The 42,143-nt window shown below is 64.5% G+C and carries 26 protein-coding genes and 5 pseudogenes; 15 read left to right on the top strand and 16 right to left on the bottom strand.

Annotation, left to right across the window (positions count from 1 at the left end; genetic code table 11):
- A partial coding sequence (locus WJW29_RS15885) for an IS30 family transposase (protein WP_112994012.1) occupies positions 1–250 on the top strand: 250 nt, incomplete at its 5' end.
- Between the two features lie 286 nt (positions 251–536).
- On the opposite strand, the gene WJW29_RS15880 is transcribed toward WJW29_RS15885, so the two are convergent.
- From WJW29_RS15880 to WJW29_RS15865, 4 genes are all read right to left on the bottom strand, one after another.
- Positions 537–2,621: a S9 family peptidase gene (locus tag WJW29_RS15880; protein ID WP_011260667.1), complete on the bottom strand. Its 2,085-nt coding sequence runs from the start codon at positions 2,619–2,621 to the stop codon at positions 537–539.
- Positions 2,622–2,720: 99 nt separating this feature from the next.
- Positions 2,721–4,748 carry an acetyl/propionyl/methylcrotonyl-CoA carboxylase subunit alpha gene (locus tag WJW29_RS15875; RefSeq protein WP_011260668.1) on the bottom strand — a complete coding sequence of 676 codons (2,028 nt, stop codon included), beginning with the start codon at positions 4,746–4,748 and terminating at the stop codon, positions 2,721–2,723.
- Positions 4,749–4,990: 242 nt separating this feature from the next.
- Entirely contained in the window at positions 4,991–6,601 is a 1,611-nt protein-coding gene (locus WJW29_RS15870) for a carboxyl transferase domain-containing protein (protein ID WP_011260669.1), read from the bottom strand.
- Positions 6,602–6,611: 10 nt separating this feature from the next.
- The gene (locus WJW29_RS15865) at positions 6,612–7,775 is read right to left on the bottom strand and encodes an isovaleryl-CoA dehydrogenase (protein WP_011260670.1); all 1,164 of its coding nucleotides are present in this window, start codon (positions 7,773–7,775) and stop codon (positions 6,612–6,614) included.
- A gap of 128 nt (positions 7,776–7,903) precedes the next feature.
- Here WJW29_RS15865 and WJW29_RS15860 point away from each other — a divergent pair, with 128 nt between their 5' ends.
- Both WJW29_RS15860 and WJW29_RS15855 read left to right on the top strand, forming a co-directional pair.
- Entirely contained in the window at positions 7,904–8,524 is a 621-nt protein-coding gene (locus WJW29_RS15860) for a TetR/AcrR family transcriptional regulator (protein WP_011409694.1), read from the top strand.
- Positions 8,525–8,566: 42 nt separating this feature from the next.
- Positions 8,567–8,765: pseudogene (locus WJW29_RS15855) on the top strand (RES domain-containing protein); the annotation flags it as partial.
- A gap of 89 nt (positions 8,766–8,854) precedes the next feature.
- On the opposite strand, the gene WJW29_RS15850 reads toward WJW29_RS15855, so the two are convergent.
- From WJW29_RS15850 to WJW29_RS15830, 5 genes and pseudogenes are all read right to left on the bottom strand, one after another.
- On the bottom strand, positions 8,855–9,043 hold the full coding sequence (locus tag WJW29_RS15850; protein WP_012443812.1) for a hypothetical protein: 189 nt from the start codon (positions 9,041–9,043) through the stop codon (positions 8,855–8,857).
- Between the two features lie 42 nt (positions 9,044–9,085).
- Positions 9,086–9,421 (bottom strand): DUF3325 domain-containing protein, encoded by a 336-nt coding sequence (locus WJW29_RS15845; protein WP_011260672.1) that lies wholly within the window; start codon positions 9,419–9,421, stop codon positions 9,086–9,088.
- Positions 9,418–11,049 (bottom strand): annotated as a pseudogene (locus tag WJW29_RS15840) (PepSY-associated TM helix domain-containing protein). The gene WJW29_RS15845 and the pseudogene WJW29_RS15840 overlap by 4 nt, the downstream one beginning before the upstream one ends.
- Positions 11,046–11,357, bottom strand: a complete 312-nt coding sequence (locus WJW29_RS15835; RefSeq protein WP_075242289.1) for a DUF3649 domain-containing protein — start codon at positions 11,355–11,357, stop codon at positions 11,046–11,048. Before WJW29_RS15835 ends, WJW29_RS15840 begins: the two are co-directional and overlap by 4 nt.
- 196 nt (positions 11,358–11,553) lie before the next feature.
- Positions 11,554–12,184, bottom strand: a pseudogene (locus WJW29_RS15830) (DUF4198 domain-containing protein); the annotation flags it as partial.
- Positions 12,185–12,475: 291 nt separating this feature from the next.
- Here WJW29_RS15830 and WJW29_RS15825 point away from each other — a divergent pair.
- The gene (locus WJW29_RS15825; protein ID WP_011409699.1) at positions 12,476–12,994 is read left to right on the top strand and encodes a c-type cytochrome; all 519 of its coding nucleotides are present in this window, start codon (positions 12,476–12,478) and stop codon (positions 12,992–12,994) included.
- Between the two features lie 271 nt (positions 12,995–13,265).
- A complete protein-coding gene (locus tag WJW29_RS15820) occupies positions 13,266–14,984 on the top strand; it encodes an ExeM/NucH family extracellular endonuclease (protein ID WP_011409700.1) in 1,719 nt (572 codons plus the stop codon).
- A 90-nt stretch (positions 14,985–15,074) separates the two neighbouring features.
- Here WJW29_RS15820 and WJW29_RS15815 read toward each other — a convergent pair whose 3' ends face one another.
- Positions 15,075–15,461, bottom strand: a complete 387-nt coding sequence (locus WJW29_RS15815) for a MerC family mercury resistance protein (RefSeq protein ID WP_011260679.1) — start codon at positions 15,459–15,461, stop codon at positions 15,075–15,077.
- Positions 15,462–15,522: 61 nt separating this feature from the next.
- On the opposite strand from WJW29_RS15815, the gene WJW29_RS15810 reads away from it, so the two are divergent.
- Positions 15,523–16,848: a GTP-binding protein gene (locus tag WJW29_RS15810; protein ID WP_011260680.1), complete on the top strand. Its 1,326-nt coding sequence runs from the start codon at positions 15,523–15,525 to the stop codon at positions 16,846–16,848.
- A 114-nt stretch (positions 16,849–16,962) separates the two neighbouring features.
- Here WJW29_RS15810 and xopR read toward each other — a convergent pair whose 3' ends face one another.
- A complete protein-coding gene (gene xopR / locus WJW29_RS15805) occupies positions 16,963–18,276 on the bottom strand; it encodes a type III secretion system effector protein XopR (protein ID WP_011260681.1) in 1,314 nt (437 codons plus the stop codon).
- 98 nt (positions 18,277–18,374) lie between these two features.
- Positions 18,375–19,250: pseudogene (locus tag WJW29_RS15800) on the bottom strand (EamA/RhaT family transporter).
- A gap of 66 nt (positions 19,251–19,316) precedes the next feature.
- On the opposite strand from WJW29_RS15800, the gene WJW29_RS15795 reads away from it, so the two are divergent.
- From WJW29_RS15795 to WJW29_RS15765, 7 genes and pseudogenes are all read left to right on the top strand, one after another.
- Positions 19,317–19,979, top strand: a complete 663-nt coding sequence (locus WJW29_RS15795) for an alpha/beta fold hydrolase (protein WP_011409701.1) — start codon at positions 19,317–19,319, stop codon at positions 19,977–19,979.
- A 78-nt stretch (positions 19,980–20,057) separates the two neighbouring features.
- A complete protein-coding gene (gene zapE / locus WJW29_RS15790) occupies positions 20,058–21,152 on the top strand; it encodes a cell division protein ZapE (RefSeq protein WP_011409702.1) in 1,095 nt (364 codons plus the stop codon).
- A gap of 45 nt (positions 21,153–21,197) precedes the next feature.
- Entirely contained in the window at positions 21,198–21,725 is a 528-nt protein-coding gene (locus tag WJW29_RS15785) for an ATP-binding cassette domain-containing protein (protein ID WP_011409703.1), read from the top strand.
- Positions 21,628–21,897: an ATP-binding cassette domain-containing protein gene (locus WJW29_RS15780; RefSeq protein ID WP_069960047.1), complete on the top strand. Its 270-nt coding sequence runs from the start codon at positions 21,628–21,630 to the stop codon at positions 21,895–21,897. Before WJW29_RS15785 ends, WJW29_RS15780 begins: the two co-directional genes overlap by 98 nt.
- Before the next feature lie 154 nt (positions 21,898–22,051).
- Positions 22,052–22,186, top strand: a complete 135-nt coding sequence (locus WJW29_RS15775) for a hypothetical protein (protein ID WP_012443802.1) — start codon at positions 22,052–22,054, stop codon at positions 22,184–22,186.
- Between the two features lie 24 nt (positions 22,187–22,210).
- A pseudogene (locus tag WJW29_RS15770) lies at positions 22,211–22,480 on the top strand (IS4 family transposase); the annotation flags it as partial.
- Positions 22,481–22,716: 236 nt separating this feature from the next.
- Positions 22,717–25,416 (top strand): TonB-dependent receptor, encoded by a 2,700-nt coding sequence (locus WJW29_RS15765; RefSeq protein ID WP_171970771.1) that lies wholly within the window; start codon positions 22,717–22,719, stop codon positions 25,414–25,416.
- 252 nt (positions 25,417–25,668) lie between these two features.
- On the opposite strand, the gene WJW29_RS15760 is transcribed toward WJW29_RS15765, so the two are convergent.
- From WJW29_RS15760 to glyQ, 3 genes are all read right to left on the bottom strand, one after another.
- Entirely contained in the window at positions 25,669–27,270 is a 1,602-nt protein-coding gene (locus WJW29_RS15760) for a tetratricopeptide repeat-containing sulfotransferase family protein (RefSeq protein ID WP_011260686.1), read from the bottom strand.
- Positions 27,270–29,507 (bottom strand): glycine--tRNA ligase subunit beta, encoded by a 2,238-nt coding sequence (gene glyS, locus WJW29_RS15755; RefSeq protein WP_011260687.1) that lies wholly within the window; start codon positions 29,505–29,507, stop codon positions 27,270–27,272. The genes WJW29_RS15760 and glyS overlap by 1 nt, the downstream gene beginning before the upstream one ends.
- A gap of 289 nt (positions 29,508–29,796) precedes the next feature.
- The gene (gene glyQ, locus WJW29_RS15750; protein ID WP_012443796.1) at positions 29,797–30,705 is read right to left on the bottom strand and encodes a glycine--tRNA ligase subunit alpha; all 909 of its coding nucleotides are present in this window, start codon (positions 30,703–30,705) and stop codon (positions 29,797–29,799) included.
- A gap of 89 nt (positions 30,706–30,794) precedes the next feature.
- Here glyQ and WJW29_RS15745 point away from each other — a divergent pair, with 89 nt between their 5' ends.
- Positions 30,795–32,609, top strand: a complete 1,815-nt coding sequence (locus tag WJW29_RS15745) for a GspE/PulE family protein (RefSeq protein ID WP_011260689.1) — start codon at positions 30,795–30,797, stop codon at positions 32,607–32,609.
- A 385-nt stretch (positions 32,610–32,994) separates the two neighbouring features.
- On the opposite strand, the gene xopAD is transcribed toward WJW29_RS15745, so the two are convergent.
- On the bottom strand, positions 32,995–41,778 hold the full coding sequence (gene xopAD / locus WJW29_RS15740; protein ID WP_181689916.1) for a XopAD/skwp family type III secretion system effector: 8,784 nt from the start codon (positions 41,776–41,778) through the stop codon (positions 32,995–32,997).
- A gap of 140 nt (positions 41,779–41,918) precedes the next feature.
- Here xopAD and WJW29_RS15735 point away from each other — a divergent pair.
- A partial coding sequence (locus WJW29_RS15735) for a transposase (protein ID WP_075246442.1) occupies positions 41,919–42,143 on the top strand: 225 nt, incomplete at its 3' end.

The following is a 42,143-nucleotide window of genomic DNA, read 5'->3' as shown; positions in this document are numbered from 1 at the left end:
GAACATCGACGTGTGGTTCGCTGATCCACATGCGCCGTGGCAGCGGGGAAGTAACGAGAACACCAACGGCCTGCTGCGCCAATTCCTGCCCAAGGGCGCCGACCTGTCCACTGTCAGCCAAGAGTATCTCAATCACATCGCACTGCTGATGAATACCCGCCCTCGTCAGACGCTCGGATGGAAGACACCAAGCGAGGCAATGGAGGAAGAAATCGCAGCACTCAAATCACGTGTTGCACTTGAATCTTGAGACTGCCCAGTCCGGTGGCGATCGGGATCTCTCCAACGATCTTGGGCAACACTGACGGATCTTCCAGATCTCGCGGCGCATGATCAATGCATGTCGCCGTTTTTCAAGTGTGTGGCTACTGCGCAGACAGCAGTAAAAGCAGCGAGGCGAGCCGGTTACGTTGGCGCCGGATCGGTGGAATACCGGCTTCGGTAGATGAACCGCCACGAGTGCTTCCTAGGCACGGCGTACACATCACAAGCGGCATGACTCGCCGTAACGGCGAGTCATGCCCGGCATGGGTCGCCTACTTCCGAATCGCCTGCGTATGCGTCTTCAAGGCATCGGGCAGGCCGTTGATCTTGTCGGCGCCTTCCGGGGCGGTGATGCTGGAGCCTTCCAGGTCCGCACCGATCGGTTGCACGCGGCCGCCCAGGCATTGGCTCAGGAAGCTTTCGGTCACGGCGTTGAACGCCTTGCTGTTTTCCGGGCGGCGGAAGCCGTGGCCTTCATCGGGAAAGAGCACGTAGGTGACCGGAATGTTTTTGGCCTTCATCGCGTTGACGATCTGGTCGCTCTCAGCCTGTTTGACGCGAGGGTCGTTGGCGCCCTGGCCGATCAACAGCGGTTTGCTGATCTTGTCGACGTGGCTGAGCGGAGAGCGTTCGGTCAGCCACTGCCTGCCGGCCTCAGTGGCGGGGTCGCCCATGCGACGGGTCAGCTGCTTGTAGAAGCTGGCCCAGTACGGCGGGACGGTGCCGAGCAAGGTGTTGAGATTGGCCGGGCCCACGATATCCACGCCGCATTTGAAAGCGTCCGGGGTGAAGGTCATGCCGACGAGGGTGGCATAGCCGCCATAGCTGCCGCCCATGATGGCGACGTCGTCGGGTTGGGTGACGCCCTGCTTGACCGCCCATTGCACCGCGTCGAGCAGGTCGTCATGCATCTTGCCGGCCCATTCGCCGTTGCCGGCGTTGGTGAAGGCCTTGCCGAAGCCGGTGGAACCACGGAAGTTCACCGACAGCACTGCATAGCCGCGGTTGGCAAGCCATTGTTCGTACGGGCCGTAACCGTAGCTGTCGCGCGCCCACGGGCCGCCGTGCACGAACAGCACCAACGGCACCGGCTTGTCGGCCTTGCCGTCGTGGTTGGCGTCGGCTTCGGCGGGCAGGGTGAGGTAGCTGACCAGCTTGAGACCGTCGCGTGCGGTCAGCTCCTGCGGCCACATCGGTACCAGCGGTTTGCCATCCAGTGCGGGCCGTGCGGAGAACAGCTTGGTCAGCTTGCCGCCATTGGCGCGATCGTAGCGGTAGTAGGTCAGCGGCGTTTCGGCAGCGGAATAGCCAACGATCCAGATGCGATCGTCGAGCGTGCGTGCGGCAACGTTGGCGTCGCCGCTGCCGAGCGATTTGAGTTTTTGCAAATCTGCGGCAATGCCGTTATCCAGCGGCTTCCACTCTTCGCGCAGGTAGTCGGTGGACACTGCCTGCACCACGCCGGTCTTGGGGTCGTTCAAGGTGTTGCCGACATCGGCGCGTGGGCTTTCGAACAGCAGCGTGCGTGCGTTGCTGTCGGTGTCGATGGCATACAGCGCTGCGGTATCGCGGTTGCGCGAATCCTGCATGTACAGCGTCTTGCCGTCCTCGGTCAGGCCGTCCGGCGCGGTGTTGGTGACATCCTCGAACGGGATGCGGTCCACGCTCTTCCAGCGTTTGCCATCTGGCACCAGCAATTCTCTGCCGGCATCGTCGGTGGCACGCGTAGCGTAGCGCAGCTGGTAGTCGCCATCGAGCAGGTACGCATCCAGGCGCTCGGTGTTCTTCTGCACCAACGTCCGCGTGCCGGAAGCCAGGTCCACGCGATACAAATCGTGCCACTTGGCATCGCGGTCGTTCATGCCGACCATGATGGATTCGGGATGCTGCGCGCTAACCCGATACACCTCGGCATTGGTCTTATTGAACGGGGTGAGATCCTTGCTGCTGCCGTCAGTCAAATTGACTGAAAACAGGTGGAAATCTTCATCGCCGCCGTTGTCGCGCAGATACAGCAAGGTATTGGGTTGATAGGTCCAAAAGTAATTGCGAATGCCGCGTGCGGTGTCCTTGGTGATCGCACGGGCCTGATCGGGCGCATCCACCGGCGCAACCCACACATTGAGGACGCCCTCCAGCGGCGCCACCCAGCTGAGGTACTTGCCGTCCGGGCTGATGCTGACATTGGCACGCTCGGGGTTGCCGAACAACGCATCGCGGGTGATCAGTTCGGGAGGCGCAGCGGGTGCTGCCGTCGCTGGGGTAGGCGTTGCAGCGTTCTTGGATGCGGGCGCGGTTTTGTCGCTGCAGGCAGATAGCGCGAGCAGCATGCTGGAAACAAGAAGCAGGCGTTGCATGAGACCTCCGGTGGCACTGCGGCCAAGCCGGCCGATGTGCCACGTTAGCGGCAGCCCACGGACAAGCGAACGTGCCGTTGGTCACGCAGCCATGCGTCGCTACGCAGATGCGGACACGAATTCCACCAGCGCTGCACCGTCGGCCACCAGATCGCCTTCGGCCACCAGATACGCCTGGACCGTGCCATCGCTGGGCGCGTGCAGGGTGTGCTCCATCTTCATCGCTTCCAGCACCACCAGCGCCTGCCCGCGGGTGACCGGCTGGCCCACCGTTGCGGCCAGGGAGACGATGCGGCCGGGCATTGGTGCGGTCAGCCCGCCAGCGTCCTGCGCCGGTTGATCAGCTTCCACCAGCGCATCGTGGTAATGGAAGGTTGCCCGCTGCGCGGCGTCGATCAGGGTCAGCAGGCTGCCGTCACGCAACACCTGTACACGCCATTGCCGGCCGTCCATCTCCACACGCAAGCCCGTATCGTGCGGGTGGTAGCGCAAGGTATGCGTCTGGCCTGCGTTGGTGACTTGCCAGCCATCGGCATCGGGTCGTACATCGAGTTGGCGGCGCTCGCCATTTGCTTCCAGAATCACGCGCTGGACTGCACGTGCACCGATACGCCAACCATCGTTTTGCTGCCACGGCGAGTGCGGATCGGCCGGATCAGCCACCGCGGCCGGCAACGTATCTGCGATCAACACCGCCGCCAGGCACCACCATGCGGTGTCCGGGCTGCGCGCCTGTGGAAACAGCACGGCGTGTTCGCGCTCGATCAGCGCGGTGTCCAGGCTCGCCGATGCGAACGCCGCGGTCGCAATCAGGCGCGACAGGAATGCACGGTTGGTGGTGACGCCCACCGCATGGAACTGCGCTAATGCCGCGCGCATGCGCGCCAGCGCTGCGGGGCGATCGGTCTCCCAGACGATTAGCTTGGCAATCATCGGGTCGTAGTAAGGGCTGATGGTGTCGCCTTGCTCCACGCCCGCATCGATGCGGACATGCGCGCTGGCGACAGGCAACTGCAGCTGGCGCAGCGTTCCGGTGGACGGCAGAAAACCGCGCTCGGCATCTTCGGCGTACAGGCGCGCCTCCAGCGCATGCCCGTGAATGCGCAACTCGTGCTGCCGACGCGGCAAGCGTGCGCCAGCGGCAACCTGCAATTGCCATTCGACCAGATCGGTGCCGGTGATCAACTCGGTCACCGGATGCTCCACCTGCAGCCGGGTGTTCATTTCCATGAAATAGAAATCGCCGTCCGGGCCAGCGATGAATTCCACCGTGCCCGCACCGACGTAACCCACCGCTTGCGCCGCATCCACCGCCGCCTTGCCCATCGCCGCGCGCCGCGCCTCGCTCATGCCGGGCGCAGGCGCTTCTTCCAGCACTTTCTGGTGGCGACGCTGCACCGAGCAGTCGCGCTCAAACAGGTGCACCACCTGGCCATGCGTATCGCCGAACACCTGGATTTCGATATGCCGCGGCCGCTCGACATATTTCTCCACCAGCACATGCGCATTGCCAAACGCCGACTGCGCTTCGCGCTGACAGCTAGCCAACGCATCTTCGAAGGCCGCGCTGGCATCCACCCGGCGCATGCCCTTGCCGCCGCCACCGGCACTGGCTTTGATCAGTACCGGGTAGCCGATTGCGTCGGCTTGCGCACGCAAGAATGCCGGCGCCTGCTCATCGCCGTGGTAGCCAGGCGTCAGCGGCACACCGGCACGTTGCATCAGCGCCTTGGCAGCGCTCTTGTCGCCCATCGCGCGAATCGCCGCTGCCGGTGGGCCGATGAAGACGATGCCAGCGTGCGCACAGGCCTCGGCAAATGTGGCGTTTTCCGAGAGAAAGCCATAACCCGGGTGGATCGCCTGCGCACCGGTTGCGCGCGCCGCTTCGAGAATCGCTTCGCCACGCAGATAGCTTTGCTGCGCCGGGGAGGCACCGATGTGGACGGCTTCGTCTGCCAGACGCACATGCCGTGCATTGCGGTCTGCATCCGAATACACCGCCACCGTCGCAATGCCGAGGGTGCGGCAGGTCGCGATCACCCGGCAGGCGATCTCCCCGCGATTGGCGATCAGGATCTTGTCGAAGGGCGCTTGCGTTGCTGCGGCGATAGGGTCGCGCTGGGTCATCGGATCAGTCTCTGCACGTCGCCGTAGCGGCGGGTCGTCCTACGAAGAAAAACGGCTTGTCTGCTTCACACCTACAGCTGGCGCAAGCAGGTTTGTTGCCACACGGCGCTGTGTTGCCTGCAAGCCAGCTGCGCAAACGCCCGCGATTGCTGGCGCATCTACGACAGAACCTCACTGCCAGCCTGCACGGCAGAATCTGCCGCCGCAACGCGCAGGAATGCGCCTGCAACGCACGCACCTACTCACATGCGAAACACGCCGAAACGCGTTGGCTCGATCGGCGCATTCAACGCCGCCGACAACCCCAGGCCCAGCACGCGACGCGTATCGGCCGGATCGATGATGCCGTCGTCCCATAGCCGTGCGCTGGCGTAATACGGATGACCTTGCTGCTCGAACTGCGCGCGGATCGGCGCCTTGAACGCATCTTCTTCTTCGCCCGACCATGCACCGCCGTTGGCTTCGATGCCATCGCGACGCACCGTGGCCAACACGCTGGCCGCTTGCTCGCCACCCATCACGCCGATACGCGCGTTCGGCCACATCCACAGAAAGTTCGGCGAATACGCACGGCCGCACATGCCGTAGTTGCCGGCACCGAACGAGCCACCGATCACCACCGTGAACTTGGGTACCTTGGCGCAGGCCACCGCCATCACTAGTTTGGCGCCGTCCTTGGCGATGCCGCCATGTTCGTATTTGCGCCCGACCATGAAGCCAGTGATGTTCTGCAGGAAAACCAGCGCAATACCGCGTTGCGTGCACAGCTCGATGAAGTGCGCGCCCTTGAGCGCGGACTCCGAGAACAGAATGCCGTTGTTGGCAATGATGCCCACTGGATAGCCATGCAGATGCGCAAACCCGGTGACCAGGGTGCTGCCATAGCGCGGCTTGAACTCGTCCAGACGCGAGTCGTCGACGATGCGCGCGATCACTTCGCGCACATCGAAGGGCTTGCGGGTATCGGCTGGAATTACGCCATACAGTTCGTCGGCCGCATAGCGCGGCGGCCGCGGTGCTTGCAGCGCCAATGAAGCGGCGGGCTTACGCCAGTTGAGCTGCGCAATGATGGCGCGTACGCGCGTCAGCGCTTGCAGATCGTTGTCGGCAAAGTGATCGGCCACGCCGGAAATGCGCGTATGCACCTCGGCGCCGCCGAGTTCTTCTGCGCTGACCTCTTCGCCGGTGGCCGCCTTCACCAACGGCGGGCCGCCCAGAAAGATGGTGCCCTGCTCACGCACGATCACCGTTTCGTCGCTCATCGCTGGCACATACGCACCGCCAGCGGTGCACGACCCCATCACGCAGGCGATCTGCGGGATGCCGTTGGCCGACAAATTGGCTTGGTTGTAGAAGATGCGCCCGAAGTGGTCGCGGTCCGGAAATACGTCGTCCTGTAGCGGTAGGAACGCACCGCCGGAATCGACCAGATAGATACACGGCAACCGATTTTGCTGCGCGATTTCCTGCGCCCGCAAATGCTTCTTCACCGTCATCGGGTAATAGGTGCCGCCCTTGACGGTGGCATCGTTGGCGACGATCACGCATTCCACGCCGGACACACGGCCGATGCCGGCCACGACACCCGCACACGGCACCTGATCGTCATACATGCCATGCGCGGCCAGCGGTGCGATTTCCAATAACGCGCTGCCCCGATCCAGCAAGGCGTCGATGCGCTCGCGCACCAGCAACTTGCCGCGTGCGGTGTGCTTGGCACGTGCCGCCTCGCTGCCACCACGCGCCGTCTGCGCAAGTGTATGGCGCAGGTCGTCGATCACCGCACGCATCGCAGCGGCGTTGTGTTGGAAACTTTCGCTGCTGACCTGTAGCTGGCTATCGATCACGCTCATGGTGACTCCGTCAGGCGGTGCGTTCGAACAACTCGCGGCCGATCAGCATGCGGCGGATTTCCGAGGTGCCCGCGCCAATCTCGTACAGCTTGGCATCGCGCCACAAGCGGCCGGTGGGGTAGTCGTTGATGTAGCCGTTGCCGCCGAGCACCTGGATCGCCTGGCCGGTGAGCCAGGTCGCTTTTTCGGCGGCATACAAAATGGCGCCAGCGGCGTCCTGGCGGGTGGTGCACCCGGCATCGCAGGCGCGCGCTACCGCATACACATACGCACGGCAGGCATTGAGCCCCACGTACATGTCGGCGAGCTTGGCCTGCATCAACTGGAAGTTGCCGATCGGCTCGCCGAACTGCTTACGCTCGTGCACGTAGGGCAGCGCCACATCCATCGCCGCGGCCATTAGCCCGAGCGGGCCGCCCGCCAGCACCACGCGTTCGAAATCCAGCCCGGACATCAGCACGCGCACGCCGCCGTTGAGCGTGCCCAACACGTTCTCTGCAGGCACTTCGCAATCGCTGAAGACCAGTTCGCAAGTGTTAGAGCCGCGCATGCCCAGCTTGTCCAGCTTCTGTGCGGTGGAAAAGCCCGGCATGCCCTTTTCGATGATGAAGGCGGTAATACCGCGCGCGCCCGCGTCGGGGTCGGTCTTGGCGTACACCACCAGTACGTCGGCATCCGGGCCGTTGGTGATCCACATCTTGCTGCCGTTGAGCACGTAGCGGTCGCCGCGCGCATCGGCGCGCAGCTTCATCGACACCACGTCCGAGCCGGAGCCGGCCTCGCTCATCGCCAGTGCGCCTACATGCTCGCCGCTGCATAGTTTGGGCAGGTAGCGCTGTTTCTGTTCGGGGCTGGCGTTCTTGCGCAGTTGATTGAGGCACAGGTTGGAATGCGCGCCGTACGACAGCCCGATCGCACCGCCGGCGCGCGAGATCTCTTCCATCGCCACCACATGCGCCAGGTAGCCCATGCCGCTGCCGCCGTATGCTTCTTCGACGGTCAGGCCGAGCAGGCCCTGCTCGCCGAACAGGCGCCATAACTGCGTGGGAAACACATTATCGTGATCGGCTGCCGCGGCCAGCGGGGCGATATGGTGGTTGGCGAAGGCGGCCACGCTTTCGCGCAGCAGATCGATCTCTTCGCCAAGCTCGAAGTTCAGGGACGGCACATGCATGCGACAACTCCACAGGGATCGGAATGTGCCGGGTGGGAGCGGGCGGGCCGCGCGGCGGATAGGACCAGACTAGCGGTCCGCAACAAAAAAGTGAACTAAAATTCAACTATTGAACCCAGAATCACACCATGGCCTATCGACGCTCCGCACTGATGGAAGAACGCCTGGCCGGCAACCGCGAACGCATCCTGCACGCGGCCCGCATCCTGATCGCCGAAGGCGGCTACCGCAACGCACAGGTGACTGCGTTGGCAGCCGCTGCGGGCGTTTCGACCGGGCAGATTTATCGGCATTTCCCATCAAAAGCGGAGCTTTTCGTGGAAGTTCTCAACGAGGCCGTACAGCGTGAGACAACCATCCTGCGTGCTATCGCCGCCACTCAGGCCAGCGCTGCCGGGCGTTTGCGCAGCGCGATCGCCACCTTCGTACGGCGCGCCCTGGCTGGCCCAGCGCTGGCCTACGCCTTTATCGCCGAGCCGGTAGAGAGCGAGGTGGACGCCGCGCGTATCCGTGGCCGGCGCCTGTTCGGGGAGGTTTTTCGCCAGCTGCTTGCGGAAGGTGTGGCGGCTGGGGAGTTCCCGCAGCAGTCGCTGGATGCCGCCGCGGCCTGCATCGTCGGCGCGTTTACCGAAGCCTTGGTCGGGCCGATCGCCCCCAGCCGTGGCGATCCGCAGCAGGGCGAGCAGCTGGTCGAAGCGATCTGCGGCTTCTGCCTGCGCGCGGTGGGCGCAATGCAACCGACCAGCTGACAATGCACTGCCTGCGCGCAGTGCTGTGCCACTCAGCTGCTTCTGAGTTGGGTGCTCGGCGACCTGCTGCGGAAAGCGGACATTCCCGGCGCGATCTTCCCGAGCATGGCGCATCCTGAAGGCATCAACGTGGTGCTGTTTCTGGACATGCTGCATGTCCGAGCGCGTGCTGCAGGTGCTCGACGATGGCCGTCTTCCCAGAGATGGCCGCAGCTGGGGCGATCCGCCGACAGTGGTATAGCTTGCTACGCGCCGACGAGTGCGCACCATGGGCGCGCATCACGCGATATAGGTATCGCAAACGTCACGGCACGTGCTTGCGGCGAACACTCAATGCGCAGCGAAGAGGATCTCAACGCCAGCACTGCACGAGACGCAGGTCGCCATCCAGAACACGATTGACAGCAACCGGCGCATGCGTGGATTGATGGCCAATGTCATCGCATCTCGCATTCGCTGCGCAATCCTGTCGGCCAGTTCTTCGTGCTCTTCATCCTGAGCGTCGCCTCCGGTAGACATGCAAACGCACGCAGTGAACCGTCGATTGGCCGCTACTAACTTTCAACCAGTCAGCACCTGCACCACACCCGCCAGCACCGGCGCGGCCAACGCAGCCGGCGCGATCGCGCCACGTCGATACGGCAACAGCCACAGCGACAGCAGCGCTGCAGCTGCTGTCAACGTGCCCAGCCACAGCACCGGTCCGATGCCCCAGCCCTGCGCCTGCACCGCCAGGCCGAACGTCAGCACTAGCAAGAACCAACCCAGCACACGCAGTTGCCGTGAGCGTGCAGCACCCGACACGCGGCCGTGCAACGCTTGCCGATGCGTGTCCATCGCCAGGCACAGCGCAGCGAAGCCGGAAAAATTCAGCGCCAGCAATAGCAGCACGCTCACGCGCTTTCCTGGAGCGGCGCTGTGTGCTGCACCGGCGTTGTGGCAGCAGCACGCGCGCGCCGCGCCGACGCAGGCTGCGGTGCCTTCCAACGCTGCAAGCGAAAGCCGGCAATGCCCAGGCAGATACAAAGAAACAGGCACACCAGATCGACGCCGGCCAGCGACCATTGCCCGGTCGGCAGCGTCACGCCCAGATGCACATCGGTGGTGATCGCATTGAGCACCGGCACCAATGCGAACAACGCCGCGCCCAAATACAACTGCCAGCTGCACATCGCACGCCGCGGCCATACCAATGCCGCCAGCAACGCGGCGGCCCACGCAGCGAAAACAGATTGGCATCCATCTGTGCACGCGCTTCCAGACTCACTGGCAACACGCGGTTGCCCAGAAGAAACTGGCGAAGGCGATCGGCAAGCCGGCCACTGTGCCGATATTGAGTGCGTCCACCAGGCGCAGGCCGAAGCCGATGCGTCCGGCCTTCAACTGCTTGGGGCGCTCTTTCACTGCCCACATCACCACACCGCTGGCCACCATCAGGCAACCCAGCAAGCCAGAGCCGAAGAACAATGCGCGCAGCCATGCACCGACGAAGTGGGCCAGATGCAGTCCTACCATCACACCGCGCGTCTGGCTGGCACCGCCCGGCGGCCCGCTGCGCTGCAAGCGCTCGCCATTGACGGCATCGAACAGGATCGACGGCGCATCGGTGGAGAGGTGTTCGGCCAGTTGGGTTGCGCCCACGGCGGCATGCGCATCGTTGGGGAACGACACCGCCACGCTGCCCACATCGCCACCGCGCCAGTCGCTGCGCGCACGTGCCACGAACTGCTCCAGCGGCAGCATGTGCGCCGGCACGTCGGCCGCCTTACGCGTATCGGCCACCCGATTGGCCGCCTCGCCATAGAAGCGCATGTCATCGCCTGCATGGCGCGCCTTGATGCCCCACGGCAGGTACATGAACATCAAGGTCACGACGCCGTTGTCAGTCATCATCGCGTTGTACGGCAATGCGTTCACAGCGCTGACGTTGTGGAAATCCAACCACGACCGCAGCCCCTTGCCCGGGCGGAAGGTAAAGAAGTCCTTGAAGATTTTCTTGTGCGTGATCACTCTGCTGATGATCGCCACCTGCTGATGATCGCCACCAGCATGAACATCGCGCAGAACCCCACGATATAGCGCGCCCACACGACCGGCACATAGTGCAGGTCGAAATGCAGCCGGTAGAAGAATTCGCCGCCCAGCGTGTCGCGTGCGGCGATGTCCTTGCTGGTGGCCGGGTCGATGATGGCGTTGCCGTACATCTGCCGGCGCCCGGCCGGTTTGCCGTCGGCGCGTGTGGGGTTCTGCCAGTACATGCTCACCACCGGAGTACGCGGATCCGGCAAGGTGATGTTCCAACGCACGGCATCGGCTGCGTGCGTCTGCAGATACTGCTCGGCGCTGCCCAGCGCAGTGGTGGTGCTCACCGTGGTGGTGGGCAATTCCGGTCGCATCCAACGGCTGATTTCGTCGCGGTAATAACTGGCCGTGTCGCCCATGAAGATCAGCAGCAAGACCCAGCCGACCAGCAGCCCGGTCCAGGTGTGCAGCCACGCCATCGATTGGCGAAAACCTTGCTTCATGTTGCGCTGCGTTGCAGCCACGTCGCCAGCGCGCACATCAGCGCCGCCGGTACTGCAATGCCGGCCCACGCACGCCACACGCTGGCAGTGGCGAACGCCCACAGCGGCGCGCACGCGTACACCACGATGCCGACCAGCATGCTGGTCAACACCGCTTCACTGCGTGGCGTCGGCAATACCAGCGCCAGCAACGGATTGGTGGCGCTGGCGAGCGCATGGCCGCCGAAGATCGCCGCCAGCGTGCGCGCAAGCACCACGAGCCAGGGGCGCTTGAACCAGGGCTGCGGCAAGGACGATGCGCTGGACATCAAGCCCCCTGCGCGCGCGGATCAGTTGGAGCAGGCGACATGCCGCAGCGCGCAGTTGCCAAGCCGGCGTGGTTAGCACACGCAATCGGCGCGCGCGCGTGACGCCGGAAGCGCCACTGACGGTTCGCTCCTGCCGCGATTTGGCAACGGCCACGCCCGGTCGATGATTGCGCGGGAGCAATATCGACCACGCTTGTTTGGCCAGGAACGTCAGCGTGCTGATGTGATGCACCATCGACACCTGCTTGCCGGCGATCTCGCGGCTCACCGGTTCCTTGTTGGTGGCGACCAGGATGTGGCGGCCGGCGCGCAGCTTGGGCAGGGTCACCTGGCCCTTGGCATCGGAGGTCGGCGTCTTCTGCCACTTCTGCGGGTCGATCACCGTCACTTCCACCTTGGGCAGCGGTTTGTTGCGATAAAGCACCGTCAGCGTGCTGCGACTCGCAGCGGTGGGGACCAGTTCGAAATCGCGCTTTGCCGCTAGCGTGGCGTGGCCGGCGCGTGCGTAGTAGCTCACCGTCTCGAAACCGCCGGCTTCGCCCTTCCATGGCTCGAACACGCTGTCGTCGCTCAACCAATCATCCCCGCTTACGGCCAACGGCGCGGTCAGGAACTCAGTTCCGCACTGCAGTGGACCGGCCTTGCCGGCAGTGCCGAACACGTTCGGCTTGACCACGCGCTTGATCTTGCTCTTCGCCGTGGTCCAGCGCTTCCTGCGCCGCTTCGCCGAAGAAGATGCGTACAGGGCCGCTGCTCTCGCGCTTGATCCAGATTTCATGGGCCTGGGCGGACAAACTGATCCTGGCCAAGGCCAGGCAGGACAACAGAGAAGGATTTCATCGCGGCGACTCCTCGGGCGGGCCTGGCGAACCAAAACCGCGCCACTGTGGTTGTTGGGAATGATGCGCAATACCATCAACGGAGACCAATGGGTGAATGCGGCGCTGCGGCAATTCTCCAACCGACGCGATCATGCGTGCCGATAGAAGCATCAGCGCACCGGGGGCGCAGCGCACATCGCTGCGAAAACTGTCATGCAGGCTGGTCAGACTGGCCTGAGCTGTGCTCTATACTCCGGCGTTAGCAGAGGTCTTCGACCAACAGCCAGGGGTGAGCGCGTGCGGAATTACGACCTCGAGTTCCTGAAAAAATTCTCGATGGTGATCGGTTTACTCGTGGTGATCACCCTGGGCCTAATCGCTCTGGCAGCTTATTTGCAACGCGCTGTTCCCGACGAAGTCTCGCCTACTGCCGCCAAGCGCGTGCAGCAACGCATTGCGCCTGCCGGTGCGGTCTATGCCGGCGCCACTGGCGCCTCCGCCCAGGCCGCGGCCCAGGCCGCAGCGCTGGCCAAGGCCGCTTCGCAGTCCGCGTACGGCGGCACAACCGACGGCAAGACCATCTTTAACAACCTGTGCACCGCCTGCCACACCACGGGTGTAGGCAAGGCGCCGACGCTCGACCACTCGCATTGGGATGCACGCATCGCCCAGGGCAAGGACACCTTGTACAAGCACGCGATCGAGGGCTATGCCGGGCCGGATGGCGGCATCATGCCCCCCAAGGGCGGCAACCCGGGGCTGACCGAAGAGCAGGTGCGTGCCACCGTCGATTGGATGCTGGGGAATCTGAAGTAAGGTCCTGGCAAGTCTTTTGGGGGGCGGGGGTGTTACGACTGACGCGGCGCATCGCGTGCCTTGTCATCTTGCTTGAGTGCGTCGCGTGCAGCGCGTGGCGCGGGCACGAACAGCATGGCACCAACGCAATACATTGGCCGTATCCCACGTTGTGGCGGGCGCGCCTGGCCGTCATTTACCGTGGTTTGCTAGCCTGCCTCAGCGCTTTCGGTTACCACGCGCCGCCTTTCGGGCGGCGTTTGCGTTTGATCCACTTCTTTGGAGTCGTTCGATGTCGCGTCGCCCGCTGGTTGTGTTCGGTTTGGTTGGTCTGTTGGCTCCGTTGCTCTGCAGCGCCGCCGCCGGTGCAGCGCAACCACTCTCGATTGCAGATGTGCAAGGGGAAGACAGCCGCAGCCCGTACGATGGCCGCGTGGTGGAGGTGGAAGGCATCATCATCGCCGACACGCGCGTGGGCTTGGCCGGCCTGTTCGTGCAGCAACCTGGTTTCGAACCGCGGCGCTCGCATGGTCTGTTCGTCACCGGTGCCGGCAATGCCGAGCTGGCCGTCGGCGACCGCGTGCGTATCGTCGGCACCGTGCGCGAAGTCTCGGCAGGCGGCGAGGCGAGCTTGACCACGGTGGACACCAGCAGCATCGAGCGGCTCGCCAGTGGACAGCCGGTGCCGGTGCGCATGCTCAGCGGCCCGCCGGCCAATTGGGAAGCGCTCGAAGGCGAGCACGTGCGCATCGCCGCGCTCACGCTCAACGGCAGCGACCACCTGGACACGTATGGCCAATTGGTTGCCGCGTTCGGCGGACGCCTGTGGCAGCCAAGCGAAGTGGCTGCAGGCGGCACGCCGGCATTCGCGCAAGTGGAGGCCGATAATGCGCGCCGTCGCGTGCTGCTGGACGATGCGCGCAACGGCCGCAGCCCCAAGACGGTGTCGTATCTGCCGGCCGATCCGGTGCTGCGCAGCGGCAGCCTTCTCAAATCGGTGGATGGCATCGTCGATCAACGCTACGACGGCAACTACCGTCTCCAGGTGCTGAGCCCGCTGACCTTGCCGGCGATGCCCACTGCCGTTGCGCCGCAGGTGGGTGGCGATCTGCGCATCGCTTCATTCAAGCTGGAGAATTTCTTCAACGGCAATGGCCGCGGCGGTGGCTTCCCGACCAAACGCGGCGCACGCACGCACGAACAGTTCCAGGCGCAGCTGGCCAAGCTGGTCGCCACCATTGTGCCGTTGGGCGCCGATGTGGCCGCACTGATGGAACTGGAAAACGATGGCAACGCTGCCGATGCGGCGGTTGCGCAGCTGGTGGCCGCGCTCAACGCTGCAGGCAAGGACAAGGATTGGCACTTCATCGATAGCGGTAGCGGCCCGGGCGCGGACGCGATCCGGGTTGGCATTGTGTACCGCAGTTCGCAGGTCACCCCGGTCGGCAAGCCGGCCACGCTGACCGGCGGGCCGTTCGACAATCACAGCCGCGTGCCGCTGGCGCAGGCCTTCCTTAGTACGCGTGGGGCCACCTTCGTGGTGGTTGCCAATCACTTCAAGTCCAAGGGCTGCGGTAACGCCAGCGGTGCCGATGCCGATCAGCAAGACGGCCAGGCCTGCTGGAACGCCACCCGTACCGAATCGGCCAAGGGGTTGCACGAATGGCTACAGACCGACCCCACCGGCGCGCAGACCAAGCGCGCCGTGCTGGTGGGCGACTTCAATGCCTATGCAATGGAAATGCCGATGCGCAGCCTGCGCGCCAGCGGCTGGCAAGACGCGTTTGCGGTGGCCGGGGTGAAGCAGCCTTACAGCTTCGTTTACGACGGCATGAGCGGGCGGCAGGATCACGCGTTGCTCAGCCCGGCAATGGCCAAGCAACTGCGTGGCGCGGTCGAATGGCATATCAATGCCGATGTCATGGACGCCGCCGGCTATGCCAAGCGCAACCTGCCCGGGCCATGGCGCAGTTCCGATCACGACCCGGTGTTGCTGGGCTTCTCGCTGTAGCCCCCATCGGTCATCACCTGCGCGCGCGTCGCAACCTGCCCGCGCAAGCCGCTGCGGCAAAGGCCACTGTAGCGGTCATTGACCCTGCCGTCAGCGCGCGCACCCTCCGTGTCGGCGACGCAGGCGCAGATTGAGCAGATGCGTGCTGGCCAGCAGCAGGCTGCCGGTGACCGTGATCGGTGTTTCCAGCGCGTCGCCGACCAGGCCGCTCGCACCCAGTACCAACCCGGTTAACCCACAGAGCGCCAGCAAACAGACCGATGTCGGCAGCGCGTGCCGGCGGTGCGTACTCCATAGCGCGTAGCTGCTCAGCGGCACAGCTGCCATGGCGAACACCACATGTACCCACTCGGCCCGGCTCCAGGCACCGAGTAGAGGCAGCGTGGCCGCCAGCAGCGGCAGGGCAAGGCAATGCAACAGGCATAACCCGGACAAGGCGATGGCCGAGCTATCCAGCAAGGAGGCGGTGGCGCGCATGTGAGCTGTCCTGTCGAATAATTGTTATATAGTAACACCTTACTTCAGCCAGGCTCTCAGGATGTCCCTGTCCCCCAAGCGCGATTCACGCCTCCCCGTCACCGTGTTGTCCGGCTTTCTGGGCGCGGGCAAGACCACCTTGCTCAATCGCATCCTGCATAACCGCGACGGTCTGCGTGTGGCGGTGATCGTCAACGACATGAGCGAGGTCAACATCGACGCGCAGCTGGTACGCGAGGGCGGCGCGGCGCTGCGGCGCACCGAAGAGACGCTGGTGGAATTCAGTAACGGCTGCATCTGCTGCACGCTGCGCGACGATCTGCTGCAGGAAGTGCGGCGGCTGGCCGAGCAGGGTCGCTACGACTATCTGCTGATCGAATCGACCGGTATCGCCGAGCCGATGCCGGTCGCCGCCACCTTCGCCGTGCGCGATGCCGACGGTTTCAGCCTGTCGGACATTGCCCGGCTCGACACCATGGTGACGGTGGTGGACGGCAGCCGTTTTCTGCAGGACTTCGGCTCGGCCGCCACGCTGGCCGAGCTCGGCCAGCAAGCCGGCCCGGACGACACGCGCGGGCTGGTGCAGTTGCTTGGCGAACAGGTGGAATTTGCCGATGTGCTGGTGATCAGCAAATGCGACCGCATCGATGCGCAGCAGCTGCAGCGCCTGCGCGCGGTGCTGCGTGCGCTCAACCGCGAGGCGGCGATTGTGGATGCGGCGCATGGCGAGGTGCCGCTGCAGCAGTTGCTCGACACCGGGCGTTTCGATTTCACCCGTGCGCAGCTGGCGCCGGGCTGGATGCAGGAACTGCGCGGCCAGCACACGCCGGAAACCGAGGAATACGGCATCAGCAGCTTCGTGTACCGCGCACGTCGGCCATTTCATCCGCAGCGCTTCGCGCACATGGTGCAGAGCGGCCTGCCGCAGGTGATTCGCAGCAAGGGGTTCTTCTGGTTGGCCAGTCGCATGGATTGGGTGGGCGAACTGTCCAGCGTGGGCGGCGCCACCCAGACCAATGCAGCCGGTTTCTGGTTCGCTGCGCGCCACCGCGTGGATGCGCAATCGATCGGCCAGCCGCTGCAGACCAGTATGACGCCCTTGCCCTACACCGACCTCGGCTGGCAGCGGCAACAGACGCACTGCTGGACCGCGCCGCTGCCGCAACCCCATGAGGTGGGCGATGCCAACGAATACGCCGCGATGCAGCGGCTGTGGCATCCGCTCTGGGGCGACCGCCGCCAGGAACTGGCAGTGATCGGCGTGGAGATGGACGCATCGCGCACGCGCGCTGCGCTGGATGCCTGCCTGCTCAGCGATCAGGAACTGCGTCAGGGGCCGGCGCAATGGCAGCTGCTGGACGACCCGTTTCCGCATTGGGCGCGTTGATGGTGGCTGTGCTACCAAGCGTGCGCAGTCCCTTGGCCCATGCTGCATCACGCACGCGGGCCGGGGGCTGCGATGCGCGTGCAGTGCCACTGCTCCTGGCCGTCAGGATTTTCATTATCGGTAACCGTTCTCCATTGAGTCTCCGTGCCTGTCTAGCTGCTCCTGAGCAGCATCCTCCCGCTCTCGCGGTGTACTAGGGTCGCTGTCGCTCAGCTGTGGTGCGCCCAGCAGTGCGAGCTGATCATTGATGTCATCGATCATCTGCCGCAACGCCAGCCAGTTTTGGTAACCCTCCATCATGCGTTTCAGACGTTTGATCTTCCTGTAATCGGCCCCGCTGGCCTCCAGCGGCTCAATGCGACGCTGCGCCCTTGCGTAATCCCTGCCGATCAAGCCCATGTCGAGTTCTTTGCCTTCGACAGCCAAGAATGCGCGCCTATTGGTCTCAATCACCTTGTGTTGGACAACACTCACACGACTGGTCGTTGTCTTCGGCGGGTGGATATTTTCCATAGGGGCAAGCCCTGTGAGCATACTGTCGAGCTGAATGTCACGGATTTCATTGCGTTGGTCGATGAGTACCTGACGCGTTCTGAGTAACTCCCGCTCCTCTTCTGTAGGCGTAGGGTCTTCACGGGTATCGATCTGATATTTCCTCTGGTTATACGGGACCAATTGCGCATTCAGCCTGCCCAATAGCGTCTGCCGCTTGCCTTGAGTCGGCGAGGACGACGTCGGCGACACGCTTAGTGACGCCGGCAATGGGGGCGACTCTGGGAGGCGCGGCTGCCTCACTCGGTCAGTCACGATGCGGTCCGGCGCCTGCTGTCGCCAGTGACTGCTGCCGTTTTGTTCGTATTCGCGAACCGGCACGCGCCCTGCAGCGCGGGTAGGTTCCATTTGCCGCGGCGCCTGGGTGGTTGCATTGCGTCGATGGGGAGATTGTTGCTGTTGCCATCTGTCTTCGTTGCGGCTTGGCCGCACCTGCACGGGCTCTCTAGTACGTGCAGGCGCCACCGGTGCCTGATGCCGTGGTGGGGGGCGCAGCGGATTCAGGTAGAAGGGTTTGCCCATGGCATCCGGCGCTGGCGCGTCGAGGCCGGCTTGCGCCATCTGCGGTCGCGGCGGACTCTGCACGGAGGCGTGGGGTGTGGATGCCTTACCCGGGGTCTGGGTTGCTTCGGTGGTCGGTGAACCCAGGCACATCATAGGCAGTCGCTTGCGCAGGCTAGCTAGCGACTTGCGCGCTGACGCGAGCATTGCGCGGGGCGACCTGGAGGTATTGTTCACCGCATCAGTCCTGGGAGCTTGATGCAGCACGTGGGATGAACATGACTCCGGAGTGGCTGCTGGCACATCGGCAGCAGCTGAGCTGGCTTGTTCTGCAGCGCCGCGATAATAGCTGCGCGGAAGAAAATTCGTGCGCATCACTTACTCCTTTCGGACTGTCCATCCATCGTAGCGATCCCATTGCGGTGCCGAAGACGGGTGGCGAACCGGCGTCGCGCAGTCCGAAAGCGCGAGCGTCAAGCCAGACGCATCCCCCATGCGATCGCAGCGATCGCGGGGGCCGCCAGTGCCAGCCCCAACCAGCCGCGCAGACCCAGGCGTTCGGCAACTCCCAGCCTGCCGACCAGGGCACCCACTACGACCACGCCCAGATTCATGCTGGCAAACACGATCGCCGGGCTGTGCGGCAGTCGCTGGTGTGCGCGCACGTAAGAGAGGATGTTGCCGAAATTGAGCGCACCCAACAGCACGCCGGCAAGGATGCTGCGGATGTTCAGCCTTGCGCCACGTGCCGCCCGCATGCTCTGCACGCCAAGCATCAGCAGGAAGGCCAGCGCGAAACACAACGTCAACGATGTCAGCGATGGTGTCCCGGCCTGCGCAATGTGCTTGAGCAGCAAGTCAATGAGCGCAAAACCGCTCCATACGCCAACCAGCCAGGGCCGGCCAATTGTCACCGGTGTCGGATCTGCGGCGTCTTGGTGACGCGGTCGTCGCACGATACACACGATTGCCAACAGGCCCAGTGCCAGACCCGTCAGCTTCCAGCCATCGACCGGTTCGCCGAAGACGGTGAAGGCGGCGGCGAGCGAGAGCACCAACGACAAGCGCTGCGCAATATCGGGACGCACAATGCCCGCGACCGCGACCGACCGCGCCATCACCAGGAAGATGGAGGGCAATGCGACGGCCAACAGCAGCAGCGCCAACCACGGCGTGGTCGTAGCACGTAGCGTGTCCAACGCAGGGTGCAGCGTCAGCCACGCCAGCAGTGCGGCGGTGGCCTAGTTCCAGGTAATGGCCTGAAACACGTCGATCTGGCGGCGCGGCGCAAGCTTCAACAGCACCGACACCAGGACACTGCAGACAACGGCAAACAGCAGCAAATGCATGGGCAACGCAACGAAATGTGCAGGCAGGGCGATGAACGCGGCCGGCGGTGCGGCTATTATGCAGGCATGTCCAATCCCTCATTCCCCACCGAATCGGCTGCGTTGACGCTGCAGGGGCCGGTCGGCCCGCTGGATGTCGCGGTCGATCTGCCCGAGCCGGGTGTTGCCGCACGCGCGGTCACCGCCATCTTCTGCCATCCGCTCTCCACCGAGGGCGGCAGCATGCACAACAAGGTGGTCACCATGGCCGCGCGCGCGCTGCGCGAGCTGGGCATCACCGTGGTGCGCTTCAATTTCCGCAGCGTCGGCAATTCGGCGGGCACATTCGATCATGGCGATGGCGAGCAGGACGATCTGCGTGCGGTCGCCGACTGGGTGCGCACGCAGCGCCCGGGCGACACAGTGTGGTTGGGCGGTTTCAGCTTCGGTGCCTACGTGTCGCTGCGTGCTGCCGGATCCATCGCACCGCAGGTGCTGATTTCGATCGCACCGCCGGCCGGGCGCTGGGATTTCAGCGATATGCAGCCGCCGGCGCAGTGGTTGGTGATCCAGGGCGATGCCGATGAGATCGTCGAACCGCAAGCGGTCTACGACTGGCTGGACACCCTGGAACAGCCCCCCGAGTTGGTGCGCATGCCCGACACCAGCCATTTCTTCCACCGCAAATTGATCGACCTGCGCGGTGCGATCCAGCATGGTGTCCGGCGCTGGTTGCCGGCCGCAGTCTGACCGCGGCACGGCCCATGCGCGTCGCCCTGCGATGCGCTGTTGAGCGGGTCAGGCTGCAGCCGGCCCGCGGAGAATGTAATGAGTGAGATGACCCCGTCGCAGCGCTACGCCGCCGGCGTACAACGCGGTGACTGGCGCGCCGACCCCGCGCAACGGGCGGCCCTGGCGGAACTGGACCGTATTCACGAAGCGTTGGTGGACGGCGAACAGGACGGTTGGCTCGATCGGCTATCGGCGTTCTGGAAAAAACCCGAACCGGTACGTGGCCTGTATGTCTGGGGCGGTGTCGGGCGCGGCAAGACCTTTCTGGTCGATCTGTTCTACGACGGCCTGCCGATCAAGCAGAAATACCGCACGCATTTCCACCGTTTCATGCGCGGCGTGCACGAGCAGTTGCGCGAGCATGCCGGGCAAAGCGATCCGCTGGCCAGAATCGCCCAGCAGTGGCGCGAGAATCTGCGCGTGCTGGTGCTGGACGAATTCTTCGTCACCGATATCGGCGATGCGATGTTGCTGGCGCGCCTGCTCGAACGCCTGTTCGCCGAAGGCGTCACGCTGGTGACCACATCCAATACCGCGCCGCAAAATCTCTACGCCAACGGATTGCAGCGCGACAGCTTCATGCCAGCGATCGCGCTGCTACAGAAGTTCTGCGTGGAGCTCTATGCAGAAGGCACCGAGGATTACCGCATGCGCGCACTGACGCGCGCGCCGGTGTATCGCGCACCCTTGGACGCGCAAGCCGATGCCTGGCTTGCGCAGCGCTGGAGCGAGTTGAGCGGTAACGCCGAGGCGCGCGCGGGCAATATCGAAATCGAATCGCGCAAGATTCCGGTGCGTGCACGTGGCAAGAGTATCGCCTGGTTCGATTTTGCCGCGCTGTGCGAAGGCCCGCGCGGACCCGGCGACTACATCGAGATCGCGCGCGAGTTCACTACGGTATTGCTGGGCGGCATTCCGCACTTCGACCGCATGAACGAAGATGCCGCGCGCCGCTTCGTCAACCTGATCGATGAGCTGTACGACCGCCACGTCAATCTGGTCTGCACCGCACAAGACGCACCGCCGGCCTTGTACAGCGGCCAGCGCCTGGCCGGCGCCTTCGAACGCACCGCCTCGCGCCTGATCGAAATGCAGAGCGCGGACTACCTGGCCACAGCGCATCGCGCGTAAGCGGATGATGAGGTAGGTGAGGACCTGCGCGCTTGCCGCTGCCGTGTGTGGACGGTGGTGGCACTGCGCCGCCGACAATGTGATCGCTCCGCGTCGGCTGGCAACGTTATTCGGTGTTGTCGCTACTCCGAATGGGAACCGTGGATCCTCAGGAACTTGAGCTTCACCATAGCACCCGGCCAGTCTGTTGCCTTGGTCGGTCCAAGCGGATGTGGCAAGACCACGCTTGCCAAAATCGTCCTTGGCCTGCTTGCGCCGCAGGAAGGAGAAGTGACAGTAACCGAGCAGCCCAGACCTGTGTGCCGCAGCGCAATCCCCGCCGAGGGAATGGCGGCAGTGATGCAGGATGATTGCTTATTCTCTGGGACAATGGCCGACAACGTGGCGTTCTTCGACAGCTCGGCGGAGCTGTCTGAGATCGAAGCGGCAGCGCGTGCTGCTGGTATCCACGATGACATACATAGTGAAGATGCCAATGCGCTACGAAACCCTGGTCGGCGATATGGGCTCGACTTTGTCCGGTGGACAGAAGCAAAGGATCCTACTGGCGAGGGCACTATACACGCAGCCTAAGATCCTCGTGCTCGATGAAGCGACCAGCCATCTGGATAGCAAGAACGAAAAAGTTGTCAACGACGCAGTTATGGATCTGGAGATCACCAGGATCATCATCGCTCATCGCGAGCAGACCATTGCGATGGGGGACCGCGTGTTCGATCTTTCCAGGCAAACTTGGATCCGATGAGCGATCAGTGACTGTGTGGACGACGGACTCATGGCTTGCGCTCGGTTGAAGAGCCCAACATGCTGATCGCCGACTGCACCTACAGTAGTACCAGTGAAGCGTCCTCGTTAATTCGATCCACTTGAAAGTAGAGTTCCACTCCAAAGAGCTCTGCATGAAGAAGTCGAAGTTCACCGAAGAACAGATGGTCCGGATTCTGAGGCTTCCCCACATTTCTTCTTGCGAGATCAAGCACTTGGTGGGCCAGGCCGTGGAAGAAGGTGCGCGCATGGGGCACGCTTCAAGGTGACCAAGCCAGAGAACAGTGCCGACCATGCGCGCCAGCGAAGTATCGCAGAAGTGCCTGCCCGACTCACTGTCCGGCATGCACGCATTACGACAGCGCGCCTTGCTCGGCGCGATTGAAGCGCTGTTGCACGGAGGTCGGCTGACCCTGATCGACCTTGCACGTGCCTGGCCCGGCGCGACGCGGGTACGTGCACTGCTCAAGGCATGCGACCGTCTGCTGTGCAATCCCAGGTTGTACGCCGAGCGATCCGTGATCGAGCGGGACATGGCGCATTGGCCGCGACGGGGAAATCGGCACAACCTGTCCGGCCTCGGCATGAAACAACCAGAAACTAGACAGGCTTGGCTTTACCAGGCAGGCCCTACTGCGTAAAGTCCGCGCACCTTCAACGTTTCGTTGGCGGTTATCGTTGCGGGACTTGCTCTCGCCGCGTTTTCTGCAAGTCGCGCCGCTTAGGAGAGAGAAACCCGATGAAGCGCCACCTTCTGGTTAATGCCGTGTGTGCTGCTCTAGCGCTGCCGTCCCTCGCAATAGCGCAGAGCCAGGACGACGTGACACAGTTGGACAAGGTCACCGTGACAGGTTCGTTGATCCCCCGCTCCCAGATCGAAACTGCAACCTCGGTGTTCTCGATCACTGCCCAGGACATCCAGCGCCGCGGCTTCAAGGACGTCTACGACGTGCTGCGCTCGCAGCCGATGGCCACCGGCTCGGTCCAGGACGGCCAGTTCACCGGCGGCTTCACCCCCGGTGCCCAGTCGCTGAGCCTGCTCGGCCTGGACCCTGGCTTTACGCTGGTGCTCATCGATGGCCGGCCGATGGCCGACTACCCGCTGCTTTACAACGGTCAAAGCAATTTCGTCGATCTGGCCAGCGTGCCGGTCGGCATGGTTGAGCGCATCGACGTGGCGCCCGGCAATCAGTCCTCGATCTACGGCTCCAGTGCAATCGCCGGGGTGGTCAACATCATCCTGAAAAAGCGCATGGACGGCATGCAGATGAATTACCGCATGGGCACCTACGACGGTGGCGGCGGCAACAACCAGCGCTTTCAGCTCACCGGCGGCAACGCGATCGGCGGCGCCAACATCGTCTGGGGGCTGCAGCTCAACAATCAGGACCCGATCTACGGTTTTCAACGGCGCAATTTCGATTCGACCAACGACAACCCGGATCCGACCCTGCGCTATGGCTCACAGGTGGCGCTGCACAGCATCCCCGGCCCCCCGGACAGCTATATCGACCCGGGCGCAGACAATTGCGCTGCGCTGGGCGCGCTGTTCAACCACTCGGTCACGCTCGACAACCGCTCCAAGCGCGGCAACTACTGCGGCAGCCGCAGCGCGCTCGGCTACTCAAGCATTCTCAACAAGGAGCGCAGTGCGAGCGGTTACGCCAACCTGAGCTATGCCTTCAACGACAATGCCGAGCTGTACGCGACACTGCTTCTCAACCGCACCAAGGTAGAAGTCAATGGCGGCTCGCGGTCCTGGCTGACCTCCGCCGACACCGGCGGCCTGTTCTACAACCAGAACACCCAGCAGCTGGAGACCTACAAGCGTATTTTCGCGCCCGAGGAAACCGGAAATCTCGACTTCAACAACGATCGCCAGACTGCCGATTCGTATAATATAGCGCTCGGCATGAAGGGCGGCCTGGGCGGCAGCAACTGGACCTACGACGCCTACTACGCACGCTCCGAATACCGTATCGAAAGCCGCCAGCAATGGCCACTGGCCGACCGTATCGAGGACTTTTTCCGCCAGCAGTTCCTCGGCCCGCAACTGAGCGAGCAATACGGCTACCCGATCTATTCGCCCAACGATGCCAACTTCTATCGCGCATTGACGCCGGCGCAGTACCGCAGCTTCAACGACGAGATCCACACCAAGTCCAGAACCTGGACCCAGAACCTCAACTTGCAGCTGACCAATACCGAGTTATTCACCCTGCCTGCCGGTGCGGTCGGCGTAGCCGGCGTGCTGCAGGCCGGCAATCAGTACTGGAACAATCCAACCGATCCACGCGTGATCGCAGGCGATTTCTACCAGCTGACCGGCACCCAGGGCAGCGGCAAGCGCGATAATTGGGCGGTCGCGTTAGAAATGCACGTGCCCATCCTCAGCACGTTGACCGCCAATCTGTCTGGCCGCTATGACGACTACAAGAACCAGGGCGGCGGCAGCGACTCCAGGCTGACCTATAAGGTGGGACTGGAGTTCCGGCCGGTCGATGCGCTGTTGTTGCGCGGCAACTACGCCACCGCGTTCAAGGCCCCCGATATGGCCTATACCTTCGCTGGCGACAGCGGCTTCTACGAGAGCGTCAACGACTATTACCGCTGCGCGATCGAAGAACCCAACAAGCCGATTGCCGATTGCAGCTACAGCGACACGACGATTGCCGGACGGCGTGGCGGCAACCCAGAGCTGAAGTCGATCACCGCCAAATCCTGGGGCTATGGCCTGGTGTGGTCGCCCAGCGCTCACCTCAGTGCCAGCGCGGACTACTATCACATCAACATCACCAACGAAGTCAGCGACATTAACTACGACCAGCTGTTGCAGATAGAGTCGGCATGCCGCCTGGGAAACCTGGACATCGCCTCGCCCACCTGCGTGGACGCCCTGTCGCGCATCGACCGCACCGGGCCCGACGCAACCGTGCCGAACCGCTTGAATAGCATCCGGGTCAACCCGATCAACATCTCCACCGAACAGGTGTCAGGCGTGCTCGCCAAGGCCAGCTACGACTGGAGCACCGCGTCGTGGGGAACCTTCCTCGTCGATGCGCAATACAACCTCACGCTCAAGCATGAAAGCCAGCAATTCCCCAAGGATCCGGTCATCGACCTGCTCAGCAATCCGTTCTATTCGCAGGAATTCCACAGCATCGCCAACGCCTCGCTGACCTGGAAGAAGAATGCCTGGACGACCACGCTGTTCGGTCAACGCTACGGCCGCACGCCCAACTCCGCCGCACAACGCAGCGATGCCGGCTACGCGACCAAGGACGCCGGCAAGGTGGCGGCCTGGACCACGTTCAATGCGACGCTGGACTATGCAATCAGCGACGATATCTCACTGACGGCGACGGTCAATAACCTGGCCAATACCCGTCCGCCACGCGACCGCACCGACACCTATTACCCGTACTACAACATCTTCAACTACACCGGCTACGGCCGTGCCTACATGCTGGAATTGAACTGGCGCTTCGGCGCGCATTGATTCACCGCACTGTGCATGCGTACCTCCAACGGCAGCCATAACGGCTGCCGCTGGCGTTTTAGGGCTTGCGACGCAGCTGCGGCCCTGTTGCGCGCCTGCATGCAAGAGCATGCATTTATCACGTTGCGCGAGCGGCTCGGCTAGCGTCACTGCTGTCCACCGAGGCGATTGCATTGGTAAGCATCGGAGTAGAGGCAGATCAAGTGCGCTCGCAGCGCGTCTGCTGCTGCGCCCAAGATCTAAATGCCGCTGTTAATGCAAGCCGGCATCGATCAGGCCAGCCTCTGCCAACGCTTGCCGCAGCGGCTCCAGCTGCATGGCATAGCGCCGCCAGTGCTCCACATTGCGACTGTGCACGCCCTCGCGCACCTGCACACTGCTCAGCGTGGCCGACGCCGCCGCATTACGCGTGATGTCGCTCTGCCCAGGTTCGATGTCCAAGCCGCAACGTGCCATCAACTGCTGCAACACCGTGGATGGATCGCGCACCATCTGCGTATAGTCCACATCGATCACCCGGCCCGGCAATGCCGCGCGCCATTGCGCCATCAACCCGTGATACGCCTGATAGTGGCGCGCCAGCGTGTGCACGTCGTAGCTGTAGGCATACGAATCGCCGAACAGCGCGCGGTAGTTGGAGAAGCACACCGCCATCGGCTCGCGCACCAGATGCACGATCAGCGCACCCGGCAGCGCGCGCGCGATTGCACCGATCGCCACCGCATTGGCGGGCAATTTATCGATATACCAGCGCGCCGGTCCGGCACGCCACTGGGTCTGTTCGAGATACCGCGCGCCAATCTGCGTGTAATCCAGCGTTGGGAACGCCTGCAGCAATCCCGCGTCCAGCAGACTGCGGCCAGCCTGATCCGCACCCCAGCGCAGCTGGTGGCCGAAGTCGTTCAATTCGCCGGCCGACACGATTTGCGAATGATTGCCCAGCATGCGCTCCAGCACCGTGGTGCCCGAGCGCGGCAGGCCGAGCACGAAGATCGGCTGCGGACCTTGCAGCGCGACGGCATCGGCGTCGCTGGCCTGCGCTGCGAACACACCTTGTTCAGCCAGGGTGCCCAACCGTGCGTAAAGCGACGCCTCGGCATCGGCATCGTGACGCAGGCGCGCATGCATGACCGCATTGCCGTGCTGCAGTGCGTCCCAGGCGGCATCGGTGTCGCCGAGATCTTCCAACTCTTTGTACAACGCAAATGCCAGCCCGGCGCGATCTTCGCTGTCGGGTTTGGAACGCTGCAACTGCTGGCGTAATTGGTCGACATGGTTGCTGCTGACGGTTTGACGGCGCAGCCGCGCACGCGTGAGTGCCGCGCGGCCGTAGCCCGGCACCAGCGCCAGGGTTTGCTCCAAGGCCTGCGCTGCGTCATCCAGGCGACCATTGAACTGCAGTTGCACTGCGAGAAAAAAACGGAAGTCCGGCCCATCGAATCCGCAGACCTGTGCGCGCTGCATCATCGCCAGGGCGTCGACGTGTTCGCCCAAGGATTGGTGCACGTGTGCGAGCAAGGCCAAGGTCGCGCCGTCGCGGCACTGCATCACCGAGGGATGCCGCAGCAGCGCGTGCAATTGGCGATGTGCGCCGACGCGCAACAAGGCCTGCGCCACGCGGCAACGCATCGCCACGTCATCGTCGACATCGCGTGCGGCCAGCTGCAGCTGCGCCACCGCTTCGCGCATGCGGCCGTTGGCCAGCACGGTGCCGGCCAGCAGCACGCGCGCCGACACATGTGTCGGCTCGACCTCCAGCAACGCCTGCAGTGCGGACCCCGCCACACCCAGGTCGCGACGTGCCAACGCGGCCTGCGCCGTCTGCCAGTGCAGCGCGCCCGTCGAACTGGACATCAGCTGGACAAGTGCTCGATGGCGGCGACGCTGCCGAGGCGGTCGCCGAGCTTCTTCAGCAGGGCAAGGCGGTTGGCACGCAGCTGCGGGTCTTCGGCATTGACCATCACGCCGTCGAAGAACGCATCCACTTGTGGGCGCAGGCGCGCCAAGCGTGCGAGCACGGCAACGTAGTCGTGGCGATGCAAGGCATCGCCGGTAGCGCCGATGGCGGCTTCCACCGCTTCGGCCAGGGCTTCTTCGGCCGGTTCGCGCAACAGCGCAGTGTCGATGTCGCCGGGAATCTCGCCTTCCACCTTGCGCAGGATATTGCGGATGCGCTTGTTGGCCGCGGCCAACGCTTGGGCTTCGGGCAACGTGGCGAAGATGCCGATGGCATCGATGCGGCGGTCGAAGTCGTAAAGGGAGCCGTGGGTCGCGCCCGGGTGCGCTCCTACGCCGGTCGGTGCCGTCACGGCTTCGGACGTGCCGGAGAACAATGCGGCGACCGCGTTGAAATGCGTAGCCGGTACGCCCTTGTCGGCGTAATAGCCGCGTAGGCGGTCGAGGATGAAGTCGAGGATTTCTGCTGAAGTTGCCTCTACGTTTGGCACCCATAATCCGCCGCTCTGACGCTCTGCGACATGGACACCTTGCACCTTGGCAGCCTCAACCGCTGTCTGTTGTTTGCTAGCTTGCGACCAAGCCAAAGCGGAATTAACCAAACCGACTGCTTTCTTGAGCAATTCAGTTAGGGACAGATCAAACCCACTCTCAATCACCGTCCGCGCCAACCCCAACGCATTGCGCCGCAGCGCAAACGGATCCTTGTTACCGGTCGGCTTCAACCCGGCCGCAAATCCACCGGCCAAGGTATCCAGGCGTTCGGCAATCGCCAGCACCTTGCCCAGCGGCGACAGTGCGATGTCGTCGCCGGCAAAGCGTGGTTGGTAGGCCTGGTCGATGGCCAGCGCAATCTCGCTGGGCTCACCGGCGGCCTTGGCGTAATGGCGGCCGGCAATGCCCTGCAATTCCGGGAATTCGTTGACCATGCGCGATTGCAGGTCGTTCTTGGCCAATTCTGCAGCGCGGCGTGCCTGCAGCGGGTCGGCGCCCACCTGCGGCGCGATGACTTCCGCCAGCGCTGCCACGCGTGCGACCTTGTCGGCCACCGTGCCCAGCTTGGCCTGATAGGTGACGCTGGCCAGACCATCGCCCATCGCCTGCAGACCCTGCTTGAGGTCTTCGTCGAAGAAGAACTTGGCGTCGGCAAAGCGCGGACGGATGACGCGCTCGTAGCCCTTGGCGACTTCGGCCACGTCCTTGGATTGGATGTTGGCGATGCCGATGAACTGCTCGGTCAAGGTGCCGCCGTCGTCCAGCACCGGGAAGAATTTCTGGTTGATCTCCATGGTTTCGATCAACGCTTCCTGCGGCACCGCCAGGAAATCGCGTTCGAAACTGCACAGCACCGCCGACGGCCATTCGACCAGGTTGACCACCTGCTCCAGGTTGTCGTCGCTGATGCGCGCGCTGCCGCCGGCCTGCTTGGCGGCCGCTTCCACTTCTTCGACGATGCGGGTGCGGCGCGCATCGGGATCCACCAGTACATGCGCCGCACGCAAGGCTTCGACATAGTCGCCCGGCACCGCCAGCGAGACCGCGCCCTCATGCATGAAGCGGTGGCCGCGCGTGATGCGATCGCCACGCACGCCCAGCAATTCGGCCGGGATCACCTCGTTGCCGAACAGCAGCACCAGCCACTGCACCGGCCGTGCGAAGGCGTATTCGTGCCCACCCCAGCGCATCGGCTTGGGAATCGGCATCGCGGCGATGGCCTCGCGCAGGATCTCCGGCAACAGCTCGGCGGTACGCGCGCCCGGGGTCACCGCGCGGTGCACGAAACGCTCGCCCTTGGCGTCGCTGGTGCGCTCCAGCGCGGTCCAGTCGATGCCGGCCTTGGCCGCGAAACCCGCCAATGCCTTGGTCGGTTGGCCTTCGGCGTCGAGGGCGATGTTGAGATACGGTCCCAGCACTTCGGAGCGCTGCTCCGGCTGCTCGGTGGCCACGCCCGGCAGCAGCACCGCCAGACGACGCGGGGTGGACAGCGGTTTGGCAGCGCCACGGGTGACGGCAATGCCGCGCTTTTCCAGGCCGCTGAGCACACCATCGAAAAACGCCTGCGCCAGATCCGGCAGCGCCTTGACCGGCAGCTCTTCGGTGCCCAGTTCGATCAGCAGGGGAAGTTGTTCGCTCATATGACATGGACCTTTGCGTATTCCCTTCTCCCGTCGGGAGAAGGTGCCCCGGAGGGGGCGGATGAGGGTACGGGCGAAGCTCTGTGGAGTTTGGGTGCATGAGGGCTGTGCCCCATACGCTCACCCCTCTCCCGAGGGGAGAGGGGCTTGTTGCGTCCTTCTCCCCTTGGGAGAAGGTGACCCGCAAGGGCGGATGAGGGTACGGGCGAGGCTCTGTGGAGTTTGAGTGCACGAGGGCTGCGCCCCGTACCCTCACCCCACCCCCTCTCCCGCAGGAGAGGGGCTCTGGCTACTGCTTTACCCCAGGAAAGCCAAGCTTCTCGCGCTGCGCGTAATACGCCTGCGCCACGCCCTGGGCCAGCGCGCGCACGCGCAGGATGTAACGCTGGCGTTCGGTCACGCTGATCGCACGGCGCGCATCCAGCAGGTTGAAGGCGTGGCTGGCCTTGGTGACCTGCTCATACGCCGGCAGCGGCAGGCCGACCTCCACCAGATGCTTGGCTTCGGCTTCGCAGGCGTCGAAGCGGTGGAACAGCTCGGCCACGTTGGCGTGTTCGAAGTTGTAGGTGCTCTGCTCCACCTCGTTCTGGTGATACACATCGCCGTAGGTCACTGCGGCGCCATCCGGGCCGTAGGTCCACACCAGCGCGTAGACGTTGTCGCAACGCTGCAGATACATGCACAACCGTTCCAGCCCGTAGGTGATCTCGCCGAGCACCGGCTTGCACTCGAGCCCGCCGGCCTGCTGGAAGTAAGTGAACTGGGTGACCTCCATGCCGTTGAGCCAGACTTCCCAGCCCACGCCCCAGGCACCGAGCGTGGGCGACTCCCAGTTGTCTTCGACAAAGCGCAGGTCGTGCACCAACGGATCGATACCCAACGCCTGCAACGAGCCCAGATACAGGTCCTGGATGTTGTCCGGGTTGGGCTTCATCGCCACCTGGTACTGGTAATAGCGCTGCAGGCGATTGGGATTTTCGCCGTAGCGGCCATCGGTGGGGCGGCGCGAGGGTTGCACATAGGCCGCATTCCACGGCTCCGGGCCCAGCGCGCGCAGGAACGTGGCCGGGTGGAATGTGCCCGCACCCACTTCCAGGTCCAGCGGCTGGATCAGCACGCAGCCTTGTTCGGCCCAGTACTGGTTGAGGGTCTGGATCAGGCCCTGGAAAGTGATTGGAACGCGCCGGGAATCGGACATGCAGCAGAGGCCGTGCGGAAGGGGTGCGCTAGTATACCGGCCGACCCGCGGCGCTTTGCCGCGGAGCACCGCTGCAGGGGAAGACACGCATGGAACAGCGGCGCACCGCCGATCCGGACAACGCCGTGGCATTGCTGCCGCGCGGCCGGCTGATGTTCGACCCGGTGGCTGCGGCCCTGCTGGCCGACGGCATGGTGGTGCCCCACGAACACGAGCGTGTGCAGTTTTCCGCCAGCGGCGCGCGCAGTGCCAGCGATGTGCATCCGCTGGTGCTGCTGGCCAATCTGAAATTGCATGCGGCGCAACCGCCGGCCGGCGAGCTCGGACTGGAGCGGCTGACCGAGTGGCTGGCCACGCGCACCGGGCTACGCTATCTGCGCATCGACCCCACTCGCATCGATGTCGCCGCCGTGACCGGCGTGGTCTCGCACGCCTATGCGCGCCGCCATCGCATCCTGCCGTTGGCGCTGGGTGCCGAGCGCGTGCTGATCGCCACCAGCGAGCCGCTGGCGCTGGACTGGCTGGCCGACGTGCAGCATCTGAGCCGGCGCCGCATCGAGCTGGCGCTGATCAACCCGCTGGATCTGCATCGCTACACGATGGAGTTCTTCGGTGTCACGCAGTCGGTGCGCGGCGCGCGTAGCGATGCACGCAGCACCGAATCCAACGTCGGCCTGCCCAGCTTCGAACAACTGGTGGAACTGGGCCGCGCCGGCGACGTCAACGCCGACGACCACCACATCGTGCATATCGTCGACTGGCTGCTGCAGTACGCCTACGAACAGCGGGCAAGCGACATCCATCTGGAGCCGCGCCGCGACGCCGGGCGCATGCGCTTCCGCATCGACGGCGTACTGCACAAGGTGCTGGAAGTGCCGCCGTCGGTGATGACCGCGGTGGTCAGCCGCATCAAGGTGCTGGGCCGCATGGATCTGGCCGAACGCCGGCGTCCGCAGGATGGCCGCATCAAGACCCGCTCGCCCGGCGGGCGCGAAGTGGAAATGCGCTTGTCGACGATGCCCACCGCATTCGGCGAAAAGTGCGTGATGCGTATCTTCGACCCGGATTCGGCATTCAAGAGCATCGAGCAGTTGGGTTTCAGCCCCGAAGAAGCGGCCGGCTGGAGCGCGCTGGTCGAGCGTCCGCACGGCATCGTGCTGGTCACCGGCCCGACCGGCTCAGGCAAGACCACCACGCTGTATTCCACGCTCAAACGCCTGGCCACGCCGGATGTGAACGTGTGCAGCGTGGAAGACCCGATCGAAATGATCGCGCCGGAATTCAACCAGATGCAGGTGCAGCAGAACATCGACCTGGATTTCGCCAGCGGCGTGCGCACGCTGCTGCGCCAGGATCCGGACATCATCATGATCGGCGAAATCCGCGACCTGGAAACCGCGCAAATGGCGGTGCAGGCCTCGCTTACCGGGCATCTGGTGTTGTCGACGTTGCACACCAACGACGCGGCCTCTGCGATCACCCGCCTGCTCGATCTGGGCGTACCCCATTACCTGGTGGCCTCCACGCTCAACGGCGTGCTGGCGCAGCGGCTGGTACGCACGCTGTGCGTGCATTGCAAGCGCCCGCACACGCTCAGCGACGCCGACTGGGCGGCCATCCGCGAACCCGGCGAAGCGCTGCCGGAACCACTCAACGTGCACGCGCCGGTCGGCTGCCTGGAATGCCGCCGCACCGGCTATCTGGGCCGGGTGGGCCTGTACGAACTGCTGCCGGTTACCCCGCACCTGCGCACCCTGATCCGCCCGGACACGGAACTTGCCAGCTTCAGCCAGGCTGCCCGCGGCGAAGGCCTGCGCACGCTGCGCCGCACCGGGCTGGAGAAGGTCGCCGCCGGGCTGACCACCATCGAAGAAGTACTGTCGGTGTTGCCGCCGCGGGAATAGACGCGTCCTTCGTCCTGACGACCACGCCGCTTGCGCGCGCATGACCCGTAGGGACCTTCGACGCGGCGAGGGCCGGCGGGATTCGGTTGAAAACGTCTGTGCTGGCGGCAGGACCGATCCCTGCTGGTTGCCCGTGTTCGCTCAGGTGCACGGTTGCTCGGCATGCACGCAGCAACACCTCCGGTTTGCACGCCGTGCTTATACACCTCGCGGTCGATCGCCATAACGGCGATCAACGCATTCGCCCGCGCCTGCGAGCCTCACGCGCTTGATTCGCGCACCCGTGGAACCCGGCGCTCATGGCTTGAGGGCGGAGCTGTCGTCCGGCTCACAGCGGGACGCTTGAGAGCCGCAGGTGCGCGAGGTCTTGCGCGTTGATTGGTCCTCATGCGCGGCCTCCAAGACGCTCGATGTAGGCGGGCTTGCTCACGTTAGCCATCATCTCGTGCATCGCCTTTTTGTGCCCTGCGATCTCCTGCGTCAGGTTTGCCTGCCTAATCGGGTCCGGTTGAGGTTTTTGCCGCTCCCTGTCGAGGCGTGCCTGCGCCAACTGCATCCGCTTATACGACAGATGCGTTTGCGCCTTGGCGTTGAAACTCTCGGCCGTGTGGAACTGCACTTCGAACGCGTAGCCCTCGGCATCGGTGAAGCTGGCATTGATGCCACGGTAGGTGCCGTCTCCCGAGGTAAAGTAATTCTGCAGATTCACGCACGTCATCCCTTGCCGACGCAGTGCGTCCTGGGCCGCCTGCACCTTCGCCACGAAACCCTCGGACGGCAACTCAAGCGCATAGCGCAGCGCATCGCCCACGCTTTGCGTGGCCTGTTCTGCAGTCATGCCGGCGCGCAGATGGCGCCGGATCTTGTCCTTGATCGAGGCGAGCGATTTCTGGAACGGCGCCTGTTGCACCTGCTCGATCCGGCCCTGGCTGGCCTTGTAGCGCACGTTGCCCCAGAGCCGCGCGCCCAAGCCGTCGGCCAGCGTGTTGAGCACCGGCGTCAGCGACGCTTGCTTGCCTGTGGCGGCATTGAACACCCTGTGTGCCGGCGATGCGCCTGCATTGACGGGGGTCTGTTCGGAGGCGAGCGCCGGCGGCGTGCCTGCCAACGCCGGCACGGTTTCTTCCTGCCAGTCGTCGATCTCCTCGCACCCTGGCGGCGAGGCCACGCGCTTGAAGGCCTCCAGCGCAGGCGCCTGCAGCGTGCGCTGCTCGGCCCGCGACGCACCGCCAAGCGCCAGCGCGTGGGTGCGCTTGTACAGATCGTGGAAACGCTCCTTGAGCGCGAAGGTCTCCGGCGTATGGAACTGGATCTCCCACAGCGCACCCTCAGGGCTGCGCAGCGTGAGATTGATGGCCTTGAAGGAGGGCGAGTACTCGGTGAATTGATTGGTCAGCTTGACCCGTGCATGGCCCTGATCGTCCAGTGCGGCCAGCACGGCGCGCAGGCCGGCGGTAAAGCCCTGCGGTTCCAGCACCACGCTGTAGCGCAGCGCGTCGTTCACGCTGGCTGCCGCCTCTTCCAACGACTGCTTCTTCAACGCCACTCGCTGCTTGAGCTTTTCCTGCAACGAGCTGTATGACTTCAGTTGATGCTGCGTGCCGGCCAGTTGCCCACCATGGCGCGCGGCAATGTTCTGCAGCATGTCGGTGACCTGCGGCTCCATCTGGCGAGCGCGCCCGAGCAAGGTCTGTGCCTTGAGCGCAATGTCCTGCGGCTGCACGTCGCGCAGACGCTCGGCCGGCGGCTGAGACCGGTCGATCCAGCCGGCCTGCTGTAGCGCCTCAAGCGCGTCTTCCATGACGCCAGCGGCCATCGACGGCATGCGCTGCAGCAGCAGCTTGGTCTGTTCGGGATCGAAGCGCCCATCCTGCATGGCCCGGGCGGTTACCCTGCTGTAGGGCAGGCTGCGGACCCGCTCGGCGAAGCCCCGCTCGGCCCGTTCGCAGGCCTCCACGATCTTGGCGAACAGTGCCGTACCGGTGTCGGACTTCAGTGCATCGGTGCCGACCTTGATCGCGATGGTGAACAGGTTGCGCATGGTCAGTTCCGGCTCGCCGGGGACGAGCCCGGGTTGCCCGTCCGGGAACTGCGCATGCGACAGCCGGCACACCGGATAGTTGTCCAGAATGGCGTGGATGCGCGCGTCGACGCCAGAAGCGGCCTCGTAGGCCTTGGCCAGGCCGGGAAACGCCTCAGCCAGGGCCTCGGGCAACGCCGGCGCGGCGCTGTCGGCGGCCGGGTCCGCCGCAAGCGCACGCAGCTGCGCGTGCAGCAACTCGGCAGCTTCACGCGCCTCGGGCAGGTGGGCGCGTTTGATCGCCTCGCGCGCCTGCACGCGCAGCGTGGCCAACACCTGGGGATCGCGGACCTGCTCTTCGAGCAGCTCGCGCAAACCGTCGCGCAACCCGCGCTCGATGCCATCGTAGGTGCCGAACATCATGTCGCGCGCCATCGCTTCGCGCAGCTCGTCCGGCTGCCCCATGAAGCGCGCCGCCAGCGTGGCGGCCGCCGAGGTGATGCGCTGACCGCGCTTGAGGGCCATGATTTCCGACAGCCGCCCGGGCTGGTAGTGGCCGCTGACCGGGTCGATGGCCGGCGTGGCCGTCTTCGGCGGCTTGAAGGACTTTTGCCGACCGAGCCTGGCCTTGCGATCCATCACCCGCGAAATCAGCGCAGCCAGCTTGGGATAGCCTGCGTAGATGAAGGCGTCGTCGCCGTCGGTGTCCATGTCGCGTTTGCGCAACTCGTCGATCGGCAGTGCGCCCAGGCGCCCAGGCTCCACGATGTCCTTGAGCCGCAGGCTGCCGGTGCTGAGGATGTCGCGCGGCAACGCACCGCGGTCACGGCCGTTTGTCCAGCACGACAGCGTCTTCAGATCTTCCTTGGAGCAGGCCAGGTCGGTGTCGCTGAACGCGGCCGGCCACTGCTGCTCCGGCACCACCACCAGCATGCCCTTGCTGTGCAGCATCTGCGGATCGACGCCGGAGCGATCATCGAAACCGGTGTAGCTGTACTGGATGCCGAAGCACTGGGAGAGGAACGCGGCGGTGGCGTCGCCCTTGGCCACGGTGGCGATGCGCTGCTCCGGCACCGGCAGCAGATTTTGCTTGTCGTAGGGAGGTTTGCCGAGCAGCAACGGGCCGCCCGTGACGTCGAATGCCTGGCTGCGCTGCTGCGGCAGATGCACCTTGTCGTCGGCCGAAGGCACCGCACGCACCCGCTGACCCTTGTAGCCACCGCCGATCAGCGGCCTGTACACCCACAGCGGATCATCGCCTGCCGGCTCCAGTGTCTGCAGCCGTTCCTGCATCGCCGCGTGCGCCTCTTCCAGCGCCGCGGCATCGCGCGGGTAATGGTGCAACGCCTGCGCCGGCATCATCGAAGGCCCCTTGTCCTTGGCCACCAGATCGCGCTGCTCCTCGGTGGCCTGGTTCGCCTGCACCGCGTGCCAGGCATCGTAATGCTTGCGGAAGGCCGGAATGGCCAAGGCCACCTCCAGTTTCAGGAAGCCGCAGCCATCGTTGGGGCACAACGCCAGGGCCGTGCCATCCACGGCCAACGGCTTGAACGGATGCGCAGGGCCCTCCACGTCATCGAACACGCCCAGGCGCAACGTGCCCTCCACGACATGGTCGCTGGGCACCATCTCCAGCAGCGAGCGCTGCATGCGCGACCAGTCCTCGCGTTGCGGCGCGAGCTTGGCCGCCAGGTGCATCAGGCTGCTACCCGGGGCGGTGTCGGCATAGCGGAATGCTGGTAACAGCGACGCCGACTCCTTCCTGTGAGACAGCACCAGGCTGCCGCTACCGGATTTGCTGCGCGCCGCGCGGCTGCCGCCGAACAGGTCGAAGCGCCAGGGCTCGCCGTTGTAGTTGAACGTGCGCGCCAGCATGAAGGTCGATAGCTCACCAGGCAATTGCACCTCCACCAGCGGCAGCCCGGTCAGGCGCGCAAACAGCGAATACGGTTTGTCCGATTCGGACCGGTTGGTCGACAGCTCCTTGCCCACCAGATCGACCACCACATGGGTCGTGCTGCCGCGGCCGGGCGCCGGCGCCACCGGCCGGCCGGGAACCGAGGCCATGCTCAAGCGCCCACTGTCCAGGTCGAAGCGGGTGGGTGGATGGGCCTGGGTAATCGCCGGCGCGTCCTTGGCCATGCGCAGGTCCAGGGCGTCGAACACCTGGTCGCCGGCCTCGATCTGCGCGATCAGGTTCCAGCTCATCTCGCCCAGGTCCGCCTCGATCGCCTCGCGCGTGCACGCCAGCGTCAGGTCCACCCACTTCAACAGTTCATCGCGGCGCTGGCGCAGTTGCTTGCGCGGGCCGTCAAGATGGCGCGCCTTCCATTGCCGGCTCACCACCGCGTAGGCCTTGAGCACCTGGTAGAAGGTCAGCGCCGGGCAGCGCGTTGCATGCTGTTCGACGGCGGCTGCCGCGCGTGCGCCGTCGCCGCCCAGGTACAGGTCGATCTTGCGCGCGACGATGGGTTGCAACGTGTCGAACACGCGCAATGCCTGGACGCGGTGGCGGGGGCTGAGCTCCGGACTGCGGATCAGCGGCAACAGTCCCATACACAGGCTGCCGATCCCCTCAAGGCTGGTCTGGCGTAATCCATCGTCCCCGATCAGGGCCGACACCCGCTCCAGCGCCGGCTGTCCCAGCGAACGCATCTGGCGCTGCAGCCGCGCCGATGCAAGGGCCTTGAAGAGCACACCGATATCGGCGACCGAAGCGGACGCAAACAGCTCGCGGTGCAGGTCCAGGTGCCCGGCCATCGCCTGCAGCTTGGCGACAGCCAGGGTCCGGAACTGCTCATCGTCCTCTTCGTCCAGAGGCGACAGCCGGGACATCGCGTTGGCCACCACCGCGATCCCACGCATCTCGAACTGCCGCCAAGGCAGCTCGGCCGAGCCTGCACGCTCGGCGAGCAGCACGAATGCCGACCGGCACACCGGCCTGGCGAGGCATTTGCTCAGCGCGTTGAGCGCGATGGCCACCCCTTGCGCGCTCAGGGCATTGCGCAAGCCGGGCGCGTTGGCCAGCGTCGCAGCCAAGACGTCGATGGCGCTCTCGCAGGCCTGCGTGCCGGGCCATTTGCTCAGGGCGTTGAGCGCTTGGCTCACGTTGATAGGGTCGAAGACATGACGCAAGCCGGCATCGTCGGTCAACCGCTTGGCCAGCGCGCTGGCGGCGGCCGCGCAGACCGGGGAGTCGGGCCATTTGCTCAGGGCGTTGAGTGCGTTGCCAAAGCCTTGCGAGTCCAGGGCATTGCGCAAGACAAGATCGTCGCTCAGACGCTCCGCAAGCGCGCTGGCGGCGGCCAAGCAGACCGGCATCTCGGGCCATTTGCACAGGGCGTTGAGCACGGTGGTGAGGCCTTGTGAGCTCAGGGCCTTGCACAAGCCGGGATCGTTGGACAGCCGTGCAGCCAGCGCCTCGACGGTAGCCGCACAGACCGGCATCTGGAGCCATTTGCTCAAGGCGTTGAGCGCATTGGCCATCCCTATCGGGTCGAGCGCATTGCGCAACGCGGGCTCGTCGACCAATCGCTCGGCCAGCGCGTCGACCACCTCGCCACCGGCCGGCACGTCCGGCCATTTACTCAGCGCGTTGAGCACTTGGGGCAGGTTGGAAGCGTCCAGCGCCTCGCGCAGGTCGGGATCGTCGCTCAGCCGCTCGGCCAGCGCGCTGGCAGCGGTCGCGCAGACCGGTATGTCCGGCCATTTGCTCAGCGCGTTGAGCGCAGTGGCCACACGATGCGCGCTCAGGGCCTTGCGTAACTCCGGTTCGTCGGCCAGCCGCTCGGCCAGCGCACTGGCGGCGGCCGCACAGACCGGCACGTTGGGCCACTTGCTCAGGGCGTTGAGCACGATGACCACGCCATGCGCGGTCAGAGTGTGGCGTAACTCGGGTTCGTCGGCCAAGCGTTCAGCCATCGCGCCGGCGGCGGCCGCACAGACCGCGTTGTCGGGCCATTTGCTCATGGCATTGAGCACGGTGGCCACGTGCTGCACGTCGAAGGCCTCGCGCAACCTGGGATCGTCGGCCACCCGTGCGGCCAGCGCGCTGGCGGCGGCCGCACAGGCCGGCGTGTCAGGCCATTTGCTCAGGGCGTTAAGCGCGTTGGTCATTTCTCGCGGCTTGAGCACGTCGCGCACATCTGGCTCGCGTAGCTGCCGCTCGGCCAGCGTGTTGGCGGCCGCCGCACAGGCCTGGTTGTCGGGCCATTTGCTCAGGGCGTTGAGCGCGGTGGCCACTTGCTGCGCGTCGAAGGCCTTGCGCAACCTGGGTTCGGCGACCACCCGTGCGGCCAGTGCGCTGGCAACGGCCGCACAGACCGGCGTGCGGGGCCATTTGCTCAGGGCATTAAGCGCATTGGCCACGTCTACTGGATTGAGCTCCTTGCGTAACCCGGGATCGGCGGCCAGCCGCTCGGCCATCCCACCGGCAGCGGCGGCACAGACGGGGGTGTCAGGCCATTTGCTCAAGGCATTCAACGCGTTGGCCACGTCCAGTGAATTGAAGGTCTTGCGTAACAGGCGATCGCCGACCAGGCGCCATGCCAACAGGCGGGCAACTTCCGCACAGACCTCGGTGCCCGGCCATTTACTCAAGGCGTTCAAGACGTTGGTCACGTCGACCGGGTCAAGTTCCTTGCGCAGGTCGGGCTCGTCGACCAGCCGCTCGGCCAGCGCGTTGACGGCCTCCGCACAAACCGCCGTGTCCGGCCATTTGCTCAACGCGTTGAGCACGATGACCACGCCTTGCCGGTGCAGGTCCTTGGGCAACTGGGGCTCGTCGGCCAGCCGCTCGGCCAGCCCGCTGGCGGCAACCGCACAGAGCTGCTTGTCAGGCCATTTGCTCAAGGCCTTGAGCGTATTGACAACCTGATGTGCGTCGAACGCCTTGCGCAACTGGAGCTCGTCGACCACCCGCTCGGCGAGCGCGCTGGCGGCCTCTGCGCAGATCGGCGTGTCGGGCCATTTGCTCAGGGAATGGAGCGCGATGACCACTTCTTGCGGCTTGAGGGCCTTGCGTAACCTCCTTTCGTGGGCCAGCCGCGCGGCCAGCGCACTGGCGGTCTGCCCACAGATTGGTGTATCCGGCCATTTGCTCAGCGCGTCCAGTGCTTGGGTCACGTTGATCGGGTCCAGGGCCTTGCACAGCTCGGTATCGTGGGCCAGCCGCCCGGCCAGCGCGCTGACGGCCTGCCCACAGATCGGTAGATCCGGCCATTTGGCCAGCGCGTTGAGCGCGTTGGACACACCTTGCGGGTCCAGACCCTTGCGCAATTCGAGATCGTCGACCACGTGCTCGGCCAGCGCACTGGCGGCGGCTGCACAGACCGGGGTGTCTGGCCATTTGCTCAGCGCGTTGAGCACGCTGGATACGCCCTGCGGCTCCAGGTCCTTGCGCAGCTCGGGGTCGGCGACGAGCCGCTCTGCCAGCGCACTGACGGCAGCCGCGCAGACCGGGTTGTCGGGCCATTTACTCAGGGCGTTGAGCGCGGTGGACAGGCCTCGCGCGTTCAGGGCCTTGCACAACTCGGGGTCGTCGGCCAGCCGCTCGGCCAGTGCGATGGCGGCCTCCGCACAAACCGGTAGATCGGCCCATTTGCTCAGCGCGTTGAGCGCTTGAGTCACGTTGATGGGGTCCAGGGCCTTGCGCAAGCCGGGATCGTCCACCAATCGTTCGGCCAGCGCACTGGCGGCAGCCGCACAGACCGGGGTGTCGGCCCATTTGCTCAGGGCGTTGAGCGCATTTCCCAGTTCTTGCGGCTTCAGTTCATTGCGCAATCTGGACTCGTCGGCCAACCGCTCGGCGAGCGCGCTGACGGCATTCCCACAGTCCGGCGTGTCGGGCCATTTGCACAGGGCGTTGAGCACGGTCGCCACGCCCTGGGCATCCATGGCAGAACGCAGGCGGTCGTCGCTGGCGACAAGTGCGGCAAACCGGGGCGCCACCGCCTGGCAGTCCGGGTTATCGGACCACTTGCTGAAGGCATTGAGTGCCAGGCTGATGTTCTGCGCATTCAGAGTCTGTCGGGCTTTGTCTTCACGCCGCAGATGGCGTGCCAGACGCGCCACCGCGCGTTCACACCGGCCGCTGTCGAGATTCTTCGAGAAGGCATTCAGAAACAGAGCTGACGGGTAGCCTCCCAGCCCCACCAAATCATCGGCCTGCGTCAGCTCTCCGGCGATCCACGCGATGGCCTCCATGCATGCGGGCTGGTTCGGGTGCTTGCTCAGCTTGTTGCCCACATGCGCCAGCTGCGCCAGCGATGCCCCTTCGAACCATCCGGTCCCGGACAGGTACTGCGCCGCGAGCTCGGTGCAACGATCCAGATCGCGGGGCGTCACGCCTGCCCTGGCACGCCGTGCAGTGGCAATCAGCTGAAGATATTTGTCCAGGCGCTGCGCGTTGACTTGCGCGTTGACACTCTCTTCCAGGAAGGGCAGCGCCATCCCGTTCCGCATGCGATGCGCCAGCTCGTTGTCATATGCCATCGACACGCACAGGCCCGCATTGTGGTTGCGAGCCATTCCGTGGGGCTCGCTCAACTGTCGCTGCTGTTGCTGTCGCTGTGCCTGTAGCCGTTTTTTTGCCGCCCAGTCCAGCTCATGTTCGGCCCTGCGGAGGTCCTCGGTCGTCAGCCCCATGCCATGGAATGGCCGCTTTGACTGCCGGGATGGCGCCTGCTCTTCACGCGGTCGCTTTCTGGCGGACGATTCGGACAGTTGTTCGCGCGGTCGGAGAAATGCCCTTGCCTCCACACCATGATGCTGCGACGACCGTTGTGGCCGATGCTGCGCTGACGGCGCGCCGACGTCGGTGGTCACCTTGTCAGGGTATCGCTCGGTTTTGATGCGCTCGTTTCCTACGGCAGCCGTCTGCCCCTGCCGAAAGCGCCTGTCCCATGCGCCTTCGCTGGCATCGATTTCCTCTTTCTTTGAATCGCTTGCCGTAAAGGGCTGCCTGTCGGGCGTCGAGGCCCTTGGGTCATCCGACTCTATCCTCTGCCGTTTTCTAGGCGGTCGTCCAAGCGGTTGATGCATGCCGCTGCTGCTGGCTGCTGCCTGATCCTCCGTCAGCGCGGGCTTTTCGGCATGAGCGTAAGGCGAGTGTGTGCGTAACGCAGTTGGATTGGTGGCATGGGTTTTCATGCCCTGACATTTAGTCAATCTGCCCGCGAGCGACTTCTTCAATACGAAGCGCCGACGACGTGTGCGAAGCCCGCTGCGCGTTGGGCCAATGGCCCTAAGAACCTGTTCACGATCTTATTCAAACCATGCAAACTCCACGAATGCGCGAGAAGAACGATCCAAGTGACGTGAGCCGTGAGCGGTTCGAGCAAATCCGCCCGATTCTGGAGCAAGCCCGCAAGCGCACCAAGCCTGTGACAGTGGATATGTATGAGGTGTGGTGCGCAGTGCTGTATCTGCTACGGACAGGGTGCCCGTGGCGTGCGTTGCCCAGTGACTTTCCGAAGTGGCGCACGGTGCATTCCTACTTTGCCAAGTGGAGCGAA

It is taken from the genome of Xanthomonas sp. JL1 (genome assembly GCF_038405005.1).
Note: the sequence above shows the minus strand (reverse complement) of the source record. Positions and strands in the feature narration are given on the sequence as shown.

Coding starts and splice junctions, on each gene's coding strand:
- WJW29_RS15880 (WP_011260667.1), bottom strand. CDS start 2,621: ATGCAACGCCTGCTTCTTGTTTCCAGCATGCTGCTCGCGCTATCTGCC.
- WJW29_RS15875 (WP_011260668.1), bottom strand. CDS start 4,748: ATGACCCAGCGCGACCCTATCGCCGCAGCAACGCAAGCGCCCTTCGAC.
- WJW29_RS15870 (WP_011260669.1), bottom strand. CDS start 6,601: ATGAGCGTGATCGATAGCCAGCTACAGGTCAGCAGCGAAAGTTTCCAA.
- WJW29_RS15865 (WP_011260670.1), bottom strand. CDS start 7,775: ATGCATGTGCCGTCCCTGAACTTCGAGCTTGGCGAAGAGATCGATCTG.
- WJW29_RS15860 (WP_011409694.1), top strand. CDS start 7,904: ATGGCCTATCGACGCTCCGCACTGATGGAAGAACGCCTGGCCGGCAAC.
- WJW29_RS15850 (WP_012443812.1), bottom strand. CDS start 9,043: ATGTCTACCGGAGGCGACGCTCAGGATGAAGAGCACGAAGAACTGGCC.
- WJW29_RS15835 (WP_075242289.1), bottom strand. CDS start 11,357: ATGTCCAGCGCATCGTCCTTGCCGCAGCCCTGGTTCAAGCGCCCCTGG.
- WJW29_RS15820 (WP_011409700.1), top strand. CDS start 13,266: ATGTCGCGTCGCCCGCTGGTTGTGTTCGGTTTGGTTGGTCTGTTGGCT.
- WJW29_RS15815 (WP_011260679.1), bottom strand. CDS start 15,461: ATGCGCGCCACCGCCTCCTTGCTGGATAGCTCGGCCATCGCCTTGTCC.
- WJW29_RS15810 (WP_011260680.1), top strand. CDS start 15,523: ATGTCCCTGTCCCCCAAGCGCGATTCACGCCTCCCCGTCACCGTGTTG.
- xopR (WP_011260681.1), bottom strand. CDS start 18,276: ATGCGCACGAATTTTCTTCCGCGCAGCTATTATCGCGGCGCTGCAGAA.
- WJW29_RS15795 (WP_011409701.1), top strand. CDS start 19,317: ATGTCCAATCCCTCATTCCCCACCGAATCGGCTGCGTTGACGCTGCAG.
- zapE (WP_011409702.1), top strand. CDS start 20,058: ATGAGTGAGATGACCCCGTCGCAGCGCTACGCCGCCGGCGTACAACGC.
- WJW29_RS15780 (WP_069960047.1), top strand. CDS start 21,628: ATGCGCTACGAAACCCTGGTCGGCGATATGGGCTCGACTTTGTCCGGT.
- WJW29_RS15775 (WP_012443802.1), top strand. CDS start 22,052: ATGAAGAAGTCGAAGTTCACCGAAGAACAGATGGTCCGGATTCTGAGG.
- WJW29_RS15760 (WP_011260686.1), bottom strand. CDS start 27,270: ATGTCCAGTTCGACGGGCGCGCTGCACTGGCAGACGGCGCAGGCCGCG.
- glyS (WP_011260687.1), bottom strand. CDS start 29,507: ATGAGCGAACAACTTCCCCTGCTGATCGAACTGGGCACCGAAGAGCTG.
- glyQ (WP_012443796.1), bottom strand. CDS start 30,705: ATGTCCGATTCCCGGCGCGTTCCAATCACTTTCCAGGGCCTGATCCAG.
- WJW29_RS15745 (WP_011260689.1), top strand. CDS start 30,795: ATGGAACAGCGGCGCACCGCCGATCCGGACAACGCCGTGGCATTGCTG.
- xopAD (WP_181689916.1), bottom strand. CDS start 41,778: ATGAAAACCCATGCCACCAATCCAACTGCGTTACGCACACACTCGCCT.